At 72.0% G+C, this 55,883-nt stretch carries 51 protein-coding genes and 2 pseudogenes (2 of these 53 running past the window's edge); 30 read left to right on the top strand and 23 right to left on the bottom strand.

Translation table 11 applies throughout. The features are described 5' to 3' along the window. Window positions 1–279 carry the 3' portion of a hypothetical protein gene (locus ACH34Q_RS08975; protein WP_395982319.1) on the top strand. Its footprint begins 12 nt before the window's first position, so the window shows 279 of its 291 coding nt (coding positions 13–291); its start codon lies off the left edge, out of view; the stop codon is at window positions 277–279. Between the two features lie 101 nt (window positions 280–380). Here the strand turns inward: ACH34Q_RS08975 and ACH34Q_RS08970 are convergent, their stop codons facing one another. Then, a complete protein-coding gene (locus ACH34Q_RS08970; protein WP_395982318.1) occupies window positions 381–1,307 on the bottom strand; it encodes a carbohydrate kinase family protein in 927 nt (308 codons plus the stop codon). A 167-nt stretch (window positions 1,308–1,474) separates the two neighbouring features. Here ACH34Q_RS08970 and ACH34Q_RS08965 point away from each other — a divergent pair, with 167 nt between their 5' ends. From ACH34Q_RS08965 to ACH34Q_RS08950, 4 genes are all read left to right on the top strand, one after another. Continuing rightward, on the top strand, window positions 1,475–3,916 hold the full coding sequence (locus tag ACH34Q_RS08965) for a GNAT family N-acetyltransferase (protein WP_395982317.1): 2,442 nt from the start codon (window positions 1,475–1,477) through the stop codon (window positions 3,914–3,916). Window positions 3,917–4,278: 362 nt separating this feature from the next. Further along, window positions 4,279–4,860: a DUF5998 family protein gene (locus tag ACH34Q_RS08960; RefSeq protein ID WP_395982316.1), complete on the top strand. Its 582-nt coding sequence runs from the start codon at window positions 4,279–4,281 to the stop codon at window positions 4,858–4,860. After that, window positions 4,857–5,972: an alkaline phosphatase family protein gene (locus ACH34Q_RS08955; RefSeq protein ID WP_395982315.1), complete on the top strand. Its 1,116-nt coding sequence runs from the start codon at window positions 4,857–4,859 to the stop codon at window positions 5,970–5,972. The genes ACH34Q_RS08960 and ACH34Q_RS08955 overlap by 4 nt, the downstream gene beginning before the upstream one ends. Before the next feature lie 77 nt (window positions 5,973–6,049). Then, window positions 6,050–6,877 carry a sulfurtransferase gene (locus ACH34Q_RS08950; protein ID WP_395982314.1) on the top strand — a complete coding sequence of 276 codons (828 nt, stop codon included), beginning with the start codon at window positions 6,050–6,052 and terminating at the stop codon, window positions 6,875–6,877. A gap of 18 nt (window positions 6,878–6,895) precedes the next feature. Here ACH34Q_RS08950 and ACH34Q_RS08945 read toward each other — a convergent pair whose 3' ends face one another. From ACH34Q_RS08945 to ACH34Q_RS08930, 4 genes are read right to left on the bottom strand one after another with little or no spacing between them, the layout of a single operon-like run. Then, entirely contained in the window at window positions 6,896–9,421 is a 2,526-nt protein-coding gene (locus tag ACH34Q_RS08945; protein ID WP_395982313.1) for a CHAT domain-containing protein, read from the bottom strand. After that, the gene (locus tag ACH34Q_RS08940) at window positions 9,418–9,864 is read right to left on the bottom strand and encodes a hypothetical protein (RefSeq protein WP_395982312.1); all 447 of its coding nucleotides are present in this window, start codon (window positions 9,862–9,864) and stop codon (window positions 9,418–9,420) included. Before ACH34Q_RS08940 ends, ACH34Q_RS08945 begins: the two co-directional genes overlap by 4 nt. Then, window positions 9,861–10,430 carry an RNA polymerase sigma factor gene (locus ACH34Q_RS08935; RefSeq protein ID WP_395982311.1) on the bottom strand — a complete coding sequence of 190 codons (570 nt, stop codon included), beginning with the start codon at window positions 10,428–10,430 and terminating at the stop codon, window positions 9,861–9,863. Before ACH34Q_RS08935 ends, ACH34Q_RS08940 begins: the two co-directional genes overlap by 4 nt. Then, window positions 10,427–11,584, bottom strand: coding sequence for a S8 family peptidase (locus ACH34Q_RS08930; protein WP_395982310.1), 1,158 nt, complete (start codon window positions 11,582–11,584; stop codon window positions 10,427–10,429). The genes ACH34Q_RS08935 and ACH34Q_RS08930 overlap by 4 nt, the downstream gene beginning before the upstream one ends. 99 nt (window positions 11,585–11,683) lie before the next feature. Here ACH34Q_RS08930 and lnt point away from each other — a divergent pair, with 99 nt between their 5' ends. Further along, window positions 11,684–13,198 carry an apolipoprotein N-acyltransferase gene (gene lnt, locus ACH34Q_RS08925; RefSeq protein ID WP_395982309.1) on the top strand — a complete coding sequence of 505 codons (1,515 nt, stop codon included), beginning with the start codon at window positions 11,684–11,686 and terminating at the stop codon, window positions 13,196–13,198. 124 nt (window positions 13,199–13,322) lie between these two features. Next, window positions 13,323–13,817, top strand: a complete 495-nt coding sequence (locus tag ACH34Q_RS08920) for a DUF3145 domain-containing protein (RefSeq protein ID WP_395982308.1) — start codon at window positions 13,323–13,325, stop codon at window positions 13,815–13,817. Window positions 13,818–13,943: 126 nt separating this feature from the next. On the opposite strand, the gene ACH34Q_RS08915 is transcribed toward ACH34Q_RS08920, so the two are convergent. The 10 genes from ACH34Q_RS08915 to ACH34Q_RS08870 form a co-directional block, all read right to left on the bottom strand. Next, a complete protein-coding gene (locus ACH34Q_RS08915) occupies window positions 13,944–15,239 on the bottom strand; it encodes a beta-ketoacyl-[acyl-carrier-protein] synthase family protein (RefSeq protein WP_395982307.1) in 1,296 nt (431 codons plus the stop codon). Between the two features lie 120 nt (window positions 15,240–15,359). Continuing rightward, a complete protein-coding gene (locus ACH34Q_RS08910) occupies window positions 15,360–15,608 on the bottom strand; it encodes an acyl carrier protein (RefSeq protein WP_366619945.1) in 249 nt (82 codons plus the stop codon). A gap of 46 nt (window positions 15,609–15,654) precedes the next feature. Next, complete coding sequence (locus ACH34Q_RS08905; RefSeq protein WP_395982444.1) at window positions 15,655–16,611, bottom strand: beta-ketoacyl-ACP synthase III; 957 nt, start codon at window positions 16,609–16,611, stop codon at window positions 15,655–15,657. A gap of 89 nt (window positions 16,612–16,700) precedes the next feature. Next, window positions 16,701–17,618 (bottom strand): ACP S-malonyltransferase, encoded by a 918-nt coding sequence (locus ACH34Q_RS08900; protein ID WP_395982306.1) that lies wholly within the window; start codon window positions 17,616–17,618, stop codon window positions 16,701–16,703. A gap of 114 nt (window positions 17,619–17,732) precedes the next feature. Continuing rightward, window positions 17,733–18,914, bottom strand: coding sequence for a PucR family transcriptional regulator (locus ACH34Q_RS08895; RefSeq protein ID WP_395982305.1), 1,182 nt, complete (start codon window positions 18,912–18,914; stop codon window positions 17,733–17,735). A gap of 110 nt (window positions 18,915–19,024) precedes the next feature. After that, on the bottom strand, window positions 19,025–20,047 hold the full coding sequence (locus tag ACH34Q_RS08890) for an alpha/beta hydrolase (protein WP_395982304.1): 1,023 nt from the start codon (window positions 20,045–20,047) through the stop codon (window positions 19,025–19,027). Window positions 20,048–20,087: 40 nt separating this feature from the next. After that, window positions 20,088–21,242 carry an acyltransferase gene (locus tag ACH34Q_RS08885; RefSeq protein WP_395982303.1) on the bottom strand — a complete coding sequence of 385 codons (1,155 nt, stop codon included), beginning with the start codon at window positions 21,240–21,242 and terminating at the stop codon, window positions 20,088–20,090. Beyond that, complete coding sequence (locus ACH34Q_RS08880) at window positions 21,226–22,197, bottom strand: alpha/beta hydrolase (protein ID WP_395982302.1); 972 nt, start codon at window positions 22,195–22,197, stop codon at window positions 21,226–21,228. Before ACH34Q_RS08880 ends, ACH34Q_RS08885 begins: the two co-directional genes overlap by 17 nt. 178 nt (window positions 22,198–22,375) lie before the next feature. Continuing rightward, on the bottom strand, window positions 22,376–23,044 hold the full coding sequence (locus tag ACH34Q_RS08875) for a response regulator (RefSeq protein ID WP_395982301.1): 669 nt from the start codon (window positions 23,042–23,044) through the stop codon (window positions 22,376–22,378). After that, window positions 23,041–24,387 carry a sensor histidine kinase gene (locus ACH34Q_RS08870; RefSeq protein ID WP_395982300.1) on the bottom strand — a complete coding sequence of 449 codons (1,347 nt, stop codon included), beginning with the start codon at window positions 24,385–24,387 and terminating at the stop codon, window positions 23,041–23,043. The genes ACH34Q_RS08875 and ACH34Q_RS08870 overlap by 4 nt, the downstream gene beginning before the upstream one ends. Before the next feature lie 82 nt (window positions 24,388–24,469). On the opposite strand from ACH34Q_RS08870, the gene ACH34Q_RS08865 reads away from it, so the two are divergent. Continuing rightward, window positions 24,470–25,495: a PHP domain-containing protein gene (locus ACH34Q_RS08865; RefSeq protein ID WP_395982299.1), complete on the top strand. Its 1,026-nt coding sequence runs from the start codon at window positions 24,470–24,472 to the stop codon at window positions 25,493–25,495. Between the two features lie 291 nt (window positions 25,496–25,786). Here ACH34Q_RS08865 and ACH34Q_RS08860 read toward each other — a convergent pair whose 3' ends face one another. Then, the gene (locus tag ACH34Q_RS08860; RefSeq protein ID WP_395982298.1) at window positions 25,787–27,103 is read right to left on the bottom strand and encodes a helix-turn-helix domain-containing protein; all 1,317 of its coding nucleotides are present in this window, start codon (window positions 27,101–27,103) and stop codon (window positions 25,787–25,789) included. A gap of 233 nt (window positions 27,104–27,336) precedes the next feature. On the opposite strand from ACH34Q_RS08860, the gene ACH34Q_RS08855 reads away from it, so the two are divergent. Further along, window positions 27,337–27,750, top strand: a complete 414-nt coding sequence (locus tag ACH34Q_RS08855; protein WP_395982297.1) for an SgcJ/EcaC family oxidoreductase — start codon at window positions 27,337–27,339, stop codon at window positions 27,748–27,750. A gap of 73 nt (window positions 27,751–27,823) precedes the next feature. Further along, the gene (locus ACH34Q_RS08850) at window positions 27,824–28,819 is read left to right on the top strand and encodes a sigma-70 family RNA polymerase sigma factor (RefSeq protein ID WP_395982296.1); all 996 of its coding nucleotides are present in this window, start codon (window positions 27,824–27,826) and stop codon (window positions 28,817–28,819) included. Window positions 28,820–28,885: 66 nt separating this feature from the next. Here the strand turns inward: ACH34Q_RS08850 and ACH34Q_RS08845 are convergent, their stop codons facing one another. Further along, window positions 28,886–30,226 carry a tannase/feruloyl esterase family alpha/beta hydrolase gene (locus tag ACH34Q_RS08845; RefSeq protein ID WP_395982295.1) on the bottom strand — a complete coding sequence of 447 codons (1,341 nt, stop codon included), beginning with the start codon at window positions 30,224–30,226 and terminating at the stop codon, window positions 28,886–28,888. A 298-nt stretch (window positions 30,227–30,524) separates the two neighbouring features. On the opposite strand from ACH34Q_RS08845, the gene ACH34Q_RS08840 reads away from it, so the two are divergent. From ACH34Q_RS08840 to ACH34Q_RS08820, 5 genes and pseudogenes are all read left to right on the top strand, one after another. Next, complete coding sequence (locus ACH34Q_RS08840; RefSeq protein WP_395982294.1) at window positions 30,525–31,292, top strand: ABC transporter ATP-binding protein; 768 nt, start codon at window positions 30,525–30,527, stop codon at window positions 31,290–31,292. After that, a pseudogene (locus tag ACH34Q_RS08835) lies at window positions 31,279–31,899 on the top strand (ATP-binding cassette domain-containing protein); the annotation flags it as partial. The gene ACH34Q_RS08840 and the pseudogene ACH34Q_RS08835, both read left to right, overlap by 14 nt. Before the next feature lie 293 nt (window positions 31,900–32,192). Further along, window positions 32,193–33,431, top strand: a complete 1,239-nt coding sequence (locus ACH34Q_RS08830; RefSeq protein WP_395982293.1) for an ABC transporter substrate-binding protein — start codon at window positions 32,193–32,195, stop codon at window positions 33,429–33,431. 9 nt (window positions 33,432–33,440) lie between these two features. Then, entirely contained in the window at window positions 33,441–34,304 is an 864-nt protein-coding gene (locus tag ACH34Q_RS08825; RefSeq protein WP_395982292.1) for a branched-chain amino acid ABC transporter permease, read from the top strand. Further along, window positions 34,301–35,305 carry a branched-chain amino acid ABC transporter permease gene (locus tag ACH34Q_RS08820; RefSeq protein WP_395982291.1) on the top strand — a complete coding sequence of 335 codons (1,005 nt, stop codon included), beginning with the start codon at window positions 34,301–34,303 and terminating at the stop codon, window positions 35,303–35,305. Before ACH34Q_RS08825 ends, ACH34Q_RS08820 begins: the two co-directional genes overlap by 4 nt. A 72-nt stretch (window positions 35,306–35,377) precedes the next feature. Here the strand turns inward: ACH34Q_RS08820 and ACH34Q_RS08815 are convergent, their stop codons facing one another. Together ACH34Q_RS08815 and ACH34Q_RS08810 are read right to left on the bottom strand one after the other, a co-directional pair. Next, window positions 35,378–37,261 carry a helix-turn-helix domain-containing protein gene (locus ACH34Q_RS08815; protein WP_395982290.1) on the bottom strand — a complete coding sequence of 628 codons (1,884 nt, stop codon included), beginning with the start codon at window positions 37,259–37,261 and terminating at the stop codon, window positions 35,378–35,380. Window positions 37,262–37,283: 22 nt separating this feature from the next. Next, on the bottom strand, window positions 37,284–38,033 hold the full coding sequence (locus ACH34Q_RS08810) for a 3-hydroxybutyrate dehydrogenase (RefSeq protein ID WP_395982443.1): 750 nt from the start codon (window positions 38,031–38,033) through the stop codon (window positions 37,284–37,286). A 252-nt stretch (window positions 38,034–38,285) separates the two neighbouring features. Between ACH34Q_RS08810 and ACH34Q_RS08805 the strand changes: the two genes are divergently transcribed. From ACH34Q_RS08805 to ACH34Q_RS08795, 3 genes are all read left to right on the top strand, one after another. Then, the gene (locus ACH34Q_RS08805) at window positions 38,286–39,191 is read left to right on the top strand and encodes an alpha/beta fold hydrolase (protein ID WP_395982289.1); all 906 of its coding nucleotides are present in this window, start codon (window positions 38,286–38,288) and stop codon (window positions 39,189–39,191) included. 74 nt (window positions 39,192–39,265) lie between these two features. Continuing rightward, window positions 39,266–39,970 carry a helix-turn-helix transcriptional regulator gene (locus ACH34Q_RS08800; protein WP_395982288.1) on the top strand — a complete coding sequence of 235 codons (705 nt, stop codon included), beginning with the start codon at window positions 39,266–39,268 and terminating at the stop codon, window positions 39,968–39,970. Between the two features lie 129 nt (window positions 39,971–40,099). After that, window positions 40,100–40,480 (top strand): VOC family protein, encoded by a 381-nt coding sequence (locus tag ACH34Q_RS08795; protein WP_395982287.1) that lies wholly within the window; start codon window positions 40,100–40,102, stop codon window positions 40,478–40,480. 303 nt (window positions 40,481–40,783) lie between these two features. Here the strand turns inward: ACH34Q_RS08795 and aceE are convergent, their stop codons facing one another. Beyond that, window positions 40,784–43,567 carry a pyruvate dehydrogenase (acetyl-transferring), homodimeric type gene (gene aceE, locus ACH34Q_RS08790; protein WP_395982286.1) on the bottom strand — a complete coding sequence of 928 codons (2,784 nt, stop codon included), beginning with the start codon at window positions 43,565–43,567 and terminating at the stop codon, window positions 40,784–40,786. 300 nt (window positions 43,568–43,867) lie between these two features. Here aceE and ACH34Q_RS08785 point away from each other — a divergent pair, with 300 nt between their 5' ends. The 6 genes from ACH34Q_RS08785 (at window position 43,868) to ACH34Q_RS08760 (ending at window position 47,414) form a co-directional block, all read left to right on the top strand. Then, entirely contained in the window at window positions 43,868–44,074 is a 207-nt protein-coding gene (locus ACH34Q_RS08785; RefSeq protein WP_395982285.1) for a DUF1918 domain-containing protein, read from the top strand. A gap of 147 nt (window positions 44,075–44,221) precedes the next feature. Further along, window positions 44,222–44,629, top strand: coding sequence for a secondary thiamine-phosphate synthase enzyme YjbQ (locus tag ACH34Q_RS08780; protein ID WP_395982284.1), 408 nt, complete (start codon window positions 44,222–44,224; stop codon window positions 44,627–44,629). A 190-nt stretch (window positions 44,630–44,819) separates the two neighbouring features. Further along, complete coding sequence (locus tag ACH34Q_RS08775) at window positions 44,820–45,248, top strand: DUF3052 domain-containing protein (RefSeq protein ID WP_395982283.1); 429 nt, start codon at window positions 44,820–44,822, stop codon at window positions 45,246–45,248. A 140-nt stretch (window positions 45,249–45,388) separates the two neighbouring features. Beyond that, window positions 45,389–45,850 (top strand): peroxiredoxin, encoded by a 462-nt coding sequence (locus ACH34Q_RS08770; protein ID WP_395982282.1) that lies wholly within the window; start codon window positions 45,389–45,391, stop codon window positions 45,848–45,850. 53 nt (window positions 45,851–45,903) lie between these two features. Beyond that, window positions 45,904–46,251 carry a hypothetical protein gene (locus ACH34Q_RS08765; protein ID WP_395982281.1) on the top strand — a complete coding sequence of 116 codons (348 nt, stop codon included), beginning with the start codon at window positions 45,904–45,906 and terminating at the stop codon, window positions 46,249–46,251. A 68-nt stretch (window positions 46,252–46,319) separates the two neighbouring features. Continuing rightward, window positions 46,320–47,414 carry a potassium channel family protein gene (locus tag ACH34Q_RS08760; protein WP_395982280.1) on the top strand — a complete coding sequence of 365 codons (1,095 nt, stop codon included), beginning with the start codon at window positions 46,320–46,322 and terminating at the stop codon, window positions 47,412–47,414. Window positions 47,415–47,754: 340 nt separating this feature from the next. Here ACH34Q_RS08760 and ACH34Q_RS08755 read toward each other — a convergent pair whose 3' ends face one another. Then, window positions 47,755–48,708 (bottom strand): phosphoribulokinase, encoded by a 954-nt coding sequence (locus ACH34Q_RS08755; protein WP_395982279.1) that lies wholly within the window; start codon window positions 48,706–48,708, stop codon window positions 47,755–47,757. A 181-nt stretch (window positions 48,709–48,889) separates the two neighbouring features. Here ACH34Q_RS08755 and ACH34Q_RS08750 point away from each other — a divergent pair, with 181 nt between their 5' ends. Beyond that, a complete protein-coding gene (locus tag ACH34Q_RS08750) occupies window positions 48,890–49,546 on the top strand; it encodes a response regulator (protein WP_395982278.1) in 657 nt (218 codons plus the stop codon). Beyond that, window positions 49,543–50,763, top strand: a complete 1,221-nt coding sequence (locus ACH34Q_RS08745; RefSeq protein WP_395982277.1) for a histidine kinase — start codon at window positions 49,543–49,545, stop codon at window positions 50,761–50,763. Before ACH34Q_RS08750 ends, ACH34Q_RS08745 begins: the two co-directional genes overlap by 4 nt. Here ACH34Q_RS08745 and ACH34Q_RS08740 read toward each other — a convergent pair. Then, window positions 50,738–51,912: pseudogene (locus ACH34Q_RS08740) on the bottom strand (saccharopine dehydrogenase family protein). The gene ACH34Q_RS08745 and the pseudogene ACH34Q_RS08740 sit on opposite strands and share 26 nt — an antisense overlap. Window positions 51,913–51,982: 70 nt before the next feature. Between ACH34Q_RS08740 and ACH34Q_RS08735 the strand changes: the two are divergent. Further along, on the top strand, window positions 51,983–52,207 hold the full coding sequence (locus ACH34Q_RS08735) for a hypothetical protein (RefSeq protein ID WP_395982276.1): 225 nt from the start codon (window positions 51,983–51,985) through the stop codon (window positions 52,205–52,207). On the opposite strand, the gene ACH34Q_RS08730 is transcribed toward ACH34Q_RS08735, so the two are convergent. Beyond that, the gene (locus ACH34Q_RS08730) at window positions 52,112–53,095 is read right to left on the bottom strand and encodes a LysR family transcriptional regulator (protein ID WP_395982275.1); all 984 of its coding nucleotides are present in this window, start codon (window positions 53,093–53,095) and stop codon (window positions 52,112–52,114) included. The genes ACH34Q_RS08735 and ACH34Q_RS08730 overlap by 96 nt on opposite strands. A gap of 137 nt (window positions 53,096–53,232) precedes the next feature. On the opposite strand from ACH34Q_RS08730, the gene ACH34Q_RS08725 reads away from it, so the two are divergent. The 3 genes in view from ACH34Q_RS08725 to cbbX are tightly spaced (at most 31 nt apart) and all read left to right on the top strand, a layout consistent with a single transcriptional unit that may run on beyond the window. Then, a complete protein-coding gene (locus tag ACH34Q_RS08725; protein WP_395982274.1) occupies window positions 53,233–54,675 on the top strand; it encodes a form I ribulose bisphosphate carboxylase large subunit in 1,443 nt (480 codons plus the stop codon). 31 nt (window positions 54,676–54,706) lie between these two features. Continuing rightward, window positions 54,707–55,126: a ribulose bisphosphate carboxylase small subunit gene (locus ACH34Q_RS08720; protein ID WP_395982273.1), complete on the top strand. Its 420-nt coding sequence runs from the start codon at window positions 54,707–54,709 to the stop codon at window positions 55,124–55,126. Between the two features lie 20 nt (window positions 55,127–55,146). Beyond that, window positions 55,147–55,883: the 5' portion of a CbbX protein gene (gene cbbX / locus ACH34Q_RS08715; protein ID WP_395982272.1), read on the top strand. 205 nt of this gene lie beyond the right edge of the window; 737 of the gene's 942 nt are visible here — the first part of the coding sequence; it begins with the start codon at window positions 55,147–55,149; its stop codon lies off the right edge, out of view.

Below are 55,883 nucleotides of genomic sequence, written 5' to 3'. Positions count from 1 at the left end.
CGATCGCACCGCTACTCCGTCGCCGGCGCCGACCTGGAGGAGTTCCTGGCCCGCCGGAGCTCACTGATCGCGACCGTCCGGGAGGGGCACCCCGGGCTCACCCGCGCCGTGCTGGTCCGGCTCGAGGACGGCACGTACACCGACACCTGGCACTGGGAGACGGCCGGGCAGATGGGCGCCGCGCTCGCCGCCGTCCCCGCCTTGCCGGAGGCGCCGCTGACGATGGCCCTCACCCGGGACGGCACCGCTCTGAACGGCCACATCGTCGACGAGCGCTGAGGCGACGAGCGCTGAGCGGAAGTGGCGGAACGACGGAACCGCCCGCCGCGGCCCCTGGACGGGGTCGCGGCGGGCGGTTCTCTACCGTCGGTTCTTGCCGGTCAGTTCTTGATCTGATTGTCGACGACGTCCAGAGTCGGACGCGCACCCAGGTGCTGCATGGCCCGCGCCGCGAGCCGGCAGCCCGCGGTCAGGGCGTCGGCCGGCTGCTTGCCGTCCAGCCAGGGCGGCAGGAAACCGGCGACGAACGCGTCACCGGCTCCGGTGCCGTCGATGACCTTCTCGACCGGCTCGGCGGCCACCGTGACCGGCTCCGGGCGGCCGTTGGTGTACCAGAGGGCACCCTCGGAGCCGTTCATGATGACGACCTGCGGGTACCAGGCGGTGAGCACCTTGGCGGCCTGATCGGGAGTGTCGCGCCCGGTCAGGACCTCGGCCTCCTTGGCGTTGACCACCAGCATCCGGGCACCCTGCGTCCACTCCAGGAACGGCTCGGCGCCCATCCGCTTGAGCGGCGAGGACGAGCCCCCGTCCACCGAGATGGACATCTGGGCCTTGCGGGCCAGTTCCAGGGTGTGGATCGCGGCCTTCCGGGACCCCTCGTTGATCAGGGCGTATCCCGAGAGGTGCAGGTGCGTCCCCTGGTTGAACAGATCTCTGCAGCGATCGATGTCCTCGGGCAGCAGCGCCGCGTTGGCGCCCGGGTCCGAGAGCATCGTCCGGTCGCCTTTGTGCGTGACCAGGACCACGCAGGTACCGGTGGGGCGCTCCTGGTCCATGACCAGGCGGGCGTCCACTCCGTACCCCATGAGTTCCATGTCACGGTTACGGCCCGCGATGTCGGATCCGCGGCGGCCGACGAAGGCCGCCTCGATCCCCTCGAGGGCCAGCCAGGAGGCCACGTTGGCGCCGGAGCCACCTCCGTGCGTCGTCACGGCGGCAGGCGTGTCGCTGCCCTTGGCCAGCGGATATGCGGCACGAGCTATGGTGTCAGTCATCAAATCGCCGACCACGACCACGCGCGTCATGGAGTCATCACCTCGATCAACACGGCCCGCGCGAGCGGCATTCAGGGCGTGTGGACGACCGTAACAGCTCTTGACCCCCGAATAGGTCTCGAACGCGCAGCGAAACCGGGGAACCCGGCGATTTTCCCTGGGCGCGTCTTGGGGCGCCGTGCCTTACCCTCGGGTAGGTGAGCGAGGGGTACCCGGACCACTGGGAAGCCGACGTCGTCCTCACCGATGGCGGGACGGCTCATCTGCGTCCCATCACGGAAGAGGACGCCGAACTCCTGCGGTCCTTCTACGCGCGGCTGTCGCCCGAGTCGATCTACTACCGCTTCTTCTCCCCCCGGCCGCGGCTGTCCGACCGCGAGGTCGAGCACTTCACCACCGTGGACTACGACCGGCGCGTGGCGCTGATCGCCACGATCGGCGGCGCGATGGTGGCGGTGGTGCGGTACGACACGCTCACCGACCGCCCCGGTACGGCCGAGGTCGCCTTCCTGGTCGAGGACGCCCACCAGGGCCGTGGCCTCGCGGCGGTGCTGCTGGAGCACATCGCGGCGGCCGCCCGGGAGCGCGGCCTGGAACGGTTCGTGGCCAGCGTCCTGCCCGACAACCGCCGGATGACCCGCGTGTTCCGCGAGGTGGGCTACCGCGCGGAGCAGCATTTCGAGGACGGGGTCATCGAGCTGGTGCTCGACCTGGAGCCGACCGAGACCTCAGTGGAGGTCATGGCCGCCCGCGAGCACCGCGCCGAGTCCCGTTCCATCCAGCGGCTGCTGTTCCCCGGCTCCGTCGCGGTCATCGGCGCGAGCCGGGCCGAGCACAGCGTGGGACGCAGCGTTCTGCGCCACCTGCTGCGCGGCGACTTCAGCGGGCCCGTCTACCCGGTGCACCCCACCGCGACGGCCGTCGCCGGTGTACGGGCCTACGCGTCCGTGCTGGACATCCCCGACGACGTCGACCTCGCGATCGTCTCCGTACGGGCGCCCTCGGTGCACGAGGTGGTCGAGCAGTGCGCGAGCAAGGGCGTGCGCGGCCTCATCGTCGTGTCGTCCGGTTTCGGTGAGACAGGCCCGGAAGGCCGGGAACGCCAGGAGGAACTGGTCCGGCTGGCCCGCGCGTACGGAATGCGTGTCGTCGGTCCCAACTGCCTGGGCATCGCCAACACCGACCCTGACGTACGGCTGAACGCGACCCTCGCCCCCCGCATGCCCGGCCGGGGCCCCGTGGGCTTCTTCTCCCAGTCCGGTGCGCTGGGCATCGCCATCATGGAACGTACGGCGGAACGGGGCCTGGGCCTGTCGTCGTTCGTGTCGGCCGGCAACAGGGCGGACGTGTCGGGCAACGACCTGATGCAGTACTGGGAGGAGGACCCGGCCACCAAGGCCGTCCTCCTCTACCTGGAGTCGCTGGGAAACCCGCGCAAGTTCACCCGCCTGGCCCGCCGCCTGAGCCGCCGCAAGCCGATCGTGGCCGTCAAGAGCGGCCGCAGCACCCAAGGCGTCCCGATAGGGCATGCCGCCCAGGCGCTCAGCCTGCCCGACCACGCGGTCAGCGCCCTGTTCGCGCAGGCGGGCGTGATCCGGGTGGACGACCTGTCCGAGCTGTTCGACGTGGCCCAGCTGCTGGCCTACCAGCCGCTGCCCGCCGGCGACCGGATCGCGATCATCGACAACTCCGACTCGCTCGGCCTGCTCGCCCAGGACGCCGCCGCCGCGCTGGGCCTCCAGGCCGCCGCCCCGCTCAACCTCGGGCCCCGCGCCGGCGCCGAGGAGTACGAGGCGGCACTGGCCGCCGCCATCGCCGACGACGAGGTCGACGCCGTCGTGGCGCTGTTCACCCCGCCCACGATCGGCGGCTACGACCTGCGCGTCCCCGAGCAGATCCGCAACCTCGCGGCGGGCAGCACCAAGCCGATCGTCGCGACCTACCTGGGCTCCAAGGGCATGCCGGAGGACCTGCGCATCACCGGCCCCGACGGGATGCCCGCCGAGGGATCCGTCCCCTCGTACCCGGCTCCGGAGGACGCCGTACGCGCCCTCGCCTATGTCATCCGGTACGCCCAGTGGCGCCAGCGCCCGCAAGGCCACGTCCCCGACCTCGCCGACACCGACCGCAAGCGCGCGCGGGGACTCGTCGGCGAATGGCTCGCCTCCGACGACTCCGTGGACGCGACGCCGCAGCAGGCCGCCGACCTGCTCGCCTGCTACGGAATCGCGGTCGAGGACAAGGGCGAGGGCGTACCGACGCGCATCGTCACCATGGAAGACGCTTCCTTCGGCGCCGTCGTCTCGTTCGGCCTGGCCGACGAGACCGCCGCGCTCCTGGACGACCGCGCCTTCCGCCTGGCACCCCTGACAGAGGTAGAGGCCGCCGAACTGGTGCGCGCCATCCGTACGGCACCCCTCCTCCTCGGCCACCGCGGCGCCGAACCCGTCGACGTACCGGCCCTGGAACTCCTCCTGCTCCGCGTGTCCCGCCTCGCCGACGACTTCCCCGAAGTCGCCCGGCTGGAACTCAGCCCCGTCGTGGTCGGACCCTCGGGCGCCGCCGTACGTGACGTCACCCTCCGCCTGGCACGCCCAAGAGGACCACGCCCAGAGCTGGGACCCCGGAAGATGAGGTGACCCGTCCTTAGCTAGGCGGCACCGGGTCGGGTTCCGGGCCTGGCGGTACGGGGTCGGGTGCTGGGCCGGGTGGTACGGGCTCCGGTTCCGGCGTAGGCGGTACGGGGTCGGGCGCGGGGCCCGGCGGTACGGGTGCGGGTGGCCTTGGTGGCGGGCCGGGTTTGGGGCCCGGCGGCGGCTCCGGCGGAGGAACCGGAGGCTGCGGCGGCGGGGCCGGGTCCGGTGTGGGCGGCGGGACCGGCGGCGGCGACGGCATCGGATCTCGATCTGCCATGCCCTCGTCCTACCCGGAGGGGACCCAAATGACCACGTTGGGGGCACGTCGTGTGCGGTGGCCGCCCTGGACAGGGCAGGATAGGGCCATGAGGGAAACCCGAGCGACGGCTAGTGGGTTGCGCACGGCGATCGAGCGCAGCGGATACTACCCGGCCCTGGTCGCGGACGCGGTCGAGTCGGCGATAGGCGACGAACGAGTGATCGCCTATGTGGTTCATCACGAGGCGACGTTCGACCCGGCGATGGAGGTCAGGCGGCATGTGACCGTACTGGTGCTCGCGGCGTCCAGGCTGCTGGTCTGCCACACCGACGAGCACCCACCGGGCGAGGGCATGGCCCAGCCCCACGCTTCCACCACCACCGAGGCGGTGAAGATGGACCGCGTCCAGTCGGTCGCGGTCACCAGGGTCGTCCCCGACCCGGCCTCCTACGTGCCCGGCGTACCGCCCACCGAGGTGGTGCTGACCATCGGGTGGGGGGCCATCGCGCACATCGATCTGGAGCCGGCCACCTGCGGCGACGAGAACTGCGAGGCCGACCACGGCTACACCGGCAGCGTGACCGCCGACGACCTGTCACTGCGGGTGAGCGAGGCCGCCGACGGCCGCGACGCGGTCGTCCAGGTGCTGGCGTTCGCCGAGGCGCTGTCGGCCGAGACCGCGAGGTGAGCGACCCTCCCGTTCCCCGGTACGGGACGAGCGCGCTCGCCGATCTGCCGCCGTCGGTGCTGGCGTCGCTGGGCGTTCCGGGGGCGTCCAACGTGCTCGATCTGCCCGCGACGCCGCGCGCCTGCGTGCTGATCGTGGACGGGCTGGGGTGGGAGCTGCTGCAGGCCCACCGGGAGCTGGCCCCGTTCCTGGCCTCGCTGGCCGGTACGCCTCTGACCGCGGGTTTTCCGGCCACGACCGTGGCCAGCCTGGGGTCACTGGCGACCGGCCTGCCGCCCGGCGGGCACGGCCTGCTGGGCGTCCAGGTGGCGATCCCGGGGACCGGGCGGCTGCTCAACTGCCTGCGCTGGCAGGACGACACCGTCGATCCGGCCACGTTCCAGCCGGCCCCGACGGTGTACGAGCGGGCCGCCGCCGATGGCGTGCACGTCTCGTACGTCGGGCTCGGCGCGTACAAGCGCAGCGGGCTGTCCCAGGCCACGGTCCGGGGGGCTGACTACCTGAAGGCCGACGGCCTCGGCCAGCTGGTGGGACGGGCCGAGCACGCGCTGGGCGAGGGCGAGCGCAGCTTCGTCACGGTCTACCACGCCGACCTCGACGCCACCGGGCACCGGTTCGGCGCCGATTCGCCCGAGTGGCGGCATCAGCTGCGCTTCGTCGATCTGCTCGCCGAGCAGATCGCGGAGATCCTGCCTCCGGGCACGGGGCTCTACATCACCGCCGACCACGGCATGGTCGACCCCACCGAACGCGTGGACGTCGACACGACACCGGCTCTCCAGGAGGGCGTGGCCCTCATCGGCGGAGACGCCCGCGCTCGCTACGTCTACAGCGAGCCGGGCGCCGGCGCCGATGTCCTGGCCGCCTGGGAGGGCACGCTCGGCGACCGGGCCTGGGTCCGTACGCGGGACCAGGCGGTGGCGGCGGGCTGGTTCGGCGAGGTGGCGCCCGGGATGCTGGAACGGATCGGGGACGTGATCGCGGTGCCCCATGCCGACCTGGCCATCGTGGCCTCGGAGCGGGAGCCGTGGCTGACGCGGATGGTCGGCATGCACGGCTCGCTCGTCCCCGCCGAACTGCTGGTACCGCTGCTGCGGTTCGTCCGCCCGTGAGCGCGTTTCCGCCGGTGAACGGGAGACCGGCGGATCCCCCCTCGCAAAAACCCGGCATCGCGGGCCAAACTGTCGATGTGCATCCACTCATCGACGTCCCCGCGCTGGCCCGGTCCGTACGGCGGGATCCCCCGCCCGTCCTGCTCGATGTGCGATGGCACCTGGCCGGCCCGCCGGGGATCGACTCCTACCGGCGGGGCCACCTTCCCGGCGCGGTGTTCGTCGACCTGGACCGGGACGTGGCGGGTCCGCCCGGCCCGGACGGGCGGCACCCGCTGCCGGATCCGGGCGGCTTCGAGGCCGCGATGCGCCGCGCCGGCGTCTCCGCCGGCCGGCAGGTCGTCGTCTACGACGACGCCGATTCCACGGCCGCGGCGCGGCTGTGGTGGACGCTGCGCTACTTCGGCCACGAACACGTCCGGGTGCTGGACGGCGGCTTCCGCGCCTGGCGGGAGTCCCAGCCCGTGACCGCGGAAGAGCCCGCCGTGAAGCCCGGCGACTTCATCGCCCGTCCCGGGCGCCTGCCCGTCCTGGACGCCGACGGTGCCGCCGCGCTGGCCCAGGCCGGTGTCCTCCTGGACGCGCGCGCGACCGAGCGCTACCGGGGCGAGACCGAGCCGGTGGACCCGGTGGCGGGCCATATCCCCGGTGCCAGGAACGCCCCCACCCTGGGCAATGTGGGCGTCGACGGCCGTTTCCTGCCGCCAGAACTGCTCCGCGAGCGGTTCGCCGGGCTGGGCGCCACCGACGCGGTGGACGTCGGCGCGTACTGCGGCTCCGGCGTCACGGCCGCCCACGAGATCCTCGCCCTCAACCTCGCCGGCATCCCGGCCGCCCTGTACGTGGGTTCCTGGTCCCAATGGATCACCGACCCCGAGCATCCGGTCGCCACCACCGAGCCGTGACCACCGGGACGTGACCCGTCAGCCCGCGCCGTAGCAGTTGAATCCCGCCAGGCCCGGGGTACGGGGCAGCGTGGCCAGGGCCTGTGCGGGGCTGAGACCGGTGCTGAGGCGCGTGTGGAAGGCGGTCATGAAACTCGGAGCCTCGGCGTCGCTGACGGGCGTCACGCTGGCGATCACCGTGGCGGTGCCGAGGGCGAGGAGCATGCCGACCATGCCCGTCACGGCGTCCTGGTCGCCGTGGCCCGTCCGGCCAAGGTCGCAGGCCGACAGGACGACCAGGCGCGGCGGCAGGTCGAGTTCCTCCATGTCGCAGAGCATCAGAGGGCCGTCGGCCAGCCGCAGGCGTGAGAACAGGGCGCTGCCGTCACGGAACTCCCCATGCGCGGCCAGGTGCGCCAGCTCCGCTCCCTGGAGCGCGTCGCGTACGGCCTCCGCGCGGGCCGTGGGGCCGATGTGGGTCTGCGCCTCCGGGTAGAGGCGGCGGAGCGCGTGGATCTCCTCCTGGGCGTGGGCCAGGTCGGGGCCCGATGCCAGTACGACGCGGCAGGCCGGACGCGCGGTGTTGACCGATCGGGCTTGCAGCCAGGCGGCGGCCGACGGGACGAGCGTGTACGGGCGGTCGTGCAGGAAGGGCAGCACCGCCCAGGGGAGTGCGTGCAAGGGGCCGGTGGGCGCGATGACCAGTTCCTGGTCGTCGATGGTGAGCGGGGCCAGGAGTTCGCTCAGGCGGTCGCTCGTACGGGCCAGGCCTGAGTGGGCCTGGGAGTCGTCCCCGTGCAGGCGGCGCAGCGCGAAACCGGCCAGTCGTGCGTGATGCAGTACCTCGTCGTAGGGCGCCAGGTGGTGATGGCTGAGGTCGCCCTTGCGGATGGTCACCGCGTGGAGTTCGTCTCCAATGCGGATGAGTTCGAGGAGGGCGCGGTCTCCCAGGGCCGACATCAGCTCGGCGCTCTGGAGCGGGATGTGGGCACGGCGCCCGCCCGGGCGCGTACGGGTGCGGGCCTGGATCTTGGCTTCGAGGACGGCCAGCCGGCCGGGCGTCTCGTCCTGGGCCACGGCCATGGCGTGCTGGGCACTGAGGGCGCGGAGCTCGGACAGCGCCGCCGCGCGGGCGGGATCGCGGGGCGGGCGCAGGGACACCGGCCGTACGGAGGCGCGGCGGCGTTCCTCGGTCAGGAACAGCTCGCGTGCCGAACGGGCCATCCGCAGGCCGAACTCCGCCAGCTCCTCGCCCAGCCCCGCCGCCCGGGCCCGCAACTCCAGGGCACCGAAGACCTCGGCGTACTCCTCCACGACACGAAGGCCCGCGTCGACGGCGACGCGGGCGCCGTCCTCGTCCCGGCGTGCCCAGTGCTCCAGCGCGGTGGCGTGCCAGGCGGCGGCGCGGAGCGGGGCCGGGCCCTGGTCGCGGGTACGGGCCACCGGCTCGAGGAGGTGGCCGGCGGGGCGTCCCAGGTGCAGGGCGATGCGGGCGGCGATGATGCCGGCCTCGGCGGAGGTGTCGGCCCACCCGCCCTCGTGCAGCCGTGCGGCGGTCGCCACGGCCGTACGGAGGAAGACGGCCGAACGGTCGCCGGCGGCCCAGCGGGCGCGCAGGAGGAGGTGCTCGGCCAGCAGCATCCAGCCGGTGCGTTCCTGGGCGGCGAAGGCGGCGCGGGCGCGCTCGGCGGTCTCGGCGGCCCGCTCGGGATCGCCGTCCGCCAGCTCGGCGTGGGCCAGCAGGAGCAGGCCGTCGGCGATGTCGCACCGGTAGCCCTGGGCCGTGACCTCCGCCAGCGTGGCCGCGAGGAGCGGTCGCGCTTCGCCGGGCAGGCCCGCTTGGATGAGCGTCTCGCCGAGGTCGAAGCGGCACTGCATGACGCGTTCGCGGGACAGGCCGGGCTCGGCGATGGCGAACAGCCGCAGAGCCCTCGGTACGTCGCCGCGCCTGGACGCGACGAAGGCGAGGTTGGCCCGGGCCATCGCGGTGAGGTGCTTGAGGCCCGCCGCTTCTCCGATGGCGATGGCCTCTGTCAGGGCCGATTCGGCGGTGTCGACCTCGCCGCCCAGGGCGCGGGCCAGGCCGAGGTTGGTGAGCAGTCCGGTCAGCGTCACGGGGTCGCCGGCGCGGCGGAGCCGGGGGAGGGCCCGGGCCGCGACCTCGCCGGCTTCGGTGACCCTGCCGGAACGGGCCAGGGCACACGCGATGTTGGCGGACAGGCGATCGGCGTCGGGTCCGTTCAGGATGCCCTCCGCGCGGGCCGCTTCGGCAAGGGCGGACTGGAAGTCGCCCCGAGCGGTCAGCAGGCCGACGAGGTTCATCCGTACGAGAGCGGCCTCGTAGCCCTGCGCGCGCGCCAAGGCCCGCTGGAGGAGCGCCATGCCTTCGTCCAGCAGGCCCAGCTCCTTGGCGGCCAGCCCTGCGGCGCGCAGGGCGATCACCGCGGACGCGTCGTCGCCCGAGGCTTCGGCGCGGGGCAGCAGCGCCCGAGCGCGCGCGTGCGACGCCGCCGGGTCGGACGCCGCCAGCCGCAGCAGCGAGAGCGCCTCGGCCCGGAGGCTCACAGCCGGATCCAGCTGGTCACGATGGACGTGCCGTCCGGCAGCCGGAACAGCAGGCTGACCAGCCCCTCGGGCAGCCCGGTCAGCGCGAACTGGCCGGCCCGGTCGGCCCGGGTCGCGGGCCGGTCGGGGGCCAGGCCGAGGTGCCGGACGTGCACCTGGGCGGGCGCGGGCGGCGCGAGGCGGCCGGCGATCTCGTGCTCCCGGCCCGCGGTGGCGATCTCCATCTCGATCACCGTGTCGCGGGCGGTGAACGTGAGCGCCCGCGCCGGAGCACCACGGGCCCCTGCCGCCCGTCCCGTCCGGTCGTCGGAGAGCTCGGCCAGCTCCGCGCCGGGCCGCCGCCAGGCCAGCGCCGAACGCGCCGAGGCCAGCACCTCGGCGGGCACCGGATCGATCGCCTGGAAGGTCGCGCGGACCTGCGAGAGCAGATCGTCGTGGTTCATCGCGGGAGCCTTCGCATCAGGTGCTCCAGGCAGCGCGCGCGGGTCGGGCCGATGCTGCCGACCGGCATCTCCAGTGCCGTGGCCAGCTCGGCATAGCTCGGCGCCACGGCGAAGAGCCGCAGCAGCACCTGGCAGCGCCGGGGGAGCGCCTGCAGGGCGGCGGCGACCTGCCCGAACCGTTCACGGGCCAGCGCGATGTCCTCGGGCGCCCGCGCGGCCGACGCCGGCAGGCCGGTCTCGCCGCCGACCGTGGTCTGCCGCGCGGCGCGGCGGGCGGTGTGCACGCTCTCGCGGCGTACGGTGACGACCAGCCAGCCGCCGACCGCACCCGGGTGCTCGATCCGGTCGATCCGTTCGACCAGGCGCATCCACGTCGTCTGCACCACGTCGCCCGCGTCGGCCTCGCCCAGCCCGTACGTGCGCGCGACCGACCAGAGCAGCCCGCTGTAGCGCTCGACCAGCCGTGCCCAGGCCGCCCCGTCCCCCTCGCGTGCCCGGACCACCAGATCGGCCACGTCCTCGTCGGACCGGGCCGTCGGACGGGTGCCTTCACGCTGATCGTTCATGCGGCGGCGCCCAGGACCACACCGAGGTCGGGGAGCGTGTGCCGGACGGCGGGGTCGAGCAGTCCGTCGGCGGCCTCGACGGCGCCGATGCCCTCGGCCGCCGCCAGGCCCGCGACGCGGCCCGCCACGGCGGGAGTCGCGAACGAGGTACCGCTCCAGGTGGCGTAGCCCTCGAAGCGGTCACCCTCGGGACGCGGGCCGTCGAACCGGACGTAGCTGCTGGTGATGCCGACCCCGGGGGCGCAGGCGTCCACCCACCAGCCGTAGTTGGAGAACCAGGCGCGGTCGCCGCGCCCGTCCAGCGCGGCCACCGAGATCACCGGCTTGAGCGCGGCGGGCCAGAACGGTCGGTCGGTCCCGGCGTTGCCCGCGCACGCCACCACGACCGTGCGGCGGCCCAGCGCGGCGATCGCCCGTGCCAGCACCGGCGACGGGCGGTCGTCGAACGTGTGGCAGCCGATCGACAGGTTGACCACGTCGGCACCGCCCGAGGCGGCCAGCCGGCCCAGAGCCCGGATGACGTCGAGCTCGTCGCCGACGCCGTCGCCGCCGATGACCCGGAGCGCGCGCAGCCGGGCGGACGGCGCGTACCGCAGCAGGACCCCGGCGATGAACGTGCCGTGCCCGGCCTGCGCGTCGAGCTCGAAGTCCAGATCGGCGTCGAGGACCTCCGCGACTTCCTCGCGCTGCTCGGCGTACCAGGCGGCGTCCTCGTACCAGGGATGCGGCGACAGGCCGGTGTCCAGGACCGCGACGGTGACCTCGCGCCGTGGCGGGGCGCCGGAGGGGGCGGGCGGTGGCGCGGCGGGACGGGGCAGGTCGGCGGGGCCGCTCCACCACAGCGGCTGGCCCTGGACGAGGTGGTTGGGCGCGATGCTCAGGCTGCGGTGCCGGGTGTCGCCGCCGAGCCGGTCGGCCAGCTCGCAGACGTCGACCTTGGCGGGGGCGCGCAGCCGCAGGCAGGTCACGCCGTGCTCGTCGTGGCGCGAGTCGTACCAGCGCCGGACCAGGTCCTGTGCGGTGTTCGCGTCGTGGCCGCCGACCAGGAGCTGGTCGCGCCGGATCAGCGCGCGCCGTCCCGGTACGGGCTCCACGACGACGGCGTCCGGATGGCGGGCCAGCAACCGCTCCAGCCGGGCCTCTTGGTCGAACATCCGTCCTCCCTTTCACCTGGAGTGACCACAACATCACCCATGGTGCCCGTCTGTGGGGTGGTGCGGTGGCGGTTCCGGAAAATGTGCGTTACTGGAGACGTGATCGGACGTGCGGGGTTCCGGGAGGTCGTGCGGTCGCGGGCGGCGGCGTCCGAAGCGTGGGCGCGCGTCGCGAGCCTGATCTCCGGTGCGCTGCCGCTGCTGGCCTTTCCCCGGCCGGGGCTGGCGTGGTTCGCCTGGGTCGCCCTGGTGCCCGGGCTGGTGCTGATGCGGTCGGCGCCTACGGTCCGTACGGCGGCGTTCAGGGGCTGGTGGTTCGGGACCGGATACCTGCTCGCCGCCCTCTACTGGATGGTTCCGAGCATCGGGCCGGGCCTTCTCCTGGTCGCCGTGGTCTTCGGCGCCTTATGGGCGGGGTGGGGAGCGGCCGCCCGGTGGCTCTCCCCTGCGGCGGCGGTGGCCGTTCTGCCGTGCGTCTGGGTGGCGATCGAGTTCGTGCGTTACTGGCCTCGCTTGGGCGGTCCGTGGGCGTTGCTCGGAGCGACCCAGTGGAAGCACCCGATGGTCCTGAGCCTGGCGGCTGTGGGCGGCGTGTGGCTCATCTCGTTGGTGCTTGTCGCCGCCAACACCGCGCTTGCGCTGGCCCTGCTTTCGCCACGGCGCAGGGTCGTGCCCTTGGGGGTCGCGCTTGCGTTGATCGGCGTAGGGCCGCTGACCTATGCGCTGCGCCCCGCGCCGCCTGCTGGCAGTACGTTCCGCGTCGCGCTCGTACAGCCTGGTGTCCTCCCTAACCGGGCGGTACGACTCACCGAAGGTGAACGCATCACGGCCGGTCTGCCACCGGTGGACCTCGTCGTCTGGGGTGAGAGCAGCGTCGGGTACGACGTCGTACGCGACCGCGACGTGGCGTCCCGTCTCGACGCCCTGGCCACCAGGAACGGCCCGCTGCTGGTGAACGAGGACGCGCGCGACGCGAGCGGCCGCATCTCCAAGAGCGCGATTCTGCTGCGTTCGGACGGATCCCGCGAACGGTACGTGAAGACGCGGCTGGTGCCGTTCGGCGAGTACATCCCGTTCCGTTCGGCCTTCGGGTGGCTGACCCGGATCAGCAAGGCCGCGGGCGAGGACCGGGTGCCGGGGACCGGTGTACAGGTCATGCAAGCGGGCGACATCACCTTCGGCCCCCTGATCTGTTTCGAGTCCACGTTCCCCGACTACGGGCGGGCCGTCGTGCACAAGGGCGCGCAAATGCTCGTGTACCAGTCGTCGACATCGACGTTCCAGGACAGCTGGGCGCCCGCACAACACGCCTCGCTCGTCGCCGTACGCGCCGCCGAGACGGGCCGTCCGGCCGTCCAGGCCGCGCTGACCGGGGTCACGGCGGCGTTCGACGCCCAGGGCCGGCGCCTCACCTGGATGGACACCGGCGAGCGCGGCGCGGCCGTCGTCACGCTGACGTCCCCGCCCCGGGACTTCCGCACGCCGTACGACCGGTTCGGGGACTACGTCGCCTACCTGGCGGTGGTCGCGAGCGGTGTGACGTTGCTCATCGCGGCACGCCGTTTGCGGCGCCGATCCCCGCGCCCGCAGGCGACGCGGGACGGCAACGCTTGAGCAAAGAGCGTTCGTGCGGTGGTGCGACCCGTGCCAATGATGCAGAATGAGGGACGCGGACGCCGTCTTGTGGTGTGCGAGGCCGTAGGGGAAGACGAGCCTCAGTACAGATCCAGGAGGTCCGGTGACCGCACGTGGCGTTTTTTACGTCCACTCCGCGCCACCTGCGCTGAGCCCGCATGTTGAATGGGCCGCCGCAGGTGTACTCGGTGTGCCCGTTTCCCTAGATTGGGCCGATCAGGCGGCCGCTCCGGGGACCTTGCGCGCCGAGCTGCATTGGGAAGGCAAGCCCGGGACCGCCGCCGGGATCACCTCCGCGCTGCGCAACTGGAAGCTCGTGCGCTTCGAGGTCACCGAAGACGCCACACCCGGCTGTGACGGCGTGCGTTACAGCTTCACCCCCTCGCTGGGGGTGTTCACCGGGGTGACCGGCGCCGACGGCGACATCATGGTGCCCGAAGACCGGCTGCGCACGGTCATGGCCAACGCGGCGGTCGGCAAGGGCTCGCTCGAGGGCGAGCTCGACCGCCTGCTCGGTACCCCTTGGGACAACGAGCTCGAGCCGTTCCGGCGGGCCGGCGACGGAGCACCGGTCCGCTGGCTGCACGCCGCCGTCTGAGCGGCCGAGGCTCGGCGACGTAAAAGACTCTGGCCCCCGCCGCGAGGCGGGGGCCAGAGTCCTTACTGCGGCTGGTCAGTGCTGGGCTGTCCAGTGCTGGGCCGCTCGGGTGCTGCGGCCGCTCGGTCAGGCGCGGCGGAAGGCGACCGACACGTTGTGGCCACCGAAGCCGAACGAGTTGTTCAGAGCCGCGAGCGGACCGTCCGGAAGCCGGCGCGGCTCCCCGCGCACGATGTCCAGGTCGACCGCGTCGTCGAGGTCCTCGAGGTTGGCGGTGGCCGGCACGATGCCGTCCCGCAACGAGACGATCGTGATGATCGACTCCAGCGCGCCGGCGCCGCCGAGCAGGTGCCCGGTCATCGACTTGGTGCCGGTCACGATCACCTTGCCGGCGTTGTCCGGGCCGAGCGCGGCCTTGATCGAGTTGAGCTCGGCGACGTCGCCCTGCGGCGTGGACGTCGCGTGCGCGTTGATGTGCGCGATGTCGGCGGGCTCCATCCCGGCGTCCCGCATCGCCCGGTGCATCGCCTTGGCCTGGCCCGCTCCGGTGGGCTCGGGCTGCACGATGTCGTGCGCGTCGCCGGAGTAGCCGCAGCCGGCCGCGATCCCGTGGATCGTGGCGCCGCGGGCGCGGGCGTGCTCCTCCGACTCCAGGATCATGACGGCGGCGCCCTCGGCGAGCACGAAACCGTCGCGGTTCTTGTCGTACGGGCGGGACGCGCGCTCGGGCTCGTCGTTGCGCGTCGACAGCGCCCGCATGGCACCGAACGAGGCCAGCTGGAGCGGGTGGATGCACGCCTCGGTACCGCCGCAGATCACCACGTCGGCCCGGCCGTTGCGGATCATGTCGATCGCGTAGCCGACCGCCTCGGCGCTGGACGCGCAGGCGCTGACCAGGGCGTGCGAGCCGGCCATCGCGCCGAACTCGATGCCCACGTGCCCGGAGGCGCCGTTGGGCATCAGCATCGGGACGGTGAACGGGGAGACCCGGTTCCAGCCCTTCTCGCGGTAGACGTCGTAGCTGCCGAGCGCGGTGTGCAGGCCTCCGATGCCGCTGGACACCACCACTCCGAGCCGGTCGCCGTCCACCACGTCGCCCTCGGCGGGCTCGTCGGAGGCGGGGCCCTTGCGGGACTTGGGCGGGGCGTACCCGGCGTGCAGCCAGGCCTCCCGCGCGGCGATCAGCGCGACCGCCTGGTTGCGGTCGAGCCGCCGCAGCTGCTGCTTCGGCATGACCTCCGACGGCTCGACCGCGAGCGTGGCGGCGAACCGGGCCGGCAGGTCCTCGATGCCTTCCCAGTCCAGCGTGCGCACCCCGGACTTGCCGGCGAGCAGCGCGGACCAGGTCGACGGCCAGTCTCCGCCGAGCGGTGTCGTGGCGCCCAGCCCGGTGACGACGACGGTGGTCTGGCTAGTGCTCATCGTGAGTGCTCCTCGCACAACTGGGGAAAGGGGATCGCGGCGCGCCGTCCCCCGGCCGCCCGCTCCGGCCGGGGGTCCGGTGGAGAGTGCGGGGGCGGGACGGCGCGCCGCTCCGGCGCCTTACGACTGCAGGTTCTGCACGAAGTTGATGACGTCCTTGACCGTCTTCAGGTTGCGCAGCTCGTCGTCGGGGATCTCGACGCCGAACTTGTCCTGCGCGGCCACGGCGATCTCCACCATCGACAGCGAGTCGATGTCGAGGTCGTCGATGAAGTTCTTCTCGGGGGTCACCTCGGACTTGTCGATGCCCACGATGTCGTCGATGATCTCGGCGAGACCGTCCAGGATCTCCTTCTCGCTGACTGCCATATCGTGCTAACTCCTTCTCGGGTGGTTCCCTGTGCCCTGGTGACGGTCACGGGATCTGGATGACCTGGGCAGCGTAGGCCAGCCCGGCGCCGAACCCGACCAGCAGGGCCGGGGCACCGGACGGCACGTCGCCGCGTTCGATCATGCGCGAGAGCGCCATCGGAATGGACGCTCCCGAGGTGTTGCCGGAGTGGACGATGTCGTCGGCCACCACGGCGTTGGGCGCCTTCACCTTGCGGGCGATGGCGTCGATGATGCGCAGGTTGGCCTGGTGCGGCACGATCGCGGCGAGGTCGGCCGGGGCGACCCCGGCGCGCTCGCACGCCTCCAGCGCGACCGGGGCGATCGCGCTGGTCGCCCAGCGGAACACCGCCTGGCCCTCCTGCTGGATGAACGAGTGCCGGTCCGGAATGATGATCTTGTCGAACTTGTCGCCGGCGCTGCCCCACACGACCGGGCCGATGCCCGGCGCCTCGCTGGCCGTGACCACCGCTGCACCGGCGCCGTCGGCGAAGATGATGCAGGTGGAGCGGTCCGTCCAGTCGAGCCACGCCGACATCTTCTCGGAGCCGATCACCAGCACGTTGCGGGCGCTGCCGGCCCGTACCGCCGAGCTGGCGGTGGCCAGCGCGTAGCAGAACCCCGCGCAGGCGGCGTTGAGGTCGAACGCGCCGGGCGCCACGATCCCGAGCCGGTCGGCGACCATGCCGGCGTGCGCGGGCATCGGCGACTCGGCCGAGCAGGTGGCCAGGATCACCAGGTCGATGTCCTCGGGGGCCAGGCCGCTGCCGGCCAGCGCCTTGCCGCCGGCCTGGACGGCCATCTCGACGATGCCCTCCTCGGGCCCGGCGATCCGCCGCTCGGCGATGCCGACCCGGGACCGGATCCACTCGTCGTTGGTGTCGACCTTCTCGGCGATCTCGTCGTTGGTGACCACCCGGGCCGGCTGGTAGTCGCCGAACGCCAGGATGCGGGCACCCTTGGCGACCTCCGGAATGCGCAGCCCACCCGCCGGAATGCCGTGCGCGCTTCCCTTCTCCGAGTTGTCCTTTGGGGGGCGACCCCCCACGCCCCCCGGTTCGCTTCGCTCAGTCATGAGTGCTCCTTGATGAGCTCGCGAGCCTTGGCGAGGTCGTCGGGGGTCTTGAGGGCCAGCGTCGGGACGCCCTTGAGCTCGCGCCTGGCCAGCCCCACGAGGGTGCCGGCCGGCGGCAGTTCGATGATCGCGGTGACACCGAGGGTGCGCATGGTCTCCATGCAGGCGTCCCAGCGGACCGGGGCGCTGACCTGGTCGACCAGCCGGGCCACGAACTCGCGGCCGGAGTCGACGACGGCGCCGTCGCGGTTCTGCAGGAGGGGGACGCGGGGGTCGGCGACCGGGGCGCCGGGCGCGAGCCGGCGCAGCGTGTCGACGGCGGGGGCCATGTGCTCGGTGTGGAACGCGCCCGCCACCGCCAGCGACCGCAGCCGGGACTTGGCCGGGGGCTCGTCGGCGAACGCGGCCAGCCGCTCGGCCGTGCCGGCGGCCACCACCTGGCCGGCGCCGTTGACGTTGGCGGGGGTGAGTCCGTGCTTGTCGATGGAGGCCAGCACCTCGTCGGCCTCGCCGCCGAGGACGGCGGTCATCCCGGTCTCGGTGATCGCGGCGGCCTCGGCCATCGCCCGGCCGCGCTCGCGGACGAGGACCAGCGCGGCCTCGGGGCTCAGCACGCCGGCGATGGCGGCGGCGGCCAGCTCCCCGACGCTGTGCCCGGCGACGGCGCCGGGTGCGGCGTCCTGGTCGCCGTACAGCGCCTCGTAGGCGGCCAGCGCCGCGGCGACCAGCAGCGGCTGGGCCACGGCGGTGTCACGGATCTCCTCGGCGTCGGCGGTCGTTCCGTAGCGGACCAGGTCGAGTCCGGTGACGGCGGACCACCATGCCAATCGGTCGGCGACTCCGGGGACCTCGAGCCACGGCTGCAGGAATCCGGGGGTCTGGGCGCCCTGGCCGGGCGCTGCGAGGAGAATCACACGCTCTACCTTGCCGGGTCCGGGCCCTCGGCCACGATGCGGATCAGCACGAAGTTTCATCGAGGGGGTTTGTACAACACCTACAAGCCGCCGCGAATCGGAACCCGGTAGGGGTCACGTGTGCGCCGTGCGGTAACCGAACCGTCCGAGTACGAGCGCTATACGGAGCGTGAAGGCGTTGCGTCCGTCGGTCGGCGCGAGGCCGGTCAGCTCCGAGACGCGGCGCAGCCGGTAGCGCACGGTGTTGGGGTGGACGAACAGCAGCCGGGCCGTCGCCTCCAGCGACGAGCCCTGCTCCAGATAGGTGGTGAGGGTGTCCAGCAGCGGGGCGCCCGCCGCGAGCATCGGGTTGTAGACCTCCTCCACCAGGTAGCGCCGGGCGGCGTCGTCGCCGTCGAGGGCGCGCTCGGGGAGCAGTTCGGAGGCCAGTACGGGACGGGGCGCGTCCGGCCAGCCGGCGGCGGCGCGCAGCCCGGCCATCGCGGCCCGCGCGGACGCCGTGGATCCGTACAGGTCGTCGACCTGCGGCCCGATCACCACCGGGCCGGGGCCGCACTTGGCGGCGATGGGACGGGCGGCCTCGGGCGAGTTCTCGGCGCCGCCGACGATCACCACGACCCGGCGGCCCTGCACGCCGGCCAGCACGTCCACCCGGGCGCGCCGGGCGGCCAGCTGCATCTGGTCGATGGTGACCTCGGGCTCCTCGTCCTCGGGGGTGTACCCGGCGATCACCGTGACGGGCTTGGACGTCCAGCCGAGCGCGGCGGCCCACGAGTGCATGCCGTCGTCGACCTCGCCGCGCAGCACGGCGTTGACGACGAGGGCCTCCAGCCGGGCGTCCCAGGCGGCGCGGGTCTCGGCGGCACGCGCGTAGACCTGGGCGGCGCCGAACGCCACGTCCCGGGTGTAGCGCAGGATCGCCACCCGCAGCTGGGTCTCGCCGCCGGGCGCGGCCAGCTCGTCCAGCCGGGTCTCCACCACGTCGATGATCACGCGGATCATGTCGATGGTGTGCTGCAGCTTGATCGCGCGCAGCAGCTCGCGGGGGGCGGTGCCGAACACCTCGCCCGCGATGGCGGGGCGGGTCGTCTCGGCGGTCTTGAACCACTCCACGAACGCGGCGATGCCCGCCTGGGCGACCAGCCCGATCCAGGACCGCTGGTCGGGCGGCATCCGCCGGAACCAGGGCAGCTGCTCCTCCATGCTGGACAGCGCGGCGGTGCCGAACGTGCCCATCGCCTTCTCCAGGCGCTCGGTCGTCTGCTCCCGGATCTCGGCCTCGTTCACGGTGTCCACGCCCTCCAGAGTGCCACCATCGCGGGCATGGCCCGTCCGGAACGGGGCGCGCCCGGGGCGGGAACGCCCTGGTGGGACAGGAAAAGCGACCGGTTACGGACGGGGTTTCGTCACGCCGGGGTGACCTGGGACACCTGGGACGGCCTGCCGAGCGCGATGCCGGTGAGGTTGGCCAGGGCGGCGGAGCCGGGCGCCAGGTAGTCGCTGTGCCCGCCGCCGCCCGCGTCGAAGATCCGCGCGCCGAACTCCGGTGCCACCGGATCGGGGCCGAGGCCGAGCCCGAGGATCCGCACGTTCGGGACGTCCTCCATCCAGTCGGAGCGGCCCCGCCCGGCCCAGACGCGGGCCGTACCGCCGAGCCGGGAGGCCGTCCACGCCGTCGTTCCGGGGCTGCCGAACAGCGCGATGTCGGTGACCGTACGCCAGGCCTCGCCCGCCGGCCCGTGCCCTTCGAGCGCGGCCCGGCCGCACACGACCGAGCCGTAGCTGTGGCACAGCAGGCCGACCCTGGCGCCCGGGTTGACCCGGTGCAGTCCGCCGAGGAAGCGCCGCAGCTCGTGCCCGCCGTGACCGCCCCGCTCGTCGGTGAGCACGTCGCTGCTGAACGTGCGCGGCGCCGCGTACCCGAGCCAGGCGACCACGGCCAGCCCGGGCGGCGGCCCGGTCGTGCTCGCCTGCCGGTAGAGCGCGCGCGCCCCGCCGCCCGGCGTGGACCATGGCTTGCCGGGTCTGCCGTCGAAGGTGGCCAGCGTCGTGTCGGCGCCCGGGACGAGCACGGCCACCCTGCTGGCGCCGGCCAGGTCGCCGACGACCTCGACCGCGCGGCCCCGGCCGCGCGGGTCGAAGGACAGGAAGTGGCGGCCGGGCTGCAGGAATCGGCCCAGCGTCCTGGCCCGGTCCCGGTCGCCGATCTCGTGCGCCGTACGGAGCGCCTCCTCGATGGCGCGGCGCTCGGTGGCGAAGCGGGCACCGAGCGTGGACGCGGCCAGCTCCGGTACGGGTGGCGGCGCGGCGTAGGGATCGGCGTGGCCGGTCCCGGCGGTGGTGAGCAGGATGCCCGAGATCGTCGCGAGGCAGGCCAGGGCCCGTCGCAGCCGTCGGGCACGCGGAGGTGTCGGGCGGGGCGGCGGCATGGTCCGCCTTTCTACCGGATCCCGCGCGCCGCCCGGAACATCAGCTGATCGTCCGCGCGGCGCCGCGCGGGTGCTCGAAGCGCCGGGCCAGGGCCCAGTACAGGGCCAGGACGGCGGCGAAGGCGGGCAGCCAGGCCAGCCGCGCCAGGGCCCATCCGGGCTGGTCGGGCATGGAATGCAGGCCCGGGACCGCGCCGAAGAGCAGCAGCCCGCCGACCGTGACCGTCATCATCGCGGTCTGGTGCCACAGGAAGATCGTCATCGCCGACATGTTGGCCAGCGCCACCGTGGCCCAGGGCCGGGGACGTCCCATCCACCGCCGCAGGGGCTCGCGTACGAGCAGGGCCAGCCCCGCCTGGGCGATCCCGAACGCGACGGCCGCCAGCGTGGGCGGGTTGAGGTTGGAGACCTCGGCGCCCGGTACCCCGACCATGCTGGCCGGGTAACCGGCGTACAGGATCAGCGCGACGGTGGCGGCGGCGCCTCCGGCCAGCATCGCCGTCGCGGTACGGCGCGAGGTGAGCGCCCCGTTCGCCCAGGCGACACCGAGGTAGAACGGCACCAGCCAGCCGGTCAGGAGGGTGCACCAGCCGAGCCACTGGGGCCCCTCGAAGGCGAAGCGGCTCACATCGATCGCGGCGGTGGCGGCCACCGGCAGGGCCACGCCCCAGAGCCCGGCGCGGTTCCAGAGGGCCACGAAGAGCGGGGCGAGCGCGGTCAGCGCCCCGTACACCAGCAGGAACCACAGCGGGCTGAGCACCAGCTTGACCAGCACCTGCGCGGTGTCGCCGGAGAACCCCGCCCACAGCAGCGCGGCGGTCGCCGGGACCCAGGCCAGCAGCAGGACCGGTACGGGACGCAGCAGCCGCACCAGCCGGCGCCGCGCCCATGGCCCCCACGGCTCGCCGGCCTTGTAGCCCTTGGCCGCCGTATAGCCGCCGACCAGGAAGAACACCGCGAGCGTCTGCAGCACCCAGGAGATCGGCGTGAGGCCCGGCATCGACTTCAGCGGGCTCGCCACCCGCAGCCCCTCGCCGCCGTCGATCGCGACGAACGCCGTGACCAGCCAGTGGCCGAGGATGACCCCGAGGATCGCGAACGCGCGCAGCGCGTCCACGGCCCGGTCCCGCCCGGGCGGCGTCGCCGCGCCGATCCGGGCGGCGAGCCCGGCCCTGGGCTCAGACGTTGCGAGCATGGGTGACCTCCGAGTCACGGCCGAGCGCGATGAGGGTGAGGTTGCGGAGCGAGGGGGAGCCGGGGAGCAGGTACGCGCTGTGCGGGCCCGTCCCGGCGTCGAAGCGGGTGGCGCCGACCGAGGCGGCGGACGGGTCGGGCCCGAAGCCGAGCCCGGCGACCCGGAACTTCGGGACGAACCGCGTCCAGTCGCCGCCCGACCGGGCCGCCCAGACCCGGGCCGCGGGCTTGAACGAGGCCGCTGCCTGGGCGTCGATGCCGGGGCTGCCGTACAGTGCGACCTCGTCCACCTGCGAACCGGCCAGGCGCGGTGCCGCCTTGGCGCACACGACCGACCCGTAGCTGTGGCAGAGCAGCGCGACCTCCGCGCCTGGATTGACCCGGTAGAGGCCGGTCACGAAGCGGGCGAGCTCCCGGCCGGCGTCGTCGGCGCGGCCGTCGGTGAGGACGGCGGTGCTGCGCGTGGAAGGCGAGTCGTACCCGAGCCACCCGACCGTGGCCAGCCGCGTCCCCGGCGCGCTGGACGCGGCCTGCCGGTGCAGCGAGCGGGCGCCGCCGCCGGCCCACTTGGCGGAGTCGAAGTTGCCGAGCAGCCCGTCCGCGCCCGGCACCACGACCGCGATCCGGTCGGCCTTCGCCAGGTCGCCGTTCACCTCGATCGCCCGGCCGCTCCCGCGCGGGTCGAACGCGAGGAAGCGGCGCCCGGGTGCGAGGAAGGCGGTCATCACCGCGGCCTCGGCGGTGTCGCCGGCCTGCCGCGCGGTCGTACGGGCCCGCCTGATGTCGCCCTGGACCGCCGCGTACAGGCTGCTGAGCGCCGAGGCGCCCGTGAGCCCGGACGTCGCGGTCGGCAAGGCGTAGGCCTCCGGCTGCGTCACGGGCGACGCGGCCGAGGCGATCGCGGCGAGCGTCACTCCGGCGGCGATGCTCCGGGTCCGGGCGGTACTGCGGCGCACGGCGCGTCCTTCCTGCTCAGCGAATGTCCACTGAGTAGGAAGTTAGAAATAGCGGGCCGTAACGGAGATCACCCTGGGGAGCCGTCTTGTCCCGTACGACCCCGGTATGACGAGGGGCAGCAACACTCGGGGGACGATCCCCCCAAGTCCCCTGGTGAGGGACCGACCGGTGTCCGCGCTAGTCCCCGGGCCGGACGAGCCCCGTCTCGTACGCGAAGACGATCGCCTGCGGGCGGTCGCGCAGGCTCAGCTTCATCAGGACGCGGCCGAAGTGGGTCTTCACGGTCTGCTCCGCGACCACCAGCTCGGCCGCGATCTCGCCGTTGGACAGCCCGCGCGCGACCAGCGTCAGCACCTCGGTCTCGCGCTCGGTCAGCTCGGCCAGCCGCTTGCGGGACGGGGCGCGCGGCGCGCCCAGCCGGGAGAACTCCGAGATCAGCCGCCGGGTGATCGAGGGGGACAGCAGCGCGTCGCCGGCCGCGATGACCCGGACGGCGTCCGACAGCTCGCCCGCCGAGGCGTCCTTGAGCAGGAAGCCGCTGGCACCCGAGCGCAGCGCCTCGTACACGTAGTCGTCCAGGTCGAAGGTGGTCAGCATCAGCACCTTCACGTCCTGGACGGCGGAGTCCTCGCCCAGGAGCCGGCGGGTGGCCTCCAGGCCGTCCATGATCGGCATCCGGACGTCCATCAGCACGACGTCGGGGCGCAGCTCGGCGATCACGCGCAGGCCGTCCGCGCCGTTCACCGCCTCGCCGACGACCTCGATGTCGGGCTGGGCGTTCAGCAGCACGCCGAATCCGGTGCGCACCATGCCCTGGTCGTCCACGATCACGACCCGGATCGTCATGCCTCGGGCCTCAGCGGCAGCGTGGCGGTCACGGCGAATCCTCCCTCAGGGGTGGGCTTGGCGGTCAGCCCGCCGTGCAGCATCGCGGCCCGCTCCCGCATCCCCACTAGCCCGTGCCCGCTGCCGGGTGGGGACAGCGTGGACCGTTCGCCGGTGCTGGGCGGGCCGTTGATGACGCTGAGGAGGAGTATGCCCTCCTTCTGGATCAGCTCGACGTCCACCCTCGAACCGGGGGCGTGCCGCATGGCGTTGCTCAGCGCCTCCTGGAGGATCCGGTACGCGGTGATGCTGACGCCCTGCGGCAGGCCGTCCAGCTCACCGACCACCTTCGTGTGCACCGACAACCCCGTCCCGTGCGTCCCGGCGAGGAGCGTGTCGAGCCGTTCCAGGCCCGGCTGCGGCGCCGTCTCCGCGCCGTCCTCCGACCGCAGCACGCCCAGGATGCGCCGCATCTCGGTGAGCGCGTCCAGCGCGGTCGCGCGGATCTCGGCCAGATCGGAGCGGATCTTGTCGGGCACTTCCGGGACGGTGTACGGGGCCGCCTCGGCCTGGATCGCGATCATCGACATGTGGTGGGCCACCACGTCGTGCAGCTCGCGGGCGATCCGCTGCCGCTCCTTGAGCACGGCCTCGGTGTCGCGGTGCCGCCGTTCCTGCTCGGCCAGCTCCCGCTGCGCCGCCTCGTCCCGTTCCTCCAGCTCCCGGCCGGCCAGGTGGCGCTGCCGTACGAGGTACCCGGCCAGCAGGGGGAGCAGGACCACCACCATCGGACCGGCCGGGTTCTGCTGGTCGATGAGGAACGCCCCCGCCCACACCGTCAGGCCCGCGCCGATCGTGACCCCGCGCGGGCTGCGTACCGCCACCGTGTACAGGACCAGGATCAGGACGAAGACCCCGCCCGGCACGTACGGCATGTCGTTCGGCTGGTCCAGCATCCAGCCGTGCACCGACGTGACCAGCAGCGCGAACACCGACAGCCGCCACGCCCCGACCGGATGCCGCTGCCGCATCGCCAGCGGCAGCGACAGCGCGAGCGAGCATATGAACAGGTAGTAGTGCGGCACGAACGGCTCGGTCTTGGCGGTCTGGTTCTGCAGCAGCGAGTACGTCCCGAAGAGCGTGGCCACCGCGATGATCATGTCCAGGATCTGGGTCGCCAGGCTGAACGGCATCCGCCCGGCACCGAACCGCCAGGTCCAGCGCAGCCAGAAGGGCCAGGGCCGGTCGGGGGGAAGGGGGTCGGCGCGGCCGGTCACCAGGGCGGTGTACGGCCACACGATGGGGCGCGTCAGGATCCGGAACGTCTCCCCGGCCCCGCCGCTGCCACTGTTCTCGCTGGACATGCGCCCAGGTTAGAGCTGCCGGGTCTGACCCGAATGCCACCACGGTGCCATGGCGATGTAGTACCGGGGTACGGTCTGGTCCGTGGAACCCGTCCAGTCCCTGCGCCGGATCGCCTTCCTGCTGGAGCGCGCGCACGAGCCGACCTACCGGGTACGGGCCTTCCGCAAGGCCGCCGATCTCGTCGAGGGCCTGCCGCCCGCCGAGCTCGCGTCGCGCGCCCGCGAGGGCACGCTGACGGCGCTGGAGGGGATCGGCAAGGTCACCGCCCTGGTGATCGAGGAGGCCCTGCGCGGCGAGGTGCCCGTCTACCTGCGCCGGCTCGAGGCGACCGAGGGCGAGCCGCTGGACGAGGCCACGGCCGCGCTCCGTTCGGCGCTCAGGGGCGACCTGCACACCCACAGCGACTGGTCCGACGGCGGCTCGCCGATCCGCGAGATGGCCGAGACCGCGCGCGGGATCGGCCACGAGTACCTGGCGCTGACCGACCACTCGCCCCGGCTCAAGGTCGCCAACGGCCTGTCCGCCGACCGGCTGCGCCGCCAGCTGGACGTGGTGGCCGAGCTGAACGAGGAACTGGCCCCGTTCCGGATCCTCACCGGCATCGAGGTCGACATCCTCGACGACGGCGCCCTCGACCAGGACCCGGAGCTGCTCGAACGCCTGGACGTCGTCGTGGCCAGCGTCCATTCCAAGCTCCGCATGGACCGGGTCGCGATGACCAAGCGCATGGTCGCGGCGGTCGCGAATCCGCGCGTGAACGTCCTCGGCCACTGCACCGGCCGCATCGTCAAGGCGGGTGGGAAGCGCGGCGGCCTGCGCCCCGAGTCGGAGTTCGACGCGCGACTGGTCTTCGACGCCTGCGCCGCCTACGACGTCGCCGTCGAGATCAACTCCCGTCCCGAACGGCTCGACCCGCCCAAGCGCCTGCTGCTCCTGGCGGCCGAGGCCGGCTGCCGGTTCTCGATCGACTCCGACGCGCACGCCCCCGGCCAGCTCGACTGGCAGCCGTACGGCTGCGACCGCGCCGCCCGCAGCGGCGTCAAGGCCGAGCGGATCGTCAACACCCTCCCCGCCGACGACCTCCTCGCCTGGACCCGCGCTCGGTGATCGGCCCCAAACGGGGTAGGAGGCGCCCATGGTCGTCTTCTTCTCCAACCGGGTCGGATGCCTGGGCTCGCTCCTGATCAGCCTCGCCGTCACGGCACTGCTGGTGCTGATCTTCCTGCTGCTGTGAGCCGTTCCGGCGCGGCGCCACCGTCGATGTCGGCGCGCCGCGCCTCACCCGCGCTCCAGCCGCCGCTCCAACACCCCGTTGACTCGTGGCGTGTTCGCCTGTTTGCGGTCCCGGAAGGGCGAACACGCCACGAGTCAACAGTGCGGGGCGGGCGTGTGACGCCGTCAGCCGGCTCGCAGAACCTCGTGGAGCTCACGCACGGCGGGGAGGTGCCGCTGCGCCGGAGGCACGGCACGGAGAACGTTCCTGCCGGTCGCGGTGATCATCGCGGTGCGGTACGGGAGGGAGAGCTCACCGACCACCGCCGTGGCCTGTCGGGCACCCGTCTCGATGCCGCCCTTGGTCACGGTGCACAGCGCCTCGTGGAGGCGGACGTTGGCGTCGTACTGGTAGTCATGAACGTGTGAGGTCAGGACCTGGTCACGGGCCTCGTCCGCTGCTGATTCTTCGCCCGCGCCCGCGTAGATCCAGCTCGCGGCGAAGTCCCCCTGGTAGCCCGTCCACGAGGCCGGAAAGAGGTCCGAGGGCGCGTCCTCGGGGGCGGTGTGCCGGAAACTCTGCAAGATCTGCAGCGCCTCTTGATGCCTGCCCAGCAGGGAGAGCGCCTTGATCCGGGTGCTGGTGATCAGGGAGGACGCATGGGAAGGCCTGTCGCCCGCGAGCCGCTGCGCCTCCTGCGTGAGGCGGAGCACCGTTTGGGGAGAACGCAGCCCGTACAGGCCGAATCCCGCCTCCGTGCTCCGGATCAGCAGGGCGAGTTGGAGATCCCCTGAGGCGCGGGCGGCGTTACGTGCTGTGCGCCACCAGCCCAGAGCGGGCCCGTGGTAGCCCAAGCGGGTGAGGATGTTGGCCTGGAGACAGGCGAGGGTGGCGCAGACACGCCTCAACTCCGTGGTGTCCTCGTCGCCGGGCTCCCGGAGTTGGTGCTGGACGGACAGCAGGTCCAGCAGAACGTCGTTGTGCACATCCTGCGCGGGGCGGGTCTGGATGGCGTGGAGGTGGTCCGCGCAGGCAAGGGCCCAGTCGTCGATGGCTCGGGGCGGACTGGTCAGGGCGGCGTTGAGCATCCAGCGTCCGGCCTCCCCGGGGGACGCGAGCGTACCCGCGCCCACCCCAAAGGCGGCCAGCCGCAGCAGGGAGCGGCGTTCCATGTCGTCCCACTCGTCAGTTGGGGGCGTTTCCTCCCTCTTCGTACCTGTTGGAGGGGTGGGTTCGGACTGGCCGAAGAGTTCGTCTTCCGTGGTGCCGAACGCGCGGGCGTACAGGATCCGGTAGCGCGGCCCGACCGTGTGCTCGGCGGCTTCGTGGCCTCGGATGCAGCGTTCGATGTCCCTGAGCTTGGGCAGTTGTGGTCGCACGTGCTCGGGTGCGGTGTCGCGCATTCGTTCGGCCAGGTCGGCGACGGTGAAGCCCTGGGCTATGCGCTCGGCTCGCAGCCGTGCGCCGTTATGGACGTCGTCCTGGTTCGGCAACGTGCTCACCTCCGCCGTTCGATCTCCTTTTCGATTATCACGGAGAGTAAGATCGTTAACACGCGATGCTCGAATCAGCCGCCGAGGCCCCTCCGGCAACCGTCGACTTCGACGTTAGGGCCACTCTCCCCGGCCTGGCCGAAAAGATCGCGTCCGCCGCGATGAGTTCCGGACCAGCCGCCGGTATGTACTGACGAGCTCGCCGGAATTCCCCGGTCGAGCCGATCACAAGGGAGAATCCGATGTCGGACAGTGGCGCGGCGGACAAGGCCGCCATCGAGGCCGTGCTGGTCGAGTCGTACAAGGCGTGGGAGGCCGGCGACGCCGACGGTATGGTCGCCGGCTACACCGCCGACGCGACCGCCATCATGACCGGCTCGCTCCGCGACGGCCGTGATGTGATCCGCCGGAACATGGCCCTGGCCTTCGAGGGGCCGCTCAAGGGCAGCTCGACCTACGACAAGCAGCTCAGCCTCCGCTTCGTCGGCAGGGACGCCGCCATCGTCATCAGCGAATCCGCCGTTCTCTTCGCCGGCGAGACCGAGGTGCCGGACGAGACCCGCAGGGTCAACGCGACGTGGGTCTTCGAGAAGCGGGACGGCCGGTGGCTGATCGCCGCCTATCACAACAGCCCGGTGCTGGTGCCCGGGCAGTGAACCTTCCCTGTCACCGGCATCCTGTGAGGCATCGGGTCGCCAGGTCGTGGCGGTAGTGGAGATGGGGGGTGGCGTGGTGGGAGAGGAAGGCTTCGATCGTCGGATCGAACCGTTCCGGACGGAGCTGCTGGCGTACTGCTACCGGATGCTCGGCTCGGCTCACGACGCGGAGGACCTGGTCCAGGACACGTACCTGAGGGCGTGGCGGGCGCGGGAACGGTACGACGCTACGCGAAGCTCACTGCGCACCTGGCTCTACCGGATCGCGACGAACGTCTGCCTGACGGCCCTGGAGGTTCGCGGCCGCCGGCCGCTGCCTTCGGGGCTGGTGGCCGCGTCGGATCCGCTCGGGCCGTTCGTCCAGAGAGAGCACGCCGCCTGGCTCCAGCCCTTGCCGGACTCGTTGCTGGACGCGGGCGATCCGGCGGGGGCCGTGATCGACCGCAGCAGCCTGCGCTTGGCGTTCGCGGCCGCCCTGCAGCACCTGTCGGCGCGTCAGCGCGGCGCGCTGGTCCTGCGGGACGTGCTCGGATTCTCCGCGGCCGAGACGGCGGAGATCCTTGGCGCCACCGTCGTGTCGGTGAACAGTTCCCTGCAGCGGGCGCGTGCCCGCGTGAAGGAGGCCGGGGTACGGCAGGAACGGGTCGGCGAGCCGTCCGCGGTCGTACAGCGCGCCTGGGTCGAGCGCTACATGAAGGCGTTCGAACTCGCCGACGTCGAGGGCCTCAAGCGGCTGCTCACCGAGGACGTGCTCATGGAGATGCCACCGATGCTCAACTGGTTCTCCGGCCGCGGCAACTATGGCCTGTTCATGGAATGGGTCTTCGGGGTGGCCGGGGAGGACTGGCTTCTCAGGGAGGTCGCGGCCAACGGCGGCCAGCCCGGATTCGCCGCCTACCGGCGCGCCGGCGACGGGTACGACCTGCATACGCTCCAGATCTTCACCGTCACCGGCGAGGGCATCAGCCGGAATTCGGTGTTCCAGGACCCCGGCGTCTTCGCGACCTTCGGCCTGGCGGTCAGGCTCGACGACGATGGCCTGGCCATTACCGATGGCCTGGTGCGGTGACCGTTCGATTCGAGTGTGATGCCGCTGGGGCCGATCGGCCCCAGCGGTGTCGGCACGGAATGTGAATCAGTTGTCGAGTGAGCAGTCGTTCGCCAGGTCGCCGGTTGTGGGGCGGGGGAGCGTTGCGCTCGGCGGGGGTGCCTGGTGGCCTGGAGCCGTCCAGGCTTCCAGCGCGGTGAACGCGGTGCGCATGCAGGGGAGGAGGGGACGGAGCTTGTCCGGGTACGCGTCGTACAGGCCGTCGACGTGGTTTCCGCCTTCGAGCCGGTAGTAGCGGTGCTTGTCGCCCGCCTTCTGTGTACGGACCATCGACGCGTACAGGTCGGAGTTCTTGCCGATGGGCAGGAGCGTGTCGTACGTGCCGTGCAGCGTGAGCATCGGCTTGCGGATGCGGCCGGTCAGGGAGATCCGTGCAACGGCCTTGCGTACTTCCTTAGGACGAGACGCGTAGTCGTAGTCGGCTTCGGCGCCTGTGTAGGCGGGGTCCACTTCCTGGCGGTAGATGCGCTGGGTGAGGCCCCAGTAGACGGTGTTGTGGTAATCCCACAGGAACTCCGAGCCGGGCGTGTAGCCGGCATCGATGATCTGCCTGTGCGCTGCGGGGTCACCGGTGGCCGCGTACGAGGGGTAGGCGCGCAGGACGGGCGGGAGGTAGGTCAGCAGGTTGGGGCCGTCCGGCCGCCACAGGGTGCCCTCGGCGTCGATGCCGCCGTCGTAGAGTTCCGGCCGGTTCTCCATTTGCCAACGGACCAGGTAGCCGCCGTTGGAGATGCCCGCCGCGTACGTACGGCGCGGCGCGTGGCCGTAGCGCTGGGCCACCACTGCTTTGGCGGCGCGGGTCAGCTGGGTGGTGCGGGTGTTCCATTCCGCGATGGCGTCACCGGGGCGCCGCCCGTCGCGGTGGAACTCAAGGCCGCTGTTGCCCTTGTCCGTGGACGCGAACGCGTACCCCTGGGCGAGCACCCAGTCGGAGATGGTCACGTCGTTGGCGTACTGCCGCCGCGTGCCCGGTGATCCGGAGACGACCAGGCCGCCGTTCCATTTCTTGGGGAGGCGGATCACGAACTGCGCGTCGTGGTTCCAGCCGTGGTTGGTATTGAGCGTCTGAGCACTGTGACCCGGGGTGTCCGGGAAGTAACCGTCGATCTGGATGCCCGAAACCCCGGTCGGGTTGCGCGTACCGGCCGGATGCAGTCCCGCCCAGTCGCCCGGGACGGTGTGTCCGGACGCGACCGTTCCGGCGGTGGTGAGGTCGTCCAGGCATGCGGCGACCTGCTTCTCGGCGCCGGGGACGGTGATCCGGAGGGCACAGCGGTCCTCGGCGTGCGCCGGCAGCGCGGGCAGGGCCGGTGCCAGGAGGGCGGTCAGCGCCGCGACGGTGGCCGATGATCTGCGGACGGTGGGCATGGCGCCTCCCGGAGCGTGGGCGAATGCCGTCATGCTGCCGAGCGCCACGGGGCGGGACCACGTCGGCCCGGCCCACTCTTCGGTGGACCAGGGTGGGGGCCGCCGCCATGTCGCGCCGGGAGGACCGCTCGTTCCGTCCACATGTCCGCAGGCCGTCGGGTGTGTCCCCAGGCCGGACGCAGTGTGGTGTGACTCACAACCGTATGGGGTCGTCCGAATATGTGGCCGGGTCACATGGCCGGGCCCGCGGCCGGGATTTAGCGTTCACGGTCACATCAGGTGAACGTGAGGAGAGCGAATGGACGGCCGCTCGCCCGTTCTGAAGGCGCGGGGACTGGTCAGGGAGTTCCGCGGCTTCCGGGCCGTGGACGGCGTCGATCTGGACGTCGAGGAGGGCGGCGTGCACGCGCTGGTCGGACCGAACGGCGCGGGCAAGACGACGCTGTTCAACCTGCTCACCGGGTTCCTGAAGCCCACCGCCGGCAGCGTGCTGCTGGACGGGTCGCGAGAGCTGGCCGGGAAGCCGCCCGAGGTGATCGCCCGGCTCGGCGTGGCCAGATCGTTCCAGATCACCAGCCTGTTCGCGGAGCTGAGCCCGCGCCGGCACGTCGAGCTCGCGCTGGCGAGCGGCACCGGCCTGGGCTGGCGGTTCTGGCGTTCTGACCGCGCGCTCGACCGCTTCGCCCCGCGCGCGGCCGAGCTGCTCGCCCAGGTCGGCCTCGAAGAGCAGACCGACGTTCCCGCAGGGGCGCTCTCGTACGGCCGCAAGCGCGCGCTGGAACTGGCCTTGGCGCTGGCCCTCGACCCCAAGGTGCTCCTGCTGGACGAGCCGACCGCGGGGATGGGCGTGGAGGACGTCGAGCGCACGATCGAGCTGATCCGCCAGGTCAGGACCGGCCGCACGGTCGTCCTGGTGGAGCACAACATGAACGTCGTCGCCAACCTCGCCGACAAGGTGACGGTCCTGCAGCACGGCAAGGTGCTGGCCGAGGGGCCGTACGCCGAAATCCGCCGCGATCCGCGCGTCATCACCGCTTACCTCGGAGACTCCCATGCTGCGCGTTGAGGGACTGTCGGCCTGGTACGGCGAGGCGCAGGCGCTGCGCGAGGTGTCCATGGAGGTCGGCAAGGGCGAGATCGTCACCCTCGTCGGCCGCAACGGCGCGGGCAAGACCACGCTGCTGCGCTGCCTGATGGGCCTGCACGGCACGTACGGGCGCACCACCGGGACCGTGTCGTTCCTCGACGAGGACATCACCGGAGTGGGTCCGCACAAGCGCGCGCGGCGCGGGCTCGGTTACGTACCGGACGACCGCGGCATCTTCGCGACCCTTTCGGTCGAGGAGAACCTGCTGCTGCCGCCCGTACGGCCCGGAGGGAAAGCCGCCGGAGCCAAGTCGAAGGCGGCCGGAACCAAGGCGGCCGAGGACCCGGCCGCCAAGGACACCGCCGCCAAGGACACCGCCGCCACGGACACCGCTGCCAAGGACACCGCAGCCAAGGGCGCGGCGAAGGACGACGGACCGGAGCCGTGGTCGCTGGAACGGGTGTACGAGACGTTCCCGGCACTGCGGGAGCGGCGCCGCTTCCCTGGCACCAAGCTCTCCGGCGGCGAGCAGCAGATGCTCGCGCTCGCCCGGGTACTGCGCACCGGCGCGCGGCTGCTGCTGTGCGACGAGCCGACCGAGGGCCTGTCGCCGCTGATCGTCGCCCAGATCGGCGACATCCTGCGCGAGGTCAAGGCGGCCGGCGTCACCATCCTGCTGATCGAGCAGAACGTGCACTTCGCCGCGACCGTCGCCGACCGCCACTACCTGCTGGCGGAGGGCCGGATCGTCGAGTCCATGGACAACGACGAGGTCCAGGAACGCGAGCACGAGCTGCTCGAGTATCTCGGAATCTAAGCATCTCGGAATCCAAGCGAGTCCAGGCGAATCCTGGCTCGTAGATCTAAAGGGAGTACCCCGTGAGACTTAAGGCTTTCGGCGGCCTCGCGGCCGCGGCGATGATGGCGGCAGGCTGCGGTGGCGGACCCGCCGGCGGCGGCGGGAAGATCAGCGACGACAAGATCGTGCTGGCCGTGCTGAACGACCAGTCGGCCATCTACGCCGACCTGTCGGGCCGCAACAGCGTCGAGGCCGTCAAGATGGCCGTCGCCGACTTCAAGGCCAAGTACGGCGACAAGGCGGCGGCCAAGGAGATCGAGGTCGTCGCCGCCGACCACCAGAACAAGCCCGACGTGGCCAACACCAAGGCCCAGGAGCTGTACGACCGGCAGCTCGCCGACGTGATCCTGGACGTTCCCACGTCCTCGGCCGCGCTGGCCGTCGCGGGCGTCGCCAAGACCAAGAAGAAGATCTTCATCGACGTGGGTGCCGCGACCACGGAGCTGGAGGGCAAGCAGTGCAACAAGTACACGTTCCACTACGGGTACAACTCGTACATGCTGGCCAACGGCACCGGCACGGCCGTGACCAAGGGCGGCGCCAAGAACTGGTACATCGTGTATCCGGACTACGCGTTCGGCCAGGACATGAACAAGACCTTCGGTGCCGCCATCCAGGCCGCCGGCGGCAAGGTCGTCAAGTCCGACCCCGCGCCGTTCCCCAACGACAACTTCTCGACGTTCCTGCTCAAGGCGCCGGGCCTGGACCCCAAGCCGCAGGTGCTGGGCACCATGCAGGCCGGCGGTGACCTGGTCAACCTGGTGAAGCAGTACAACGAGTACAAGCTGCGGGACAAGGGCGTCAGCCTGGCGGCCGGGCTGATGTTCCTCACCGACATCCACTCGCTCGGGCCGGACGCCATGGCCGGGACCCAGTTCACCGACTCCTGGTACTGGAACAACGACGCGACCAACCGCGCCTGGGCCGACAAGTTCCAGGCCAAGACGGGCAAGCGGCCCACGTCCGTGCACGCGTCCAACTATTCGGCCGCCCTGCAGTACCTGGAGGCCGTCCAGCGCGGCGGTACGGACAAGTCCGACGACGTCGTCAAGCAGCTCGAAGGCCACAAGGTCGACGACGTGTACTCGCGCAACGGCACCATCCGCGCCGCCGACCACCTCCTCCTGCACGACGTGTACCTCGCCGAAGTGAAGCCCAAGAGCGAGGTCAAGGAGCCCTGGGACTACGAGAAGATCGTCAAGACCATTCCGGCCGCTGAGGCGTTCCAGCCACAGCCGAGTCCCGACTGCAAGCTGTAGGCGGCCGGCGTGCTCCAGCAGGCATTCAACGGGCTGGTGGGCGGGGCGTTCTTCGCCCTGCTCGCCCTCGGCCTCGCCGTCATCTTCGGCATGCTCGGCGTCGTCAACTTCGCCCACGGCGCGTTCTACATGCTGGGCGCCTTCGGGGCGTTCGTACTGCTCGACTCGTTCGGCCTGAACTTCTGGCTGGCGCTGCTCGTGGTCCCGCTGGGCCTCGGCTTGATCGGAACGGTCGTGGAACGGCTGTTCATCAGGAGGCTGGCCCAGCTCGATCCGCTCTACAACTTCCTGTTCACGTTCGGGCTGGCGCTGATCCTCCAGGACCTGGTGAAGAGCCGGTACGGGGTCCAGTCCCAGCCCTACCCCCGGCCCTCGATCCTGAGCGGCTCGGTCGACCTGGGGCTCTTCACCTACCCCACGTACCAGGTCTTCGTCCTGGCCGTCTCCGCCGCGCTCTGCGTCGGGGTGTGGGCGATCCTCACCCGGACCCGTACCGGAATGATCGTCCGCGCCGCCACCGAGCGGCCCGAGCTGACCCGTGCCCTCGGCATCGACGTCGGACGCTGGGTCACCCCGGTCTTCGGCTTCGGCATCGCGCTCGCGGGCTTCGCGGGCGTGCTGGCCGCGCCGATGCGCGCGGTCAACCCGCTGATGGGCGCCGACCTGATCATCACGGTCTTCGCCGTCGTCGTGATCGGCGGTCTGGGCTCGGTCTTCGGCTCGGTCGCGGCCGGCTTCGCGGTCGGCCTGGTCTCCGCGCTCGGCAACCTGTACGTACCCGCTCTCTCCCAGACCCTGGTCTTCATCCTGATGGCGGCCGTCCTGCTGTGGCGCCCGGCCGGTCTGTTCGGGCGCGAGGAGGCCTTCACATGATCATGTCCCGCCTGGCCGCGCGCCCGATCCTGCTGGTCGTGGGCCTGTTCCTGGCCCTCGGCCTGCCCTGGATGGTCTATCCGCCGGTCGCGCTCGACATCGCCTGCTGGGCCCTGTTCGCCGTGGCCGTCGACATCCTGCTGGGCTTCACCGGCCTGCTGTCGTTCGGCCACGCCGCGTTCTGGGGCGGCTCCGCGTACTGCACGGGCCTGATCGCCGTGCACACCGGAGTCCCGTTCCCGCTGGCGATCCTGGGCGGCTCCGCCTTCGCGGCGGCCCTCGCGGTCCCGATCGGCCTGCTGTCGGTACGGCTGCGCGGCATCTACTTCGCCATGGTCACGCTCGCGTTCGCCCAGATGGTGTACTTCGTCGCCAACCAATGGCGCGACGCCACCGGGGGAGAGAACGGGCTGCAGGGCATCCCCCGCGACTTCTTCGGTATGGACCTGTCCGATCCGTTCTTCTTCTATTACGCCGGGCTCCCGTTCGTCCTGATCGGCCTGTTCGTCGCCTGGCGCATCGTCCGTTCCCCGTTCGGCCGCGTCCTGGTGTCCATCCGCGACAACCCCTCACGTGCGCGCGCGCTGGGTTACCCGGTCGATCGCTACAAGCTGCTGGCCTTCGTCCTGTCCGCGGCCCTGGCGGGCCTGGCCGGCGGCCTCTTCGCCATCGGCCATGGCTTCGCCTCCCTGCAGGAGGTCTACTGGACCACCTCCGGCACGGCCGTGATGATGGTCGTCCTGGGCGGGATCGGCACCCTGTGGGGCGGCGTCGTGGGCGCGCTCCTCATCGTCCAGCTGCGCGACTACCTCGCCACCGCCGGCTTCAAGGAGATCGACCTCGTCACCGGCACCATCTTCATCCTCGTGGTCCTGCTCTTCCGCAAGGGCATCTGGGGCACCGCCCAAGCCCTCCTCGCCAAGCGCAAATCGCGCCGACTCGAGCCCGCCCCCGCCGAAGCTTCCGCCAAAACCCCCGCCGAAGCCCCCACCCCCCGTTGACTCGTGGCGTGTTCGCCCTCCGGAGAGTCGTAAAAGGCGAACACGCCACGAGTCAACGGGTGCGGAGGCTGGCTAGCGGGTGCGGAGGCGGTGCAGGCGGAGGGCGAGCTGGATCTCCAGGGCGCGGTCCGGGGACTGCCAGCCCTCACCCAGCAGCCGGGCGACGCGGTCCAGGCGCTGGGTGACGGTGTTGACGTGGATGTGCAGGCGCTCGGCGGTCTTCGACAGGCTGCAGCCGCTGCCGAAGTAGTCCTCCAGCGTGTGCACGAGCGTCGTCCCGCGGCGGGTGTCGTAGTCCACGACCGGGCCCAGGGCGCCGGCCAGGAAGCCGTCGACGTCGCGGCCCTCGCCGATCAGCAGGCCGACGAAACCCAGCTCGCCGGCGTCCGCGCCGTCGCCCTGGCGGCCCAGGGCGAGCAGGGCGTCGGCGGCGCGCTGGGCCTGCTGGTACGCGGCGGCGACGCCTGCGGGGCCGTGGACGGGGCCGGCCGCGCCGACCGTGACCGGGACCCGCAGTGAGGCGCTGAGCTCCTTGGCGATCCGGCGCGCGGTGTCGCCGGGACGCTCGCCCGGCAGCAGCAGGACGATCTCCTCGCCCCGGGACGCGGCCAGCCCGTGCTCGATCGAGGCGTGCGAGGACGCCCAGAACGCGGCGCGCCGCCGGTGGTCGGGCGAGGGGCAGCGGGCGGCCAGGACGACGTGCGGGGCCTCGATGTCCACGTTCACGCGGCGGGCCCGGGCCGCGAACGCCTCGGGATCGGCCGGGCGCTCGCCGAGCAGGTCGTCCAGCAGCTCGCCGCGTACCCGGCCCTCGGCCTCGGTCACGCTGCGCCGCAGCAGCATGAGCAGCGCGGTGACCAGGGCGGCGCGTTCCAGGATGCGCTGGTCGGCGCCGGAGACCTCCTCCGGTGTACGGAGCGCGAGCGTGCCCAGCATCTCCTCACCGGTGGAGACGGAGGCGATCCACAGGTCGCCGCGCCGTACGGTACGGCCCTGGCCGCGCGCGGAACGGGCGGCGGCCATCACTCCGGCCCGGTCGTCGTCGCTGAGCGCGACGGGCCGTCCGGACGTGACCAGAGGACGCCCTTCAGCGTCGAGCATGTGCAGGGTCCCGCCCAGGATCTCGGTCACCACGGCGGCCACGTCCTCGGCACCCCCGCCCCGTACGACCAGGGCCGTCATCCGGTCGTGCGCGTGCGCGGCGCGTTCCACGGCGGCGCTGCGGGCCTGTACGACGGTGTTGGCGGCGCTCAGTTCCTCCAGGGCGGCCCGGGTCTCCTGCAGCAGGCGGGCGTTGTCGATGGCCACGGCGGCGTGCGCGGCCAGGGAGCCGAGCAGGACCGTTTCCTCTTGGTCGAAGGGTCGTTCGCTGCGGTTCGCCGCGTACAGGACACCGATGACGCGGTTGCCCAGCCGCATCGGCACGCCCAGGATCGCCACCAGGGCCTCCTCGGCGACCGCGTCGTCGATGAAGTCGCGGTGCCGGAACTGGGGGTCGTCCAGGTAGTAGGCGCTGGTGTACGGCATGGCGGTCTGCGCTACAAGTCCGCCGAGGCCCGCGCCCATGGGCAGCCGCAAACGGCGGAACGCGGCCGACACCGAACCGTCGGTCACGCGCATGTACGTGTCGCCGTGCTCGTCGTCGTTCAGGGTCATGTAGGCGATGTCGGCGTTGAGCAGGCGGCGCGCGCGCCGCACGATCGCCTCCAGTACGGCGTCGTGGTCGCGCAGCCCGGCGAGGTCGCCGGCGGTGTCGAACAGCGCCGCCAGCTCGGCCTCCCTGCGGGCGTGCCGCCGCATGATCATGCGGACCCGCAGCGCGGACGCCTTGGCCGACTCCAGCTCCTCCAGTTCCTCCGGGGCGGCACCGGCCGCGCGGGCCTCCACCAGGGGACGCTCGAACTCGATCGGGGAGGCCTCCCGGGCGAGGAGATCGAGAAAGACGGCGCAGGTCATGCGGTTCATCATGGGACGTCCGTCACTGGGCGGTCCAGCCTCCGTCCATGGACAGCGAGGCCCCGGTCATCATCGCGGCCTGCGGCGCGCACAGGTAGGCGACCAGTTCGGCGACGTCCACGGGCTCGATGAGCCGCTTCACCGCCGACCTGGCGAGCAGGATCTCGGACGTCACCGACTCCGGGGCCATGCCATGGACGCGCGCCTGGTCCGCGATCTGGTCCTCCACGAGTGGAGTGCGGACATAGGCGGGACACACGCAGTTGGAGGTCACTCCATGTGGGGCGCCTTCCAGTGCGATGACCTTGGAGAGGCCTTCGAGCGCGTGTTTGGCCGTCACGTACGCCGCCTTGTAGGGGGAGGCGCGCAGACCATGGACCGAGGAGATGTTGACGATCCGTCCCCAGCCCCGCTCGTACATGCCGGGCAGGGCGTTCCGTACGAGACGGAACGGCGCCTCCACCATGAGCCGCATGATGTGCGCGAAGGTCTCCGGCGGGAACTCGTGTACGGGTGCCACATGTTGCACGCCCGCGTTGTTGACCAGGATGTCGACATCTGAGCCGAGGCCCTGCAGCGAGGGAAGGTCGGCCAGGTCGGCCACCAGCGGGATCCCGCCGATATCGGCCGCGGTGGCCTTCGCCGCCTCTTCGTCGATATCGGCCACCACGACCCGCGCGCCCTGGGACGCCAGCCGACGGGCGCAGGCGCGGCCGATGCCCCTGCCTCCACCCGTCACCAGGGCCCGCCGGCCGGTCAGGTCGGGAGTCATGTCGGTCATGCGCCGAACCTACGAAGCACCGTCCCGCGCGCCCATGTGGGTCGCGAACATAATCCGGTCCGGTTCGGTGTGTGCCCGCCGGAGTTCGCCCGATGGACGATCCCCCGTGCATTGGCGGCGACGGCCGGCGGCTAGCGTCGAAGCACCCGTCGAGAGGTCGCCATGAACGGTCTTCCCCAACCAGCCAACCCCGACCTACCTCCCATTACGCACCGTTACGTCGAGTCGACCAGTGGACTGCGCATGCATGTGGCCGAGGCGGGCTCGGGCCCGCTCGTGCTGCTGCTGCACGGCTTCCCCGAGTGCTGGTACTCCTGGCGGCACCAGCTCGTCGCCCTGGCCGAGGCCGGATACCACGCGGTCGCGCCGGACCAGCGCGGCTACGCCCGTACGGGCGGGCCCGCCGAGGTCGACCAGTACACGATCCACCATCTGGTGGGCGACGCGGTCGGCCTGATCGATGCGCTGGGGGAGGACCAGGCGGTCATCGCCGGTCATGACTGGGGTGCCCCGGTCGCGTGGCACACCGCGCAGTTCCGTCCGGAACGGGTCCGCGGCGTCATCGGGCTGTCGGTCCCGCACCGTCCGCGCAGCTCCAGGCCGCCCATCCAGGCCATGCGGGAGATGTTCGGCGAGGGCTTCTACATGGTCCATTTCCAGCAGCCGGACGTGCCGGAGGAGAGTTTCGACCGGGATCCGGCCGGGGCGTTCCGGCGGACCCTGTACGCGGCGTCCGGGGACGGCCCCGCCCTGCTGCCGCTCGTCCCCGAGGGCGGCGGCTTCGCGGACGCCTCGCCGGAGCCGGATAAGCTCCCGGGCTGGCTCACCGAGGACGACATCGCCGCGTACGTCGCCGAGTACGAGGGATCCGGGTTCTCCGGGCCGATCAACTGGTACCGCAACATGGACCGCAACTGGGAGCTCACGGCCGCCTGGCACCGCGCCCCGATCACCCCGCCCGCGCTGTACATCGGCGGCGACCGCGACCCGGTCGTGGCCCACCAGGCGCGCAAGGCGGTCGACCGGCTGGCCGACTTCGTCCCGAACCTCCGCGACACCGTCTGGCTGTCCGGATGCGGCCACTGGACCCAGCAGGAGCGGCCCGCCGAGGTGACCGAGGCCATGATCGGCTTCCTCGGCTCGCTCTGAGCCGGCGGGCTCGCGGCCGGCGGCGGGCGGCCGCGAGCCCCGGAAATGTCGGTGCCGCCGCGTACGGTCGCGGCGTGAACCGTACCGACCGGTTGTACGCCCTGGTGGAGGAGCTGCGGGCCTGCGCGCCGCGCCGGGTCAGCGCCCGCGAGCTGGCCGCGCGCTACGAGGTGAGCGTCCGCACGGTCGAGCGCGACATCGGCGCGCTCCAGCAGGCCGGGGTACCGATCTTCGCCGACGTGGGCCGGGCCGGCGGCTACACGCTGGATCCGAGCCGCACGCTGCCGCCGCTCAACTTCACCCCGGCCGAGGCCGTCGCGGTCGCGATCATGCTGGGCCGGGCGGGTGGCACGCCGTTCTCCCGCGCCGCCCGCACCGCGCTGCACAAGATCGTCACCGCGATGCCGGAGGCCGACGGCGCCACCGCGCGCGAGCTGGCCGGCCGCATCCGCTTCCTGACCGACCCGGCGTCGAGCGAGCCCGCCTCGGTGCCCGCGGTGCTGGAGGAGGCGATGTCGGCGCGCCGGGTCGTCCGGATCGCCTACGTCGACGTGGCCGGTGCCGAGACCGTGCGCGACGTCGAGCCGCTGGCCTTCACCGGCGCCTCCCGCGGCTGGTACCTGATCGGCTGGTGCCGGCTGCGCGGCACGTTCCGGGTCTTCCGGATCGACCGCGTGCGGCGCGCGGCGCTGCTCGACGAGGCGGCCCCTGAGCGGCGCCTGGAGGAGTTCGACGAGGCGCCGCGCGACTTCGTGATGCGGCCCCTGGAATTCGTCTGAGCCGCGATCCGGCCGAATCCGCGATCCATCCGAATCCGCCGCCGAACACCGACAGGGGGTTGTCGCGGCCGTGCCCGATCGTGGGCTCCGTTCGATACGGGCCCACCACGTACGGCAACGGAGGAGATCATGGAAGCACCCGCGTTCGACACGGTCAGCTGGTTCCAGATCGGCACCGACGACTCCGAGGGCGCCCGGCGGTTCTACGGCGACCTGTTCGGCTGGAAGTTCACCCTCGACCCGGACGGCGACGGCTACGACCTCGTCAGCTACCCCGGCGACGAGGGACCGAGCGGCGGCATCGCGCACGGCGACGGCCCCACGCAGAACCACGCGATGTTCCTGGTGGTGGTACGGGACGTCCAGGCCGCCTGCGAGCAGGCCGAGAAGCTCGGCGGCAAGATCTCGCTGGAGCCCACCGGCTCCCCGAACGGCCTGGTCTTCGCCTACCTGGACGACCCGTCCGGCAACAGGTTCGGCGTCTTCACACCACCCCCGGCGCCCGCCTGACCGCCGACTCCCCAGTGCCGGTCGCACCACGACCGGCCCGGCCCGACCTTGCCCCCGGGTCCGACCGCCGCCATCAGTCCGACTTACGCCGTACCGCCTGGACGGGGCTGAACGGTCCGGAGAGCCCTCCTGAACGGGAGAAGGCCTCCGGGACCGTTGGGGAGCCCCGGAGGCCTCCACGCGCCGGTGGGGGGCGATCACGGCCTACACCTCCGTGATCGCCGCCCCCGCCGGCGGCTCGCCGGCCCTGCCGGGCCCGGACGCCTGCCGTTCCGACCATGGCCGCCGCTCAGCGGCGGCCGGTCAGGATTCGCCGCCGGTGTTGCTCTCGGCGGTCTGCACGCCGCCGGCGAACACCTCGCTGACCTCGGCGTCGAGCCGGTAGCGCCCGATCGCCTGCTGCAGCGTCTCCGGCTTGAGCTCGCCCTGCCGGACGAGGCGGGTGAGCACGGCCAGCACGATCGAGGCCGCGTCCACATGGAACACCCGCCGCGCCGCCGCCCGGGTGTCGGAGAACCCGAACCCGTCGGTGCCCAGCGAGGAGTAGTCGCCCGGCACCCACGGGGCGATCTGGTCGGGGACGGCCTTCATGAAGTCGGTCACCGACACGATCGGCCCCGGGGCGCCTTCCAGCGCCCGGGTGACGTACGGGACGCGCTGCTCGGCGTCGGGGTGCAGCAGGTTCCAGTCGTCGCACGCGCGGGCCTCGCGGGCCAGCTCGTTCCACGAGGTGGCCGACCAGACGTCGGCGGCCACGCCCCAGTCCTCGGCCAGCAGCCGCTGCGCCTCCATCGCCCAGCGCCCGGCCACGCCCGAGGCCATGATCTGCGCCTTGGGCGACTGCTCGCCGACCGTCTCCGGTGCCCCCTGGAGCCGGTACAGGCCCTGCAGGAGCCCTTTGACGTCGAGGTCGCCGGGCTCGACGGGCTGCTGGTACGGCTCGTTGTAGATGGTCAGGTAGTAGTAGATGTTCTCGCCGTGCGGGTGCTCCTCGGACGTGCCGTACATCCGGCGCAGCGCGTCCTGCACGATGTGGGCCAGCTCGAACGCCCACGTCGGGTCGTAGTGCACGCAGGCCGGGTTGGTGGCCGCCAGCAGCGGCGAGTGCCCGTCGGCGTGCTGCAGGCCCTCACCGGTGAGCGTGGTGCGGCCCGCGGTGGCGCCCAGCAGGAAGCCCCGCCCCATCTGGTCGCCCAGCGCCCACATCTGGTCGCCGGTCCGCTGGAACCCGAACATCGAGTAGAAGATGTACACCGGGATCATGTGCTCGCCGTGCGTGGCGTACGCCGTGCCCGCGGCGATCGTGGAGGCCATCGAGCCGGCCTCGCTGATGCCCTCGTGCAGCATCTGGCCCTGCTGGGACTCCTTGTACGCCAGCAGCAGCTTGCGGTCGACGCCCTCGTAGGTCTGCCCGTGCGGGGCGTAGATCTTGGACGTCGGGAACAGCGAGTCCATCCCGAACGTGCGGTACTCGTCCGGGGCGATCGGGACGAACCTGGCCCCGATGTTCTCGTCCTTGATCAGGTCCTTGAGCAGCCGGACGAAGGCCATGGTGGTGGCGACGTTCTGCTTGCCCGAGCCCTTCTTCAGCTCCGCGTACACCGGGTCGCCGGGCAGCTTGAGCGGCTTGGCCCGCACGGTGCGCTTGGGCAGGAACCCGCCCAGCGCCGCGCGCCGCTCGCGCATGTACTCGATCTCCTCGGAGTCCTCGCCCGGGTGGTAGTACGGCGGCAGCTCGCCTTCCAGCGCCGAGTCGGGGATGTCCAGGTAGAGCCGGTCCCGGAACTCCTTGAGCTCGGCCTTGGTGAGCTTCTTCATCTGGTGGGTGGCGTTGCGGGCCTCGAAGTCGGGACCCAGCGTCCAGCCCTTGATCGTGTGCGCCAGGATCACGGTCGGCTGGCCGACGTGCTCGCGGGCCGCCTTGAACGCCGCGTACACCTTGCGGTAGTCGTGCCCGCCGCGCGAGAGCCGGCGCAGGTCGTCGTCGGACATGTGCTCGACCATCCGGCGCAGCCGGGGGTCGTCGCCGAAGAAGTGGTCACGGATGTAGCCGCCGGTCTCGACGGTGTAGGTCTGGAACTGGCCGTCGGGCGTGGTGTTCATCTTGTTGACCAGCACGCCGTCGGAGTCCTGGGCCAGCAGCGGATCCCAGTCGCGGCCCCAGACGACCTTGATCACGTTCCAGCCGGCGCCGCGGAAGAACGACTCCAGCTCCTGGATGATCTTGCCGTTGCCGCGGACCGGGCCGTCCAGCTGCTGCAGGTTGCAGTTGACCACGAAGGTCAGGTTGTCGAGCTCCTCGCGGGCGGCCAGCCCGATCGCGCCCAGCGACTCGGGCTCGCCCATCTCGCCGTCGCCGAGGAACGACCACACGTGCGAGCGCGAGGTGTCCTTGATCTTGCGGTTGTACAGGTAGCGGTTGAACCGGGCCTGGTAGACCGAGTCGATCGCGGTCAGGCCCATGGACACCGTGGGGAACTCCCAGAAGTCCGGCATCAGCCGCGGGTGCGGGTACGACGGCAGGCCGCCGCCCGGATGCGAGAGCTCCTGCCGGAAGCCGTCCAGCTTCTGCTGGGGCATCCGGCCCTCGAGGAACGCGCGCGCGTACACGCCGGGCGCCGCGTGACCCTGGAAGAACACCTGGTCGCCGGACTCGCCGTGGTCCTTGCCGCGGAAGAAGTGGTTGTAGCCGACCTCGTAGAGCGAGGCCGCCGAGGCGTAGGTGGCGATGTGGCCGCCGACGCCGAGCTCGGGCCGGTTCGCCCGGGACACCATGATCGCGGCGTTCCACCGGATGTAGGCCCGGATCCGCCGCTCGATGTGCTCGTCGCCGGGGAACCAGGGCTCGTGCTCCGGCGGGATCGTGTTGATGAAGTCGGTGCTGCGCAGGCCGGGGACGCCGACCTGCTGCTCGCGCGCCCGCTCCAGCAGCCGGAGCATCACGTAGCGCGCGCGGCTCCGGCCCTCGGTCTTGATCACCGTGTCGAGCGATTCCAGCCATTCCCGGGTCTCGTCCGGGTTGATGTCCGGGAGCTGGCTCGGCAGGCCGTCACTGATGATCGAATAGCGTTGACGTCCGGAAGCCACGGGGTCCCCTCTGTGCTCACGGTCTTCTCTGGGGGAGACCGGCCGCCCGCCCGGTGAGCCGGCGGAGGTCTCCGGAAGCGACGGTTCGTCGTCGTGCTCCCGTGATCCATCGTCGCCGTTTACGACGGCTAACGCATCTCTACCAACCGGTAACCATAGTGCCCGGTCACGGGGGGTGCACGGGACGATCCGGGCGGGGTTTGGGCCCCCTCTCGACGAGGCACTGAACTCGTACGAAGGTGGAGGGTGACACCACACCCGAACGGCCGCGGGGACGCGGCCGGGCGCGCTGGGGGAGTGATGAACGCTTCGGTCGGAGATCGACTGCACGTGCACGGCAACACCGTCGGCCAGCCCGACAAGGTCGGGGAGATCGTCGAGGTGCGCGGCCAGGGCGGCGAGCCGCCCTACATGGTGCGCTTCGACGACGGCCACACCGGCCTGGTCTTTCCCGGGCCGGACGCGGTGGTGGAGGTACCCGGCCAGCGGGCCGGCAGCGAGCACTAGCCGAGCACTGGCGAGCTGAGCATGGGCGAGCCGAGCACTGGCGAGCACTGAGACGCATCGGCGACCACTGAGGCGCCGGCGCACCGTCGCGCGCGTGCGCGGCGGTGCGCGGCGTTCCCGGGCGCCCCGATGGGGTAGACCTGGGGCATGAAGAGCACCGTGGTCAGGGTGACCACCGGAAACCGGGAGGTCGTGCACGACATCACGGCCGAGTGCGAGCGCTTCGCGACCGAGGCCGGCGAGGACGGGCTGCTGAACGTCTTCGTCCCGCACGCCACCGCCGGCATCGCGATCATCGAGCTCGGCGCGGGCAGCGACGACGACCTGCTCGCCGCGCTGGGCGACCTGCTGCCCGCCGACGACCGCTGGCGGCACGCCCACGGCTCCCGCGGCCATGGCCGGTCGCACGTCTCGCCGGCGCTGGTGCCGCCGTACGCGACACTGCCCGTTCTGGGCGGCCGGCTGGCCCTCGGAACCTGGCAGTCGGTCGCGCTCGTCGACCTCAACGTCGACAATCCGGACCGTCAGGTGCGATTGACGTTTCTTGCAGGATGAGCCTGCGTTGTTACTCTCGGCGTGTGTCCAGGGACTACCACGGCCGTATTCGGGCCCATGAGGCCACCAAAAGCCGGGAAGACACTTGCGCTGGAGCCACTTACTTGTGTGGACTGTCCGGCAAAACTCGAACCAGAACTGATGGGCCGCCGAACCGGCGGCCCGCAATATCGACCATGGGAGGACTTTCGTGAGCGCGACCGCGGGTCAGGCGCAGTCTGAGCGCAGCCTGGCCGAACGGCTCGGCCTCAAGGCCGGCCAGGTGGTGCAGGAGATCGGTTTCGACGACGACGTCGACGAGGAGCTCCGCGGCTCCGTCGAGGTCGTTACGGGGAACGAGCTGGTCGACGAGGACTACGAGGACGTGGTCGACGTCGTGCTGCTGTGGTGGCGTGAAGAGGACGGCGACCTCTTCGACGAGCTGACCAACGCCATGGTCCCGCTGACCGGTGGCGGCCACATCTGGCTGCTGTCCCCCAAAGCGGGCCGGGACGGCCACGTGGAGCCGAGCGACATCGGCGAGGCCGCCCAGACGGCGGGCCTGGCCCAGACCAGCAGCGTCAGCGCCGCCAAGGAATGGTCGGGCACCCGCCTGGTCGCACCGAAGGGCCACAAGTAGTAGCCGCAGGCCCGCCGGCCGCCGCCGCGCCATCGCGCCGGTCGGCGGGCCGCCAAGGCGCGCGGCCACGCGCCGTCCCTCCATGAGATGTGGGGGGACCCATTCCCCGCCACCGGCGGGGACGATCCGTGGGAGAGGCATTGGCGGTTGAGGTAGGCGACGTCGCACCGGACTTCGAGCTGAAGGACCAGCACGGCACGCCGGTGAAGCTGTCCGGTTTCAGGGGCCGGAAGAACGTCGTCCTGGTGTTCTATCCCCTGGCGTTCAGCGGTGTCTGCACGGGCGAGCTGTGCGCGATCCGCGACGAGCTGCCGACGCTGGGCGACGGCGACGACGTCCAGGTGCTGGCGGTCTCGGTCGATTCGATGTTCGCGCTGCGCGCCTGGGCCGACCAGGAGAAGTACCAGTTCCCGCTGCTGGCCGACTTCTGGCCGCACGGCGGCACGGCGCAGCGGTACGGGGTCTTCGACGACGCGAAGGGGGTCGCGCTGCGCGGCACCTTCGTCATCGACACCGAGGGCGTCGTCCGCTGGAAGGTCGTGAACGCCGTTCCCGACGCGCGGGACCTCGACGAGTACCGCAAGGCGCTCGCCGGACTCTGAGGATCCGGGCCGGATCCGCGACCGGATCCGGCCCCCGCACCCCTGGAGGTGTGATGCCCTGCTTCCGGTGCGGGGCCCGGCAGACCGACCCCGTCCGCGGCGCGAGCCCGTGGAAGCGCGGGGTCCGGGCGGACCGGCAGGTCCTGATCTGCCCGCGCTGCCAGAGCGCCCCGGACGGGGCCGCCGACCTGGACCGCTGCGCGTCCTGCGGTTCGGCGGCGCTGGGCTGCCGCCTCGGCGAGGTCGAGTGCCGCGACTGCGGGCACACCCGCGAGGCCGTACCGGACGAGGCGGCCCCGGCCGATCTGGTGCCCTCCGGGGCGCATCCGGCCGATGGCGGCCTGTCCGAGGAGGTCGCCGCGGCCCTGACCCGCTTCTTCCGGCGCGACTCCGGCGCTTGACGTTCTTTTCACAGGCTGTCACGCTGCCTCGCAGCATTTGCGAGTGAGAAGGCGGGGGGTAGCCGCCGATGCCGTTCATCTTCATCCGGGTGGTCCATCGGATCACCACCCGGGCCTGGCGCGCGCCCGCCCTCGTGCTGGCCCTCGCGGCCGTGCTGGGCTGGGTGCTCATCTTCGCGTTCGAGAAGCCGGACGCGGAGATCAGGAATCCGCTGCACTACCTCTGGTACTTCTTCGTCAGCGGTACCACGACCGGCTACGGCGACCTCTACCCCGAGACGGCGGGCGGCCGCGCCGGCGGCGTGGTCGTGATCGTCGCGGGGCTGACGGCGGGCCTGATGCTGTTCGCCGAGCTGACCCTCTGGATGGCGAAGGGCAGGACCATGAAGGCCAACGGGCTCGCCCGGCTGCACCACCGCCGGCATCTGGTGATCATCGGGTACGACCGGGACCGGCTGCGCGCCGTCATCGAGCAGCTGCGCGCCGACCCCGACTTCGCCAAGACGCCGGTCGTGACCGTCTTCTGGCCGGAGCAGCTGGTGGGGGAGAACCCCGACCCCGAGCTGTACGACGTCGTGCGCTTCGACGACACCGCCTACGAGCGGTCCCGGCTCGCCGACGCCCGTACCGTGCTGGTCATCGGCCGCAACGACGACGAGAGCGTCCGGGTCCTGCTCGGCGTGAACGCGTTCCTGCGCCGCAACGGGGACCCGGCGGTGCACCTGCTGGCCGGGCTGAACGACGGCGGCCGGCGGGCCGAGATCACCGAGGCGCTGGAACTGGTCGGCGGCGGGATCGAGCCGGTGGACGTGGACGATCCGGCGGTGATCGCGGTGGCCGTCCGCAACCCCGGGGTGGCGATGATCTACCACAATCTGGCCAGCACGCTGGACGCCGACTCCACGCTGTACCGGGTGAACGTTCCCGCGGACGCGGGGGAGTGGCCGCGGCTGGATCTGGCCATCTTCCTGCTCCGGCGCGGCAGCACGCTGCTCGCGGTGGGCGAGTCGCACCGGCCCAACGCGCGGTTCCGGCTGGCCGCCGCGCCCGGCGAGGTCGTCGCCGGCGGGCAGTCGCTGGCCGTGGTCGCGGCCGAGCGTCCCGAGATCCCCTGGCACGAGCTGCCGGCCGAGTCGGCCGGCGAAGGCGCCACCCGGGCCTGACGGGCTTGAAACGCGGGCCCGGTCACGCGGGCCTGGTCACACGGCCCGGTCACGCGGGCCCGGTCACACGGGCCTGAGGACACGGAGTGGACACGGCCTGAGCACGGAGGCAAGGGGGTGAGCCAGGAGGGCACCCCCAGCGCCCAACTGGGGTGCCCTCCTGGCTCGCCGCGGCCACGCGGCCCGGGAAGAGAGCTTCCCGGGGCCTCCCCGCGCATCCCGCGGAATCGATGGGACGGACCGGACGGTGGCGCGCCGCCACCCTGGACGGCAGGAGCCGGCGGTGCGCCACCGCCCGGGTTCAAGGCCCGTGGTCAGGGCCCGTGATCGGGGCCCGAGTTCAGGCGGCCTGGCGGCGGTCGGCGTCGAGCAAGTGGTAGAGCAGCAGCAGCTGGGTGATCGCGAGCGGGTCGCTGGTGTCGCTCTCGCCGAAGCGGCCGAGGGCGTCCTGGTCCAGCGCGCCGTTCCCGGCCCGGGGCCCGAGCCGTTCCCAGATGGCCTTCTTGACGACCCGCGACTCCTCCGGCGACACGTACCCGTGCACGTGCAGGGCATCGACGGGGCGGCCGTCGGTGTCGCGGTGCAGCCGCAGGTGCATCGCGGTCTCGGTGCCGCCGGGATCGGCCTCGCCGATCACCGCGCCCAGTTCGGGATGGTCGATGGTGGGCCGCAACAGCAGTTCGGCCGACAGCGGCGTCTCCGGCGGGTCGTGCCGCTCGGCGACGGGCGCGAACCGGACCACGATGTCGGCCCAGCGGCGCTGAGGCCGGATGTAGGCGGCGCTCTCCGCCTCCCGCCTGTCCAGCTCGGCCATGACCTGCTCGGGCGTGTAGCCGCGCTTCTCGCAGTCGCGGCGTACCTTCCACGAGTGCCGCAGCCGCTCGGGCGGGTCGAGGTAGACGGTGATGTCGAAGCACGCCCGGGCCAGCCGGGAGTGCAGCGGCAGCAGGCCCTCGACGATCACGAAATCGCGCGGCTGCACCAGCTCGGGCCGCACCAGTTCGCCGGTGGCGTGGTCGTACACCGGTTTGAGGATCGGTTCGCCCATCGACAGCAGCTGCAGGTGCTGCTCCATGACGTCGATGTGGTTGCAGTCGGGGTGCAGCGCCGTGAACGGCTTCCCCTTGCGCTCCGTACGGTCGTAGCGGTGGTAGTCGTCCACGCAGACCGCGGTCATCCGGTCCGCCCCCAGACACTGCACGAGCCCCCTGGTGAGTGTCGTCTTGCCCGCGGCGCTGTCCCCGGCGATGGCGAGCATGACGGGGCGGCGTCCCGATTCGCGCGCCCGGAGCATATGCACGATCCGATGGGGCACCTGTGTCCTCCGTCCGGCGGTGTTCTGTTGTCGTGGGAGACGGTAGGCGGCGCCTTCGGTTGGCTCTTCCCCCAATCAGGTGAGATGAGGGGTGAGAACGCGGAATCTTCGCCGGGGGCGGGGCTACTGGTGAGTAGGTTCCGGTTGTTATCGTGCCGGAATGGCCACCCCCGTACGTGTCGTGCTGGTCGACGACCATGAGATGATCCTCGCCGGTCTGCAGGCGATGCTGGCCGGTTTCGCGGGACGCGTCCGCGTCGTCGGGCAGGCCGGTACGTCCGGCGAGGCCACCCGCCTGGTCACCACGCTGCGCCCGGACGTGGTGCTGCTGGACGTCCGGCTCGGCCCCGAGAGCGGCCTGGACCTGTGCCGGACGATCACCACCCGGGTCCCGGAGTCGCGGGTGGTGTTCCTGTCGGTGTACGACGACGAGCAGTACGTCTTCGAGGCCCTGCGCGCCGGCGCCGGCGGCTACCTGCTCAAACGGGTGGACGGGGCCGAGCTCGTGCGCCGCCTGGAGGAGGTCACCCAGGGCGAGACCGTCGTCGATCCGACGCTGGCGGGCCGGATGGCGGTGACCGCGGCCCGGCTGACCCGCGGCGAGTTCTGGCCGGGCGCCAACCGCGGCCTCACCCAGCGCGAGAGCGAGGTGCTGTCGCTGCTGGTCGGCGGGCTGTCCAACAAGGCCATCGCGGCCCGGCTGGTGGTCAGCGAGGAGACCGTCAAGAGCCATCTGCGGGCGCTCTACCGCAAGCTGGAGGTCACCGACCGTTCCGCGGCCATCGCGGTCGCGCTGCGCGAAGGGCTGTTCCGATGACCCCCGCCCTGCGCCGGCCGGGCCCGCTGGGGGCCCTGGAACTGCTCGCCGGGCACGGCCGTGACCTGCTGGTACGGATCGTGACCGTGGCCTGCTCGGACCGGGTCCTGCCCGACATGGCCGACGAGCTGGCCGGGCTGGTCGTCCGGTCCGCCCGGGAACTGGCGTTCTGCGACGTGTACCTGCTCGACGGCGACGAGCGGGCCCTGCGCCGCTCGGGCGGCGGCCCGTCCGTCCCCCTCGGCGAGGGCGACGTGGGCTGGGTCGCCGCGCACGGCCGGCTGCGCGAGCACGCCGACGGCCGCGGCGTCGCGATCCCCGTGCACAGCGGCCGTACGACCATCGCGGTCGTCGACGTCCGGTCGGCCCGGGAATGCAGGCCCGAGGACGTCGTCCTGGTGACGGCGCTGGCCGACATGTTCGCCCCGATCCTGTGCTCGTGCCGCCGGCTGCGCGCCGCCGAGGAGCGCGAGCGCGCCGCCGAGCGCTTCGCCGAACGGGCCGTCGAGGTCCAGGAGGCCGAGCGGTCCCGGCTGAGCCGGGAGATCCACGACGGCATCGCGCAGCGGCTGGCCGGGCTCGGCTTCCACCTGTCGGCCGCCGAGGGCGCCCTGCCCGACCACCATCCCGAGGCCCGCGAGCAGATCGGGCACGCGCGGGGGTTGTGCGAGCTGGCCGCCGCCGAGACCCGCGCGGCGATCGGCGGCCTGCGCCCGCCCGTCCTGGACGATCTGGGCCTGTCGGCGGCCCTGGCCACCCTGGCCCGCGAGGCCGCCGGGACGCCCCGAGGCGGCAGAACCTCCGCTGCCCCGGCCCATCCCGGGTCCTCCCCGGCCTCGTCCCGCCCCGGGCTCGACGTCACCGTGGCCGTCTCCGGCGAGCTGGAGGACGCGCTGCCCGACCACGTCCAGACAGCGCTCTACCGGATCGCGCAGGAGGCGGTCGGCAACTGCCTGCGGCACGCGTCCGCCTCGTACGTGGACCTGCTGCTGGAGCACGACCGCGACCGGGTCCGGCTGAAGGTCAGGGACGACGGCGTGGGGTTCCAGCGGGACCGGGTGAGCAGCCGCACCGAGTCGTACGGGCTGCGCGGCATGGCCGAACGCGCCGAGCTGCTGGGCGGCCGGGTCACCGTGTCCAGCCGCCCGGGCGTGGGGACCACCGTGGAGGCGGTGATCCCCGTACCGGGTCCTAAGACCGCAGAACGCGGAAGGTGAGGCCGGCCCGGTCGAGCCGGTCGATGAGCGCGTTGCCCATGGCCACGGCCGTGGTGACCTGCCCGGACGTCACCGGCAGGTCGTCGTGGGCCAGGCACGGGCCGACTCGGCGAGCATCTTGGCCGTCTCGGTGTAGCCGGGGTCGCCGCCGGAGACCTCGGTCACGACGCGCTCGCCGCCGCCCTCCCCGGCGAACTTCACGCTGAACCAGTTCCGCGCGCGCCGTTCGGCGGAGGGGCCCTCGCCCGGCTTGCCCATCCGCAGCAGCAGCGACCGGGTCGGCGGCAGCTGCGCCAGCGCCGTGACGGCGGCGGCACCCGTGGCGAGCCCCAGCACGCTGGGCAGGCGCTTGACCGCGAGGTACTCCCCGTACGAGAAATCGGGGCCGTAGCGGTCCAGCGCCATCGCCGAACGCTCCACGACCAGCGGGTCGAGCGTGGGCATCGGCACCATGTAGCCCCTGGCGACCTTGGTCCGCGGGATCGGCCGCCGGGAGAGCCGGATCCGCCGCCCCTCCGGCCGCGGCTCCATCCGGCGCCGGTCCCGTTCCGCGCGGGCCGTCCCGGGCAGGTCGGCGGCGACGCCGACCGCCGAGTGCAGGGTGCCGCCGGAGAACTGCGCGGAGACGCGCAGGAAGGCCTCCACGTGCAGCGGCACGCCCTCGGGCAGCTGCTGGACGGTGAAGTACGCGCCGAGGTCGTACGGGATCGAGTCGAACCCGCAGGCGTGCACGATCCGGGCGCCCGTCCGCGCGGCCTCCTCGTTGTGCTCCATGTACATCCGGTCGACGAAACCGGACTCGCCGGTCAGGTCCAGGTAGCCCGTCCCGGCCCGGGCGCACGCGGCCACCAGCGGCTCGCCGAGCCTCGCGTACGGGCCGACCGTCGTGACGACGACGTGAGCGGCCTGGGCGATCTCCCGCAGCGAGGCCGGGTCGGTGGTGTCGGCGTGCAGGAGGGGCAGGTCCTTGCAGGCGGGCTCGATCGCGGCCAGCCGTTCGCGTACCGCCTCCAGCTTGGCGGAGTTGCGCCCGGCCAGCGCCCACCGGGTCCCGGGCCCGGCGTTCGCGGCCAGGTACTCGGCGGTCAGCCCGCCGGTGAAACCGGTGGCGCCGAACAGGACGATGTCGTACGAGCGGTCGGCGGTCATGGCTGCCCTTCCCAAGGCGATGGTCAAGAGGTCCCGCTGCGCACGTTACCCGTGAGTGGCATGACCTATGATGGCGCACTGGACGGGGAGGCCCGGCGCCCGCGAGCGCCGGGAGACGAGTGGGGGACGCCGCGTGGTGCTGATCGCGCTGACGATGGACCTCGCCGCCCTGCTGGTCTTCGGCGCGGCCTGGCTGCCGTCATCCGGACGCTGGAGCCGGACCGGCCTGATCCTGGTCGCCGCCAGCCTGGCGCTGCTGTCCTGCTCGGTCTGGCTGGCCGCCGGAGGCGAGTGAGCCGGAGCCCGTTGCCGACTGGCCCGGTGCCGTCCAGCCCGGGGCGTCGAGCAGGTGGGCGACGAACAGCAGCGTCGTCGGCGTCGGCTCCGTACCGGACACCGCGTGCCAGGGCCGGTCCAGCGGCATCCCGGGCGCCTCGATGACCGCCAGCCGTCCCGCAGCCAGCTCGGCGCCGACCGCGTCCCGCGAGACCAGCGCCACGCCCAGCCCCGCCGCCGCGCCCGCGATCACCGCGCCGTTGGAGCCGAGCATCAGGGCGGGCGGGGCCACGTCGCGTTCGGCCAGGTAGGCCTCGGCGGTCGCGCGGACGCCCGAGCCGGGCTCGCGCATGACCCACGGTGTCGTGGTGAGGGCGAAATCCTCCGCCAGCGCGGGTGCCCCCACCACCACCAGCTCGTTGGGACGGCGCGCCAGAACGGTCGCAGCGGTCCCGGCGGGCGGGCGTCCGGCCAGCACCAGATCCGCCTCGTGTGCGGCCAAACTGGCCCAGACCCGGCGGCTCGGCCCGACCTCCAGGGTCAACTCCACCTCCGGCAGCCGCGCCCGGAAACCCGCCAGCAGCTCCGGCAGCACCTGATCGGCCGCCGTCGTGACCGCCGCCAGCCGCAGCGACCCGCGCGCCGGATCGGCCGCGCCCCGGGCCGCCGCCCGGCCCTGCTCCAGGAGCCCGAGGACCTGCCGCGAGTACGCCGCGTACACCGTCCCGGCCGGGGTCAGGGCGAGACCGCGCCCGACCCGTTCGACCAGCGGAACGCCCAGCTCGCGGGCCAGCGCGGTGACCGCCGCCGACACGGCCGACTCGGTCACGTACAGGCGCCGCGCGGCCTCCCGTACCGAACCTGTGTCCGCCAGCGCCACGAACGTCCGCAGCCGCGCCTCGGTCATCCCGTTGCCCTCCTGGTTTGAACGATCACTTGATTGATGCCCCGAAACACTTGATGGACAACACAAGTATCGACGCGCCAGTCTCAACGTGTCCATAGATGTCCATGGACGTCGGTAGACGTCCAAACGGAGGAACGATGAGCGGCGGCAGATGGTCGGCGGGCGTGATCCCGTACGCGGAGATGGGCTACTGGCGCCCGGACTACCAGCCCAAGGACAGCGACATCCTGGCCGCCTTCCGGATCACCCCGCAGCCGGGCGTGCCCCCCGAGGAGGCGGGCGCGGCCGTCGCCGGCGAGTCGTCCACCGCCACCTGGACGGTGGTGTGGACCGACCGCCTCACCTCGTACGAGAACTACCAGGCCAAGTGCTACCGGGTGGAGCCGGTGCCCGGCCACGAGAGCCAGTTCATCGCCTACATCGCCTACGACCTGGACCTCTTCGAGGAGGGGTCGATCGCGAACCTCACCTCCTCGATCATCGGCAACGTCTTCGGCTTCAAGGCCCTCAAGGCCCTGCGCCTGGAGGACATGCGGATCCCGACCCACTACGTGAAGACGTTCCAGGGACCGGCGCACGGCATCGTCATGGAACGCGAGTACCTGGGCAAGTTCGGCCGCCCGCTGCTCGGCGCCACGGTCAAGCCCAAGCTCGGGCTCTCGGCCCGCAACTACGGCCGCGTCGTGTACGAGGCGCTGCGCGGCGGCCTGGACTTCACCAAGGACGACGAGAACATCAACTCCCAGCCGTTCATGCGCTGGCGCGACCGCTTCCTGTACTGCATGGAGGGCGTCGGCAAGGCCCAGGGCGCGACCGGCGAGATCAAGGGGCACTACCTCAACGTCACCGCCGGGACGATGGAGGCGATGTACGAGCGGGCCGAGTTCGCCAAGGAGCTCGGCAGCGTCATCATCATGATCGACCTCACCATCGGCTACACCGCCATCCAGTCGATGGCGCACTGGGCCCGCCGCAACGGCGTCCTGCTGCACCTGCACCGCGCCGGGCACTCCACGTACACCCGGCAGAAGAACCACGGCGTGAACTTCCGCGTGATCGCCAAGTGGATGCGGCTGGCCGGCGTCGACCACATCCACGCCGGAACGGTCGTCGGCAAGCTGGAGGGCGACCCCAACAGCGTCGCCGGCTACTACGACACCCTCCGGCTCGACAAGGTCGCCGCCGACCCCGTCAAGGGCCTGTACTTCGACCAGGAATGGGCGTCGCTGCCCGGCTGCATGCCGGTCGCGTCCGGCGGCATCCACGCCGGCCAGATGCACCAGCTCCTGCACTACCTGGACGAGGACGTGATCCTGCAGTTCGGCGGCGGGACGATCGGCCACCCGATGGGCATCTCCGCAGGCGCCGCCGCCAACCGGGTCGCGCTGGAGGCGATGATCAAGGCGCGCAACGAGGGCCGCGACTACATGGCCGAGGGCCCCGACATCCTGCGCGCCGCCGCCAAGCACAGCCGCGAACTCGACGTCGCCCTTTCGACCTGGGGCGACATCACCTTCACCTACGAGAGCACCGACACCCCCGACGTCCTCGAAACACCTGTGTCTTCACCGACCCCCTGAAGGGGGCCCGCCCCCAACCTCGGAGCATCTGATGCGCATCACCCAAGGCACCTTCTCGTACCTCCCGGACTTCACCGACGAGGAGATCACCGCCCAGATCGGCTACGCCCTCGCCCAGGGTTGGCCCTGCTCCATCGAGTTCACCGACGACCCGCACCCGCGCAACTCGTACTGGGAGATGTGGGGGCTGCCGATGTTCGACCTCACCGACCCCGCGGGAGCCCTCTACGAGCTCAACGAGTGCCGCAAGGCCTACCCGGCCCACTACGTCCGCCTGAACGCCTACGACGCCCGCTACGGCCGCCAGACGACCGCGCTGTCGTTCATCGTCCAGCGCCCGGCCGAGGAGCCCGGCTTCCGGCTGGACCGCGAGGAGACCTCCGACCGCCAGGTCCGGGTCCGCCTGCACCCGTACGCCCTCGACCGCCCGCAGGGCGAACGGTACCGATGAACGAACGGCACGGTTTCGGCATGCGGCCGTCCACGAACGGCGGCTCCCCCGACCCCCCTTCCGGCACCGGGGAGCCGCTGGACGAGCGGCTCCCGCCCGACGCCAGGGTCGACCTGGCCCGCGAGCGCGCGGACTCGCACGTCGACGAGGTCCTGGACGCCCTGGACTCCGAGCTGATCGGGCTCGCCCCGGTCAAGACCCGGATCAAGGAGATCGCCGCCCTGCTCCTCATCGACCGGGTCCGCGCCCGCTTCGGCATCGACTCCGGCCGCCCCAACCTGCACATGTGCTTCACCGGCAGCCCCGGAACGGGAAAGACCACGGTCGCCACGAGGCTCGCCGAACTGCTCCACCGCCTCGGCTACATCCGCCAGGGCCACCTGGTCTCGGTCACCCGCGACGACCTGGTCGGCCAGTACGTCGGCCACACCGCCCCCAAGACCAAGGAGGTCCTCAAACGCGCGATGGGCGGAGTCCTGTTCATCGACGAGGCGTACTACCTCTACCGGGCCGAGAACGAGCGCGACTACGGCCAGGAGGCCATCGAGATCCTCCTGCAGATCATGGAGAACCAGCGCGACGACCTCGTCGTCGTCCTGGCCGGCTACAAGGACCGGATGGATTCCTTCTTCTCCTCCAACCCGGGCATGTCGTCCCGGATCAACCACCACATCGACTTCCCCGACTACGAGCCCGCCGAACTGGAGGAGATCGGCCACCTCATGACGGCCCGCGAGGGCTACCGGCTGGCCCCGGA

The organism is Actinomadura sp. 9N407 (assembly GCF_044326315.1).
Classification (GTDB): domain Bacteria; phylum Actinomycetota; class Actinomycetes; order Streptosporangiales; family Streptosporangiaceae; genus Spirillospora.
This window is presented reverse-complemented; position numbering and strand designations above follow the sequence as displayed.

What these genes read in the sequence shown, in the direction of transcription:
- ACH34Q_RS08970 (WP_395982318.1), bottom strand. Translation starts at nt 1,307, where the DNA reads ATGACGCGCGTGGTCGTGGTCGGCGATTTGATGACTGACACCATAGCT.
- ACH34Q_RS08960 (WP_395982316.1), top strand. Translation starts at nt 4,279, where the DNA reads ATGAGGGAAACCCGAGCGACGGCTAGTGGGTTGCGCACGGCGATCGAG.
- ACH34Q_RS08940 (WP_395982312.1), bottom strand. Translation starts at nt 9,864, where the DNA reads ATGAACCACGACGATCTGCTCTCGCAGGTCCGCGCGACCTTCCAGGCG.
- ACH34Q_RS08935 (WP_395982311.1), bottom strand. Translation starts at nt 10,430, where the DNA reads ATGAACGATCAGCGTGAAGGCACCCGTCCGACGGCCCGGTCCGACGAG.
- ACH34Q_RS08930 (WP_395982310.1), bottom strand. Translation starts at nt 11,584, where the DNA reads ATGTTCGACCAAGAGGCCCGGCTGGAGCGGTTGCTGGCCCGCCATCCG.
- ACH34Q_RS08915 (WP_395982307.1), bottom strand. Translation starts at nt 15,239, where the DNA reads ATGAGCACTAGCCAGACCACCGTCGTCGTCACCGGGCTGGGCGCCACG.
- ACH34Q_RS08910 (WP_366619945.1), bottom strand. Translation starts at nt 15,608, where the DNA reads ATGGCAGTCAGCGAGAAGGAGATCCTGGACGGTCTCGCCGAGATCATC.
- ACH34Q_RS08890 (WP_395982304.1), bottom strand. Translation starts at nt 20,047, where the DNA reads ATGCCGCCGCCCCGCCCGACACCTCCGCGTGCCCGACGGCTGCGACGG.
- ACH34Q_RS08885 (WP_395982303.1), bottom strand. Translation starts at nt 21,242, where the DNA reads ATGCTCGCAACGTCTGAGCCCAGGGCCGGGCTCGCCGCCCGGATCGGC.
- ACH34Q_RS08875 (WP_395982301.1), bottom strand. Translation starts at nt 23,044, where the DNA reads ATGACGATCCGGGTCGTGATCGTGGACGACCAGGGCATGGTGCGCACC.
- ACH34Q_RS08870 (WP_395982300.1), bottom strand. Translation starts at nt 24,387, where the DNA reads ATGTCCAGCGAGAACAGTGGCAGCGGCGGGGCCGGGGAGACGTTCCGG.
- ACH34Q_RS08855 (WP_395982297.1), top strand. Translation starts at nt 27,337, where the DNA reads ATGTCGGACAGTGGCGCGGCGGACAAGGCCGCCATCGAGGCCGTGCTG.
- ACH34Q_RS08845 (WP_395982295.1), bottom strand. Translation starts at nt 30,226, where the DNA reads ATGCCCACCGTCCGCAGATCATCGGCCACCGTCGCGGCGCTGACCGCC.
- ACH34Q_RS08840 (WP_395982294.1), top strand. Translation starts at nt 30,525, where the DNA reads ATGGACGGCCGCTCGCCCGTTCTGAAGGCGCGGGGACTGGTCAGGGAG.
- ACH34Q_RS08820 (WP_395982291.1), top strand. Translation starts at nt 34,301, where the DNA reads ATGATCATGTCCCGCCTGGCCGCGCGCCCGATCCTGCTGGTCGTGGGC.
- ACH34Q_RS08815 (WP_395982290.1), bottom strand. Translation starts at nt 37,261, where the DNA reads ATGACCTGCGCCGTCTTTCTCGATCTCCTCGCCCGGGAGGCCTCCCCG.
- ACH34Q_RS08810 (WP_395982443.1), bottom strand. Translation starts at nt 38,033, where the DNA reads ATGACTCCCGACCTGACCGGCCGGCGGGCCCTGGTGACGGGTGGAGGC.
- ACH34Q_RS08805 (WP_395982289.1), top strand. Translation starts at nt 38,286, where the DNA reads ATGCATGTGGCCGAGGCGGGCTCGGGCCCGCTCGTGCTGCTGCTGCAC.
- ACH34Q_RS08795 (WP_395982287.1), top strand. Translation starts at nt 40,100, where the DNA reads ATGGAAGCACCCGCGTTCGACACGGTCAGCTGGTTCCAGATCGGCACC.
- ACH34Q_RS08785 (WP_395982285.1), top strand. Translation starts at nt 43,868, where the DNA reads ATGAACGCTTCGGTCGGAGATCGACTGCACGTGCACGGCAACACCGTC.
- ACH34Q_RS08780 (WP_395982284.1), top strand. Translation starts at nt 44,222, where the DNA reads ATGAAGAGCACCGTGGTCAGGGTGACCACCGGAAACCGGGAGGTCGTG.
- ACH34Q_RS08765 (WP_395982281.1), top strand. Translation starts at nt 45,904, where the DNA reads ATGCCCTGCTTCCGGTGCGGGGCCCGGCAGACCGACCCCGTCCGCGGC.
- ACH34Q_RS08760 (WP_395982280.1), top strand. Translation starts at nt 46,320, where the DNA reads ATGCCGTTCATCTTCATCCGGGTGGTCCATCGGATCACCACCCGGGCC.
- ACH34Q_RS08755 (WP_395982279.1), bottom strand. Translation starts at nt 48,708, where the DNA reads ATGCTCCGGGCGCGCGAATCGGGACGCCGCCCCGTCATGCTCGCCATC.
- ACH34Q_RS08750 (WP_395982278.1), top strand. Translation starts at nt 48,890, where the DNA reads ATGGCCACCCCCGTACGTGTCGTGCTGGTCGACGACCATGAGATGATC.
- ACH34Q_RS08745 (WP_395982277.1), top strand. Translation starts at nt 49,543, where the DNA reads ATGACCCCCGCCCTGCGCCGGCCGGGCCCGCTGGGGGCCCTGGAACTG.
- ACH34Q_RS08735 (WP_395982276.1), top strand. Translation starts at nt 51,983, where the DNA reads ATGGCGCACTGGACGGGGAGGCCCGGCGCCCGCGAGCGCCGGGAGACG.
- ACH34Q_RS08730 (WP_395982275.1), bottom strand. Translation starts at nt 53,095, where the DNA reads ATGACCGAGGCGCGGCTGCGGACGTTCGTGGCGCTGGCGGACACAGGT.
- ACH34Q_RS08725 (WP_395982274.1), top strand. Translation starts at nt 53,233, where the DNA reads ATGAGCGGCGGCAGATGGTCGGCGGGCGTGATCCCGTACGCGGAGATG.
- ACH34Q_RS08720 (WP_395982273.1), top strand. Translation starts at nt 54,707, where the DNA reads ATGCGCATCACCCAAGGCACCTTCTCGTACCTCCCGGACTTCACCGAC.